Origin of the sequence: Streptomyces sp. NPDC001068 (assembly GCF_042897315.1) — a bacterium.
In the GTDB taxonomy this organism is placed as follows: domain Bacteria; phylum Actinomycetota; class Actinomycetes; order Streptomycetales; family Streptomycetaceae; genus Streptomyces.
In genome coordinates this window covers 98979-156649 of sequence record NZ_JBIAYD010000008.1, presented here as the reverse complement: position 1 = coordinate 156649, position 57671 = coordinate 98979, and the positions used below count along the sequence as shown (strand labels likewise).

At 71.4% G+C, this 57671-nt stretch carries 47 protein-coding genes (2 of these 47 cut by a window edge); 22 read left to right on the top strand and 25 right to left on the bottom strand.

All coding sequences use genetic code 11. The features are described 5' to 3' along the window. On the top strand, positions 1–125 hold the end of the coding sequence (locus tag ACFY3I_RS23235; protein WP_390862375.1) for a protein kinase. It extends 1453 nt beyond the left edge of the window; 125 of the gene's 1578 nt are visible here — the last part of the coding sequence; the start codon falls outside the window, past its left edge; it ends in the stop codon at positions 123–125. A 40-nt stretch (positions 126–165) separates the two neighbouring features. Here ACFY3I_RS23235 and ACFY3I_RS23230 read toward each other — a convergent pair whose 3' ends face one another. Then, entirely contained in the window at positions 166–1209 is a 1044-nt protein-coding gene (locus ACFY3I_RS23230; RefSeq protein ID WP_390862374.1) for a phosphotransferase, read from the bottom strand. A 486-nt stretch (positions 1210–1695) separates the two neighbouring features. Here ACFY3I_RS23230 and pdhA point away from each other — a divergent pair, with 486 nt between their 5' ends. From pdhA to ACFY3I_RS23215, 3 genes are read left to right on the top strand one after another with little or no spacing between them, the layout of a single operon-like run. Then, complete coding sequence (gene pdhA / locus ACFY3I_RS23225) at positions 1696–2895, top strand: pyruvate dehydrogenase (acetyl-transferring) E1 component subunit alpha (protein WP_390862372.1); 1200 nt, start codon at positions 1696–1698, stop codon at positions 2893–2895. A 2-nt stretch (positions 2896–2897) separates the two neighbouring features. Further along, positions 2898–3878, top strand: coding sequence for an alpha-ketoacid dehydrogenase subunit beta (locus ACFY3I_RS23220; RefSeq protein WP_365292844.1), 981 nt, complete (start codon positions 2898–2900; stop codon positions 3876–3878). Positions 3879–3888: 10 nt separating this feature from the next. Beyond that, positions 3889–5325, top strand: a complete 1437-nt coding sequence (locus tag ACFY3I_RS23215; RefSeq protein ID WP_390862370.1) for a dihydrolipoamide acetyltransferase family protein — start codon at positions 3889–3891, stop codon at positions 5323–5325. A gap of 60 nt (positions 5326–5385) precedes the next feature. Here the strand turns inward: ACFY3I_RS23215 and ACFY3I_RS23210 are convergent, their stop codons facing one another. Both ACFY3I_RS23210 and ACFY3I_RS23205 read right to left on the bottom strand, forming a co-directional pair. Next, positions 5386–6321 carry a Bro-N domain-containing protein gene (locus tag ACFY3I_RS23210; RefSeq protein WP_390862368.1) on the bottom strand — a complete coding sequence of 312 codons (936 nt, stop codon included), beginning with the start codon at positions 6319–6321 and terminating at the stop codon, positions 5386–5388. A gap of 167 nt (positions 6322–6488) precedes the next feature. Then, positions 6489–7388, bottom strand: coding sequence for a D-alanyl-D-alanine carboxypeptidase (locus ACFY3I_RS23205; RefSeq protein WP_365292850.1), 900 nt, complete (start codon positions 7386–7388; stop codon positions 6489–6491). 196 nt (positions 7389–7584) lie between these two features. Between ACFY3I_RS23205 and ACFY3I_RS23200 the strand changes: the two genes are divergently transcribed. Further along, positions 7585–8235: a GntR family transcriptional regulator gene (locus ACFY3I_RS23200; protein ID WP_390862366.1), complete on the top strand. Its 651-nt coding sequence runs from the start codon at positions 7585–7587 to the stop codon at positions 8233–8235. Then, positions 8232–9533 (top strand): nitrate/nitrite transporter, encoded by a 1302-nt coding sequence (locus ACFY3I_RS23195; RefSeq protein ID WP_390862364.1) that lies wholly within the window; start codon positions 8232–8234, stop codon positions 9531–9533. Before ACFY3I_RS23200 ends, ACFY3I_RS23195 begins: the two co-directional genes overlap by 4 nt. Positions 9534–9564: 31 nt before the next feature. Here ACFY3I_RS23195 and ACFY3I_RS23190 read toward each other — a convergent pair whose 3' ends face one another. After that, complete coding sequence (locus ACFY3I_RS23190; protein ID WP_390862362.1) at positions 9565–10341, bottom strand: SAM-dependent methyltransferase; 777 nt, start codon at positions 10339–10341, stop codon at positions 9565–9567. A gap of 141 nt (positions 10342–10482) precedes the next feature. Beyond that, on the bottom strand, positions 10483–11307 hold the full coding sequence (locus tag ACFY3I_RS23185; RefSeq protein WP_390862360.1) for a maleylpyruvate isomerase family mycothiol-dependent enzyme: 825 nt from the start codon (positions 11305–11307) through the stop codon (positions 10483–10485). Between the two features lie 212 nt (positions 11308–11519). On the opposite strand from ACFY3I_RS23185, the gene ACFY3I_RS23180 reads away from it, so the two are divergent. Continuing rightward, entirely contained in the window at positions 11520–12314 is a 795-nt protein-coding gene (locus ACFY3I_RS23180; RefSeq protein ID WP_390862358.1) for a carbon-nitrogen family hydrolase, read from the top strand. Positions 12315–12376: 62 nt separating this feature from the next. On the opposite strand, the gene ACFY3I_RS23175 is transcribed toward ACFY3I_RS23180, so the two are convergent. After that, positions 12377–12871: an LURP-one-related family protein gene (locus ACFY3I_RS23175; protein ID WP_365292861.1), complete on the bottom strand. Its 495-nt coding sequence runs from the start codon at positions 12869–12871 to the stop codon at positions 12377–12379. 120 nt (positions 12872–12991) lie between these two features. Here ACFY3I_RS23175 and ACFY3I_RS23170 point away from each other — a divergent pair, with 120 nt between their 5' ends. Continuing rightward, the gene (locus ACFY3I_RS23170; RefSeq protein WP_390862356.1) at positions 12992–14812 is read left to right on the top strand and encodes an NHL domain-containing thioredoxin family protein; all 1821 of its coding nucleotides are present in this window, start codon (positions 12992–12994) and stop codon (positions 14810–14812) included. A gap of 15 nt (positions 14813–14827) precedes the next feature. Here ACFY3I_RS23170 and ACFY3I_RS23165 read toward each other — a convergent pair whose 3' ends face one another. The 3 genes from ACFY3I_RS23165 to ACFY3I_RS23155 form a co-directional block, all read right to left on the bottom strand. Next, the gene (locus ACFY3I_RS23165) at positions 14828–15073 is read right to left on the bottom strand and encodes a DUF6458 family protein (RefSeq protein WP_365292865.1); all 246 of its coding nucleotides are present in this window, start codon (positions 15071–15073) and stop codon (positions 14828–14830) included. Positions 15074–15147: 74 nt separating this feature from the next. After that, complete coding sequence (locus ACFY3I_RS23160) at positions 15148–16446, bottom strand: M18 family aminopeptidase (protein ID WP_390862354.1); 1299 nt, start codon at positions 16444–16446, stop codon at positions 15148–15150. Between the two features lie 80 nt (positions 16447–16526). Further along, the gene (locus ACFY3I_RS23155) at positions 16527–18353 is read right to left on the bottom strand and encodes an acyl-CoA dehydrogenase (RefSeq protein WP_365292869.1); all 1827 of its coding nucleotides are present in this window, start codon (positions 18351–18353) and stop codon (positions 16527–16529) included. Between the two features lie 176 nt (positions 18354–18529). Here ACFY3I_RS23155 and ACFY3I_RS23150 point away from each other — a divergent pair, with 176 nt between their 5' ends. From ACFY3I_RS23150 to ACFY3I_RS23135, 4 genes are all read left to right on the top strand, one after another. Then, entirely contained in the window at positions 18530–19012 is a 483-nt protein-coding gene (locus ACFY3I_RS23150) for an SseB family protein (protein ID WP_365292871.1), read from the top strand. 182 nt (positions 19013–19194) lie between these two features. Then, positions 19195–21150 (top strand): YncE family protein, encoded by a 1956-nt coding sequence (locus tag ACFY3I_RS23145; RefSeq protein WP_390862352.1) that lies wholly within the window; start codon positions 19195–19197, stop codon positions 21148–21150. A gap of 132 nt (positions 21151–21282) precedes the next feature. Further along, entirely contained in the window at positions 21283–22260 is a 978-nt protein-coding gene (locus ACFY3I_RS23140; RefSeq protein ID WP_365292875.1) for a pirin family protein, read from the top strand. Between the two features lie 166 nt (positions 22261–22426). Next, entirely contained in the window at positions 22427–23476 is a 1050-nt protein-coding gene (locus ACFY3I_RS23135; RefSeq protein WP_390862350.1) for an AI-2E family transporter, read from the top strand. Here ACFY3I_RS23135 and ACFY3I_RS23130 read toward each other — a convergent pair. Beyond that, on the bottom strand, positions 23455–25563 hold the full coding sequence (locus tag ACFY3I_RS23130; protein ID WP_365292879.1) for a SpoIIE family protein phosphatase: 2109 nt from the start codon (positions 25561–25563) through the stop codon (positions 23455–23457). The genes ACFY3I_RS23135 and ACFY3I_RS23130 overlap by 22 nt on opposite strands. A gap of 157 nt (positions 25564–25720) precedes the next feature. On the opposite strand from ACFY3I_RS23130, the gene aspS reads away from it, so the two are divergent. Continuing rightward, positions 25721–27484, top strand: a complete 1764-nt coding sequence (gene aspS, locus ACFY3I_RS23125) for an aspartate--tRNA ligase (protein WP_390862348.1) — start codon at positions 25721–25723, stop codon at positions 27482–27484. Between the two features lie 68 nt (positions 27485–27552). Here the strand turns inward: aspS and ACFY3I_RS23120 are convergent, their stop codons facing one another. After that, positions 27553–29769: a caspase family protein gene (locus ACFY3I_RS23120; protein ID WP_390862346.1), complete on the bottom strand. Its 2217-nt coding sequence runs from the start codon at positions 29767–29769 to the stop codon at positions 27553–27555. Between the two features lie 270 nt (positions 29770–30039). Here ACFY3I_RS23120 and ACFY3I_RS23115 point away from each other — a divergent pair, with 270 nt between their 5' ends. Next, positions 30040–30255: a hypothetical protein gene (locus ACFY3I_RS23115; protein ID WP_390862344.1), complete on the top strand. Its 216-nt coding sequence runs from the start codon at positions 30040–30042 to the stop codon at positions 30253–30255. 69 nt (positions 30256–30324) lie between these two features. On the opposite strand, the gene ACFY3I_RS23110 is transcribed toward ACFY3I_RS23115, so the two are convergent. The 7 genes from ACFY3I_RS23110 to ACFY3I_RS23080 all read right to left on the bottom strand — a co-directional run bounded on the left by ACFY3I_RS23110 (position 30325) and on the right by ACFY3I_RS23080 (position 41162). Then, positions 30325–31731, bottom strand: coding sequence for an FG-GAP-like repeat-containing protein (locus ACFY3I_RS23110; RefSeq protein ID WP_390862342.1), 1407 nt, complete (start codon positions 31729–31731; stop codon positions 30325–30327). Positions 31732–31862: 131 nt separating this feature from the next. Next, entirely contained in the window at positions 31863–32339 is a 477-nt protein-coding gene (locus ACFY3I_RS23105) for a hypothetical protein (protein WP_390862340.1), read from the bottom strand. Positions 32340–32522: 183 nt separating this feature from the next. Continuing rightward, positions 32523–34013: a polysaccharide pyruvyl transferase family protein gene (locus ACFY3I_RS23100; RefSeq protein WP_390862338.1), complete on the bottom strand. Its 1491-nt coding sequence runs from the start codon at positions 34011–34013 to the stop codon at positions 32523–32525. A 151-nt stretch (positions 34014–34164) separates the two neighbouring features. Then, entirely contained in the window at positions 34165–35883 is a 1719-nt protein-coding gene (metG, locus tag ACFY3I_RS23095) for a methionine--tRNA ligase (RefSeq protein WP_390862336.1), read from the bottom strand. Positions 35884–36038: 155 nt separating this feature from the next. Next, positions 36039–37952 carry a VWA domain-containing protein gene (locus tag ACFY3I_RS23090; protein WP_390862334.1) on the bottom strand — a complete coding sequence of 638 codons (1914 nt, stop codon included), beginning with the start codon at positions 37950–37952 and terminating at the stop codon, positions 36039–36041. Between the two features lie 249 nt (positions 37953–38201). Beyond that, on the bottom strand, positions 38202–40148 hold the full coding sequence (locus tag ACFY3I_RS23085; RefSeq protein WP_390862332.1) for an FUSC family protein: 1947 nt from the start codon (positions 40146–40148) through the stop codon (positions 38202–38204). A 225-nt stretch (positions 40149–40373) separates the two neighbouring features. Next, positions 40374–41162 carry an alpha/beta fold hydrolase gene (locus ACFY3I_RS23080; RefSeq protein ID WP_390862330.1) on the bottom strand — a complete coding sequence of 263 codons (789 nt, stop codon included), beginning with the start codon at positions 41160–41162 and terminating at the stop codon, positions 40374–40376. 88 nt (positions 41163–41250) lie between these two features. Here ACFY3I_RS23080 and ACFY3I_RS23075 point away from each other — a divergent pair, with 88 nt between their 5' ends. Next, positions 41251–42630: a PLP-dependent aminotransferase family protein gene (locus tag ACFY3I_RS23075; RefSeq protein WP_390862328.1), complete on the top strand. Its 1380-nt coding sequence runs from the start codon at positions 41251–41253 to the stop codon at positions 42628–42630. On the opposite strand, the gene ACFY3I_RS23070 is transcribed toward ACFY3I_RS23075, so the two are convergent. Further along, the gene (locus tag ACFY3I_RS23070; protein WP_390862709.1) at positions 42623–43531 is read right to left on the bottom strand and encodes a hypothetical protein; all 909 of its coding nucleotides are present in this window, start codon (positions 43529–43531) and stop codon (positions 42623–42625) included. The two genes, ACFY3I_RS23075 and ACFY3I_RS23070, sit on opposite strands and share 8 nt — an antisense overlap. Before the next feature lie 458 nt (positions 43532–43989). Then, positions 43990–44427: a hypothetical protein gene (locus tag ACFY3I_RS23065; protein WP_390862326.1), complete on the bottom strand. Its 438-nt coding sequence runs from the start codon at positions 44425–44427 to the stop codon at positions 43990–43992. 384 nt (positions 44428–44811) lie between these two features. On the opposite strand from ACFY3I_RS23065, the gene ACFY3I_RS23060 reads away from it, so the two are divergent. Beyond that, a complete protein-coding gene (locus ACFY3I_RS23060; RefSeq protein ID WP_390862324.1) occupies positions 44812–45867 on the top strand; it encodes a hypothetical protein in 1056 nt (351 codons plus the stop codon). A 4-nt stretch (positions 45868–45871) separates the two neighbouring features. Here ACFY3I_RS23060 and ACFY3I_RS23055 read toward each other — a convergent pair whose 3' ends face one another. Then, positions 45872–47848: an Ig-like domain repeat protein gene (locus ACFY3I_RS23055; RefSeq protein WP_390862323.1), complete on the bottom strand. Its 1977-nt coding sequence runs from the start codon at positions 47846–47848 to the stop codon at positions 45872–45874. A gap of 162 nt (positions 47849–48010) precedes the next feature. Then, the gene (locus tag ACFY3I_RS23050; protein WP_365292903.1) at positions 48011–48133 is read right to left on the bottom strand and encodes a hypothetical protein; all 123 of its coding nucleotides are present in this window, start codon (positions 48131–48133) and stop codon (positions 48011–48013) included. A gap of 196 nt (positions 48134–48329) precedes the next feature. Here ACFY3I_RS23050 and ACFY3I_RS23045 point away from each other — a divergent pair, with 196 nt between their 5' ends. Together ACFY3I_RS23045 and ACFY3I_RS23040 are read left to right on the top strand one after the other, a co-directional pair. Next, on the top strand, positions 48330–49673 hold the full coding sequence (locus ACFY3I_RS23045; RefSeq protein ID WP_365292905.1) for a helix-turn-helix domain-containing protein: 1344 nt from the start codon (positions 48330–48332) through the stop codon (positions 49671–49673). A gap of 236 nt (positions 49674–49909) precedes the next feature. Next, positions 49910–50704: an SDR family NAD(P)-dependent oxidoreductase gene (locus tag ACFY3I_RS23040; RefSeq protein WP_390862321.1), complete on the top strand. Its 795-nt coding sequence runs from the start codon at positions 49910–49912 to the stop codon at positions 50702–50704. A gap of 16 nt (positions 50705–50720) precedes the next feature. Here the strand turns inward: ACFY3I_RS23040 and ACFY3I_RS23035 are convergent, their stop codons facing one another. Then, entirely contained in the window at positions 50721–51500 is a 780-nt protein-coding gene (locus ACFY3I_RS23035) for a hypothetical protein (RefSeq protein ID WP_365292908.1), read from the bottom strand. Between the two features lie 210 nt (positions 51501–51710). On the opposite strand from ACFY3I_RS23035, the gene ACFY3I_RS23030 reads away from it, so the two are divergent. The 3 genes from ACFY3I_RS23030 (at position 51711) to ACFY3I_RS23020 (ending at position 54364) form a co-directional block, all read left to right on the top strand. Further along, a complete protein-coding gene (locus ACFY3I_RS23030; protein ID WP_390862319.1) occupies positions 51711–52706 on the top strand; it encodes a nucleoside hydrolase in 996 nt (331 codons plus the stop codon). A gap of 80 nt (positions 52707–52786) precedes the next feature. Next, complete coding sequence (locus tag ACFY3I_RS23025) at positions 52787–53791, top strand: ArsR/SmtB family transcription factor (protein ID WP_390862318.1); 1005 nt, start codon at positions 52787–52789, stop codon at positions 53789–53791. Between the two features lie 90 nt (positions 53792–53881). Continuing rightward, positions 53882–54364, top strand: a complete 483-nt coding sequence (locus ACFY3I_RS23020; RefSeq protein ID WP_365292913.1) for a hypothetical protein — start codon at positions 53882–53884, stop codon at positions 54362–54364. Between the two features lie 66 nt (positions 54365–54430). Here ACFY3I_RS23020 and ACFY3I_RS23015 read toward each other — a convergent pair whose 3' ends face one another. Then, positions 54431–55381 (bottom strand): LAETG motif-containing sortase-dependent surface protein, encoded by a 951-nt coding sequence (locus tag ACFY3I_RS23015; protein WP_390862316.1) that lies wholly within the window; start codon positions 55379–55381, stop codon positions 54431–54433. A gap of 286 nt (positions 55382–55667) precedes the next feature. Here ACFY3I_RS23015 and ACFY3I_RS23010 point away from each other — a divergent pair, with 286 nt between their 5' ends. Beyond that, a complete protein-coding gene (locus tag ACFY3I_RS23010; protein ID WP_390862314.1) occupies positions 55668–57314 on the top strand; it encodes an alpha-amylase family glycosyl hydrolase in 1647 nt (548 codons plus the stop codon). Between the two features lie 6 nt (positions 57315–57320). Here ACFY3I_RS23010 and ACFY3I_RS23005 read toward each other — a convergent pair whose 3' ends face one another. Beyond that, positions 57321–57671, bottom strand: partial view of a DUF4142 domain-containing protein gene (locus ACFY3I_RS23005; RefSeq protein WP_390862312.1) — the end only. The gene runs 531 nt beyond the window's last position; the window shows 351 of its 882 coding nt (coding positions 532–882); the start codon falls outside the window, past its right edge; it ends in the stop codon at positions 57321–57323.

Genomic DNA, 57671 nt, shown 5'->3' with positions numbered 1-57671 from the left:
CGAGCGCCTCGCAGCCCACCGACACCCCGAGCTCCCCCGAGACGGACCCCACGGAGTCGACGGGCACGGACGGCGGCAACACGGACGAGGGCGCCGTGGCCGGCACCGGCCTGGGCAACCCTTGAAGGACGCTGACACCCCTGCGGGGCTGAGCGACGTGCCGGCTCACCGGACGAACGCGTCGCACACCGCGTCGTACTCGCTGGTCCACCACACGGCCAGCGCGGAGGCGGCCGGGAACTGCGGGTCCGCGCGGGTGTCGCCGCGCTCGTAGTGCCAGCGCAGCATCCAGAAGTCGTTGAGCCGTTCCCACCACACGCGGTGCACGGCCGCCGCCAGTTCCGAGGGAGTGGCACCGGCCGCCCGCCGGTACGCGCGCGCGTACGCCCGCACCTTGGGCAGGTCGAGCGCCCCCGCCGGGCGGACGAAGAAGATGGCCGCGGCGCGGACCGCCTCCTCGGCGCGGGGCTGCACACCGAGCCGGTCCCAGTCGACGATCGCCGCGGGCGCGCCGTTGCGGTAGAGCAGGTTGAACGGGTGGAAATCGCCGTGCACCCAGCCCACCGAGGCGCCGCGCGGCGGGCGCCGGACGGCGTGCTGTTCCAGGAGCGCACGGCGTTCGAGCAGGCGGTGACGGGCGAGCTCGTCGAAGGCGTCGGCCGGGCGGTGCCGGCTGACGTGGCCGAGCAGGTCGTCGATGAGCGCGAAGGTGTCGGCGGGATCGGCGCTCTCGACGGGATGCGGGCCGGTGGCCGGGCGGGTGCGCGCCTTGGGCGGCATCACGCGTTCCAGGCAGGCGTGCACGGCGCCCAGGAGCGCACCGAGCCGGGCGCTCTCCCCGCGTGTGAGCTGTCCGCCGTGCCGGTGTCTGCCGTCGATCCAGGGGTGCAGCGCGTAGGCGTGACCGCCGACGACGGCGACCGTACGGCCCTCGCGGTGGGCCAGTGGCGGGGCGACCGGGACACCGAGGGCGGCCAGCCGCTGGGTGGCCAGATGGCGGCGCTCGATGGCGGCCGGGTCGGCGGTGTCGGGGTCGAAGTGGTGCTTGAGGAAGTAGCGGCCGAGGGTGGTGCGGACGCGGTAGCCGCGGTTGAGCAGACCCTGTTCGACGGGTTCGCAGTCGAGCGCGGAACCGGCGGCGTACAGCCGGAGCAAGGCGCCCAGAGGGGGCGCATGGGGCGCGACGGGTGGTACGGATAAGAGCGGCACGCGGCAGATGTTAGGGCAACGTCCGGGCCTGTGAGCTGGGGATTGTCACAGGAAGTCGCTGTTGGTCGCTTTCGGTCACGACGCGGACGGCGGGCGACCCGGGTGCGCCGACCGGGTGCAAGGGAACGAACGTTTCGCCGCGCAGGCCGTACACGCGGACTCTTCCCGTGGCCCGGTGCGGCGGGATAACGTGCGGTAGCTCCGGCCTCCTGCAGGGCTCTGACCAGCAACCTTCCGGCCGCTGTCGATTTACTAGGAAACCCAAGCAAAAAGTACTTGGATTTCCAAGCAAAATCGCAGGTCAGGAGGGGTTTCACAGAAATGTGGAGCACTGGGTAACGTGCACCCTGCAGGGCGCTCGCCGGGGCACCTGTCACGCCTGTTCCCGGCCGAGTGGCACCCACCCCGTGTCACAGGGGTCGGAAACAGGTGAGCCGCACTGGTTCACCCGGCAACCCCGGGGGCCGGACCGACGGAGGAGCACACGTGACCGTGGACAGCAGTGCCGCGAGCCAACCGCGACGCAGCGCCGCAGGCAAAGCCGGAACCACCGGCAGCAAGACCGGCACCAAGCGCACCACTCGCACCACCACGAAGAAGAGCACCGAACCCGAGCTCGTGCAGTTGCTGACCCCCGAGGGCAAGCGGGTCAAGAACGCCGAGTACGACGCCTACGTCGCCGGGATCACCCCGGAGGAGCTGCGCGGCCTGTACCGCGACATGGTGCTCTCCCGCCGCTTCGACGCCGAGGCCACCGCCCTGCAGCGCCAGGGCGAGCTGGGCCTGTGGGCGTCCCTGCTCGGCCAGGAGGCCGCCCAGATCGGCTCCGGTCGCGCCACCCGCGAGGACGACTACGTCTTCCCGACCTACCGCGAGCACGGCGTCGCCTGGTGCCGCGGGGTCGACCCGACGAACCTGCTGGGCATGTTCCGCGGTGTCAACCACGGCGGCTGGGACCCCAACAGCAACAACTTCCACCTCTACACGATCGTCATCGGCTCGCAGACCCTGCACGCGACCGGCTACGCCATGGGCGTCGCCAAGGACGGCGCGGACTCGGCGGTCATCGCCTACTTCGGCGACGGCGCCTCGAGCCAGGGCGACGTAGCCGAATCGTTCACCTTCGCCGCGGTCTACAACGCCCCGGTGGTGTTCTTCTGCCAGAACAACCAGTGGGCGATCTCCGAGCCGACCGAGCGGCAGACCCGCGTACCGCTCTACCAGCGCGCCCAGGGCTTCGGCTTCCCCGGCGTCCGCGTCGACGGCAACGACGTCCTGGCCTGCCTCGCGGTCACCAAGTGGGCGCTGGAGCGCGCCCGCAGCGGCGAGGGCCCGACGCTGGTCGAGGCGTTCACCTACCGGATGGGCGCCCACACCACCTCCGACGACCCGACCAAGTACCGGGCCGACGAGGAGCGCGAGGCGTGGGAGGCCAAGGACCCGATCCTGCGGCTGCGCCGGTACCTGGAGGCCTCGAACCACGCGGACGAGGGATTCTTCGCGGAACTCGAAGCCGAGTCCGAGGCGTTGGGCAAGCGGGTGCGCGAATCGGTCCGGGCCATGCCCGACCCGGACGACTTCGCCATGTTCGAGCACGTGTACGCGGACGGGCACGCGCTCGTCGACGAGGAACGAGCCCAGTTCGCCGCCTACCAGGCGTCGTTCGCTGACGTAGAGGGGGCCTGACCATGGCAGCGGAGAAGATGGCTCTGGCCAAGGCGATCAACGAGTCGCTGCGCCGCGCCCTGGAGACCGACCCCAAGGTCCTCGTCATGGGCGAGGACGTCGGCAAGCTCGGCGGTGTCTTCCGCGTCACCGACGGCCTGCAGAAGGACTTCGGCGAGAGCCGCGTCATCGACACCCCCCTCGCGGAGTCCGGCATCGTCGGCACCGCGATCGGCCTCGCCCTGCGCGGCTACCGCCCGGTGGTGGAGATCCAGTTCGACGGTTTCGTCTTCCCGGCGTACGACCAGATCGTCACCCAGCTGGCGAAGATGCACGCGCGGTCGCTCGGCACGGTCAAGATGCCGGTCGTCGTGCGCATCCCCTACGGCGGCGGCATCGGCGCGGTGGAGCACCACTCGGAGTCCCCCGAGTCGCTCTTCGCGCACGTGGCGGGCCTGAAGATCGTCTCCCCGTCCAACTCCTCGGACGCCTACTGGATGATGCAGCAGGCCATCCAGAGCGACGACCCGGTGATCTTCTTCGAGCCCAAGCGCCGCTACTGGGACAAGGGCGAGGTGAACACGGAGGCCATCCCCGGCCCGCTGCACAAGGCGCGGGTGGTCCGCGAGGGCACCGACATCACCCTGGCCGCCTACGGCCCGATGGTGAAGCTCTGCCAGGAGGCCGCCGACGCGGCCGCCGAGGAGGGCAAGTCCCTGGAGATCCTCGACCTGCGGTCGGTCTCCCCGCTGGACTTCGACTCCATCCAGGCCTCGGTCGAGAAGACCCGCCGCCTGGTCGTGGTCCACGAGGCACCGGTGTTCTTCGGCTCGGGCGCGGAGATCGCCGCCCGCATCACGGAGCGCTGCTTCTACCACCTGGAGGCCCCGGTGCTCCGGGTCGGCGGCTACCACGCCCCCTACCCGCCGGCCCGCCTGGAGGAGGAGTACCTTCCGGGCCTTGACCGGGTGCTCGACGCCGTCGACCGTGCCCTGGCGTACTGAGGAGAGGGTCGTGACGACGATGACGGAAGCGTCCGTACGCGAGTTCAGGATGCCGGACGTGGGCGAGGGGCTCACCGAGGCCGAGATCCTCAAGTGGTACGTCCAGCCGGGCGACACGGTCACCGACGGCCAGGTGGTGTGCGAGGTCGAGACGGCCAAGGCGGCCGTCGAGCTGCCCATCCCGTACGACGGCGTGGTGCGCGAGCTGCGCTTCGCCGAGGGCACCACGGTGGACGTGGGCACGGCGATCATCACGGTCGACGTGTCGGGCGGCGCGGCCGCTCCGGTGGACGAGCCCGCCCCGGCCCCCGAGGCGGCGCCGGCACCGGAGCCCGAGGAGAAGCCGCAGGGCCGTCAGCCGGTCCTCGTCGGCTACGGCGTCGCGGCCTCCTCCACCAAGCGGCGCCCGCGCAAGGGCCCCGAGGTGCCGGTCGCCGAGGCGGCCGCGCGGGCGGCCGTCCAGCAGGAGCTGAACGGCCACGGGCGTGCCGGGGCCCCCGAAGCCGCCCCCGAGGCCCCGGCCGCGGAGCGTCCGCGTCCGCTGGCGAAGCCGCCGGTGCGCAAGCTGGCGAAGGACCTGGGCGTCGACCTGGCCACGGTGACCCCGTCCGGCCCGGAGGGCGTCATCACGCGCGAGGACGTCCACGCGGCGGTGGCGGCCGTACAGCCGGCCGTCCCGGAACAGGCGCCGGCCGCGCCGACGGCGCCCGCCGTGCAGGCGGCCCCCGTGGCGTCGTACGACGGTGCGCGTGAGACCCGGGTCCCGATCAAGGGTGTCCGCAGGGCGACGGCCGCGGCGATGGTGGGCTCGGCGTTCACCGCGCCGCACGTCACGGAGTTCGTGACGGTGGACGTGACCCGGACGATGAAGCTGGTGGAGGAGCTCAAGCAGGACAAGGACCTGCAGGGCCTCCGCGTGAACCCCCTGCTGCTCATCGCCAAGGCGCTGCTGGTCGCCATCAAGCGCAACCCGGACATCAACGCGTCCTGGGACGAGGCGAACCAGGAGATCGTGCTCAAGCACTACGTCAACCTGGGCATCGCCGCGGCCACCCCGCGGGGCCTGATCGTCCCGAACATCAAGGACGCGCACGCCAGGACGCTGCCGCAACTGGCCGAGTCCCTCGGCGAACTGGTGTCCACGGCCCGGGACGGCAAGACCTCGCCCGGCGCCATGCAGGGCGGCACGGTGACGATCACCAACGTCGGCGTCTTCGGCATCGACACGGGCACGCCCATCCTCAACCCGGGCGAGGCCGCGATCCTGGCGGTCGGGGCCATCAAGCTCCAGCCGTGGGTCCACAAGGGCAAGGTGAAGCCCCGCCAGGTCACCACGCTCGCCCTGTCCTTCGACCACCGTCTGGTCGACGGCGAACTGGGCTCCAAGGTCCTCGCGGACATCGCGGCGATCCTGGAACAGCCGAAGCGGTTGATTACCTGGGGCTGAACCCGGATAGATTGAGTCAGTGGGCGGTCGCAACTAGGTTTTGCGACCGCCCACCCTCTTTCAGACCCGGTTCAGCACGTAGACCGGCGCACCCTCCTCCGTCCCGCCCCGCGAGTGGATGCAGGCGTGCTTGCGCAGCAGCCGCAGACACTCGTTGACGCGGTGCACCGTCAGCCCGGTGCGGGCGGCGATCGATTCGAGCGGCTCGCGCAGCTCACCCTTCTCCACGAGGACCGGGGCGATGACGACGGCCACCGTCCACACGTCCTCGGTCACCGACAGCCGCCCCCGCCAGTCGGCGAGCACGGACTCGGTGGTCGGCAGCGCCACGGGCGGCCCGTACGGCCTACGACGGTCGAGGACGAGTTCGTCGAGCCGGTCGGCGATCCGTTCCATCGCCCGGACCATGGCCTGCTGCACGGCGAGTGTGCTCTTCTGCAACTCGATCAGTTCGCGCTGCCCCTTCACCAGTTGCTCGTCCAGCTGAAGGTTGTGCGCCTCCAGCCGCACGATGGCCTCCGCGATCTGCTCCGGCATGGCGTAGGCGATCGGGGCACCCGGCTCGGTGGGCTGGACCTCGGCTTCTTCGAGAGTGTAGGAACCCTCTCGCTGGACTGTCGCGATGACTTCGACGACCCACTCCTTGAAAGGCCTGCACGCAGGCTTCGTGCAGGCTCCGACGAGCAGGATCAGGCCCTGGAGACTGATCAGATTCATGTCTCGACGCCACTCCCTACCTGCGGGAATGCTGAGACCGTAAGCTCCAGTTACGGTCTCAAGACACTCTCGGTGGGCTTCGGGGACGTGATCGGCGAGAGCCTGCCGAGAGTTGCTGTGCCCGAGTTCCTTGCACACGTCCACCGCCGGGAACCAGTGCGTTCCGTCCGGCATGGTCAGTCGTCGTACCCGGGCTCCGGTCGCCGCGTACACGAAGTCACCGACGTCGATGGCCTCGTGGGAACTGGTGGGCTTGGCCTGCTTTTCGGGTTCGTTCATGTGAACCACCTCCGCTGCGGAACTTAGGGCGGAGAAAATCGAATATGCCAGTCACATACTGCGATGTTCACGATTGCGAGCGAGAAACTCGTGTTCTGCTGCGCGGAGTCGTTCGGGTATGCGAAAGGCCCGCCGCGCGGATCGCGGCGGGCCTTCGGCGGTGTGGCTCAGATCGTCGCGAAGCCGTAGTTCAGGAGCTTCGTGGCGTCCGTCGCGCGCTGGTTGATGGAGGAGGAGGCGAGGACGGTGCCGATGACCGTCTTGCCGTTGCGGGTCGCGGCGAAGACGAGGCAGTACTTGGCCTCGGGGCCGGAGCCGGTCTTGATGCCGATGGCGCCGCTGTAGCTGCTGAGCAGCGTGTTGGTGTTGACCCACGGTGCCATGGTGCGGGTGGAACCGGTCTTGGTGATCGTCTTCGCCGTGTACTTCTTCGTCTTGACGATCACGCGGAAGTTGGAGTTCTTCATCGCGCTGCTGGCGATCTTCGTCAGGTCGCGCGGCGTCGACCAGTTGTTGCCGTTGCCGATGCCGTCGAACGAGTCGAAGTGGGTGTGGGTCAGACCCAGGTTCTTCGCGGCGGTGTTCATCTTGCCGATGAAGTTGGCCACGCGCTTGGCGCGGGTGGTGCCGGTGCCGTACTTGTCGGCGAGCGCGTAGGCGGCGTCGCAGCCGGAGGGCAGCATCAGCCCGTAGAGCAGCTGGCGGACGGTGACCTTGTCGCCGACGATCAGGTGGGCCTGGGAGGCGTTGTTGCGGACGATGTAGTCGCTGTATTCCTTCTGGATGGTCACCTTGGCGTCCAGGTTCAGGTTCGACTGCGCGAGCACGACCTTGGCGGTCATGATCTTCGTGGTCGAACCGGTGGACAGCTTGGTGTCCGCGGCCTTGGTGTACAGCGTCTTCGCGTTCGCGTTGTTCATGATGTAGCCGCCCTTGGCCACGATCGAGGGCTTGGTGACGGCCTGCGCGGGCGCCGCGGTGAGGGCCCCGGTCGCCAGCAGTGCGCCGGACGTGACAGCGACGGCGGCGGCCTTGCGGAGGCGAGTGCCCTTAATACCGGTAATCAACTGAAATACCCCGAGTCGAGTCGAGTCGTAATGCCCCTGGCGTGCGGCCGAGTTGGGGGTGCCAAAGCGAATGGAGCCGCACGTGTGTGACATGTAAGTAGCACAGATGGTTGTGCAGTTGCTGAGGGCGATTTTCGTCACGTCCGCATGATGGACGCCCCACCGCATGGGTACGTGTTGTATCTATGCTGTGGGCATGAGCCTGGCCGTCAAGCAGCCCGCCGCCGCCGATCGCGTGTACTCCCATGTCAAGCAAGCCGTCCTCGACCGTCAGTACGAGGGCGGCACCCTCCTGACCGAGGGCGAACTGGCCGAGGCGGTCGGGGTGTCACGCACCCCGGTCCGTGAGGCGCTGCTGCGTCTGGAGGTCGAGGGCCTGATCAGGCTCTACCCGAAGAAGGGCGCCATGGTGCTGCCCGTCTCCGCGCAGGAGATCGCGGACGTGGTCGAGACCCGGATGCTGGTGGAGGAGCACGCGGCGCGCAAGGCCGTGCCGGCGTCGGCGCTGCTCGTGGCCCGCCTGGAGGAGCTGCTGGAGCGGCAGAAGGCCGAGGCCGCCGCCGGCGACCTGGCCGCCGCGGCCGTCACGGACCGCTGCTTCCACGCCGAGATCGTCCGCGACGGCGGCAACGAGATCCTCGCCCGCCTCTACGACCAGCTCCGCGACCGCCAGCTGCGGATGGGCGTCGCGATCATGCACGCGCACCCCGACCGGATCGCCAAGTCGCTCACCGAGCACGAGGAGATCCTGGACGCGCTGCGTGCCGGGGACGCCGACCTCGCCGTCGAGCTGGTCCACCGGCACGTCGACTGGTTCGCGCACCTGGCGCGGGGTGAGGTCCGATGAGCCGCGGCGGCGTCTCGCTGCCCGGCGATCCGCCCGGCGGCCGGCGGGCCGTGGCGATGTGGTCCATAGGCGTCTCGGTCTACTTCGTCGCCGTCATCTTCCGCACCTCCCTCGGCGTCGCCGGTCTCGACGCGGCCGACCGCTTCCACGTCAACGCCTCGGCGCTGTCCACCTTCTCGATACTCCAGCTGCTGGTCTACGCCGGCATGCAGATACCCGTCGGCCTGCTGGTGGACAGCCTCGGCACCAAGAGGGTGCTCGCCATCGGAGCGGTGCTGTTCACGGCCGGCCAGCTGGGTTTCGCGTTCTCCCCGTCGTACGGCACCGCGCTCGCCTCGCGGGCGCTGCTCGGCTGCGGCGACGCCATGACCTTCATCAGCGTGCTGCGGCTCGGCACCCGCTGGTTCCCGGCACGGCGCGGTCCGCTCGTCGCCCAGCTCGCCGGCCTGGTCGGCATGGCGGGCAACCTGGTCTCCACGCTGGTCCTGGCCCGGCTGCTGCACGGCATCGGCTGGACCGCGGCGTTCGCGGGCAGCGCACTGGCCGGCGTGGTCGTCCTGGTCCTCGCGCTGTCCTTCCTGAAGGACCACCCCGAGGGGTACGAGCCGGCGCCCCTCCCGCACCGGGGCGCGGCGTACGTACGGAAGCAGATCGCCGCCTCCTGGCGGGAGCCGGGGACCCGGCTCGGGATGTGGGTGCACTTCACCACCCAGTTCCCGGCGATGGTGTTCCTGCTGCTGTGGGGGCTGCCGTTCCTGGTCCAGGCGCAGGGGCTGTCCCGGGCCACGGCCGGGGAGATGCTGACCCTGGTGGTGCTCTCCAACATGGTGATCGGCCTGGTCTACGGCCAGGTCGTCGCCCGGCACCACGCGGCCCGGCTGCCGCTGGCGCTGGGCACGGTCTGCGCGACGGCCACCGTGTGGGCGGCGACGCTGGTGTACCCGGCCGCGCACGCGCCGATGTGGCTGCTGCTGGTGTTGTGCGCGGTGCTGGGGGCGTGCGGCCCGGCGTCCATGCTCGGCTTCGACTTCGCCCGTCCGGCGAATCCGCCCGAGCGGCAGGGGACCGCGTCCGGGATCACCAATATGGGTGGCTTCGTGGCGTCGATGACGACGCTGTTCGCGGTGGGTGTGCTGCTGGACGCGACCGGCGACGACTACTCGGTGGCCTTCTCGTGCGTGTTCGTGCTCCAGGCGCTGGGGGTGAGCCAGATCCTGCGGCTGCGGGGCCGGGCGGCCCGCCGGGAGCGGGAGCGGCTGGTGGCCAGCCGGGTGGAGACGGTGCACGTGCCCGCGTGACCCGACGCCTCCGCCCGGCTCTGCGAGTCCCTCAGGCGCGCGGCGGGCCCGCCACCGGGACGAGGGTGAGGTAGGCCAGGCCCAGTACGCCCCGGTAGGTCAGCCACGACGACCGGTGGGTGTCCAGGCGGGCCCGGGTCTCCGTGGCCAGGGGGTGGCCGGGGTTGGCCGCCAGCCACACCTCCTGGTCGGCCTGGTACGCCGACTCGAACTCCTCCCATTCCGCCGGGCTCGCGGTCTCCGTCCACTCCGGGCGGAAGCCCGCCGCCACCGCCAGGCCGATCAGCGTCGCCAGGTCGTGGTGGTCGGCGGCCGAGGCGCCGGGCCACATTCCGGAGAGCTCTTCCTCGGTCGGGGTACGCTGCCAGAAGCCCTCGCCGAGCAGGACCCGCCCGCCGTCGTTCACCAGCCGCCTGAGCTCGCGCAGGGCCGTCTCCGGGTCGTCGCCGAGCGCCTGGCTCGCCCCGAGGCACAGCACCACGTCGGCCGGGCCACGGGCCGTGCCCTGCGCGGACTCCTCGGCGAACTCCACCCGGCCGGCCAGCCCGCGCTCCCCGGCGGCCCGTCGGCCGCGTGCCAGGTCCCCGGCGTGCACGTCCAGTCCCACGCCCCGCGCGCCGGGCACGGCCTCCAGCAGGCGGAGCATCAGCTCGCCCCAGCCGCAGCCGATGTCGAGCAAGGTGGTGGGGTGCGGGTCGGCGAGCCGCCGTACCAGCGCGGCGGCGCGGTCCTCGGAGAGCGGACCGTGGAAGGTGAGCCGGGTCAGGCGGGGCGGGAGGTCCGCGTACGGCGCGGTGTCGGCGGTCATGCCGGGCAAGTTAGATCCCGACGGCCCCCGTGCCCACCGAATTACCGCTGTCGGCCGCCGTGTCGCGGACGGTCCGCCGCCCGCCGCCGTGCCGCGGGTGACCGGCGCCTGCCGCTTCCGCCGGGTGGGGCCGGGCGTCCGCTACTGGGTGACGGTGAAGTTCCGCAGGATCGCCGCCGTCAGTTCCGGGTCGCCCTCCGCCTTCACCCGGTCCGCGACCGCGTCCGGGGTGGTGCGCCCGCAGGCCAGGCGGACGTAGGTCTCCCAGTCGAGGGTGAAGATGGCGGCGGGGCCGAGCGCGGGGGTGGTCTCCAGGGTGCCGCGGCCCTGGATGTCGATGCGGATGGTGCGCAGGAACTCCACCGGACCGTGCACGTCGAAGATGACGGACGAACTGCGCGGGGCGTCGGACTCGTTGGCGACCACCCGGGGCAGCTCGTCCAGCAGTACGTCCCGGGCGATCAGCGCGCCGGGCGAGTCCAGGTTGCCCGGCCGCCCGAGTGCCGCCCGCAGGTCCTGCTCGTGCGCCCACACGTTGAACGCGTGGGTGCGCATGGCCGCTTCGAGGGTGATCTCCTTGCTCATCGGCCCGCGTACCAGGTGTCCCGGCTCCCGTGACTCGTTGCGCAGCTGGCGGTTGCGGCGGATGACCGTGTACTCCAGCTCGGAGGTCATCTCGGGCGCCGTGTGATGGCGCCGTACGTCGACCTGCATCTCCATGTAGCGCTGGTGCTCGTTGGTGACGTGGTAGAGGTCACGCGGCAGGGTGTGGATGGGGCGCGGGTCGCCGAGCATCTCGCAGTCCATGCCGATGACATGGGAGACCACGTCCCGCACCGACCAGCCCGGGCATGGTGTCCGCCGGTTCCACTCGCCCTCGGCAAGGGGCGTCACCAGCTCGGATATCGCTTCGATGGAGTGGGTCCAGGCGTCGGCGTAGGGCTGGAGGGTGGGATGCAGACTCACGGAACGGGACCCCTCGGCGGTCGGTACTCGGGCAGTTTGTGGCGGCGCTGCCAGCGGGAGGTGGCTGCTGTCGGCGGGTGTCTGGAAACTCCCCCGACTTCGCTCGAACCGGGGAGACCCCCAAGTTACGCTGCTGTGAGGCACCCCGGCAGTGCTTTCGTGTGACGATCGTAGGCCCGTGTGGACGGCTCGAATGCCAGGACGGTGGTAGTGTGCGCGCCTCGCTGATCCAGATCGACGTAAACGAGGACGAATCGGTCGAAGCGCGTCGGCGGCGCGTGACCGCACTGGTGCGCGAACAGGCGGACGCCGATCTCGTCGTCCTGCCCGAGCTGTGGACGACCGGCGCCTTCGCCTACGAGGCGTTCGCCACCGAGGCCGAACCCCTCGAAGGTCCGACCTACGAGGCGATGGCGAAGGCTGCGAGCGACGCGGGGGTCTGGCTGCACGCCGGCTCCATCCCCGAGCGGGACCCCGAAGGCCCCCTGTACAACACGGCTCTCGTCTTCTCCCCCTCCGGTGAGCTCGCCGCCGCCTATCGCAAGATCCACCGCTTCGGCTTCGACAAGGGCGAGGCGGTGCTGATGGGTGCCGGGCGGGACCTGGTGACCGTCCGGCTCCCCGCGACCACGCTGGGCGTGGCGACCTGCTACGACCTCCGCTTCCCCGAGCTCTTCCGCGCGCTCGTCGACGGCGGCGCCGAGACGCTGGTGGTCTCGGCGGGCTGGCCCGAGCGGCGACGCTCGCACTGGACGCTGCTGGCGAAGGCGCGGGCGGTGGAGAACCAGGCGTTCGTGCTCGCGTGCGGGACGGCCGGGACGCACGCCGGTGTGCCGCAGGCCGGCCACTCGATCGTGGTCGACCCGTGGGGCGAGGTGCTGGCCGAGGCGGGCGCCGGCGAGCAGGTCCTCACCGTCGACATCGACCCGGCCAGGGTCGCCGCCACCCGCGAACAGTTCCCGGCGCTCAAGGACCGCCTGCTGGGCCTCGAGGCTCCCCGCCGCTGAGGGGACCCGGCCGCCGGGGAGACCGGGCGCCGGGCGGACCGACCGCCGAGGAGACCCGCAGGTCAGTCCTCCTCGCGCTCCTTGTCGGCGAGGTGGATCACACAGACCGCCACCGCGATCAGCAGCGCCGGATCCGCGTCGTCCCGTACGACGTCGACGCCGTAGGTCTCCCGGACGTGCAGCCAGCGCCGGGAGATCACGGCCAGCAGTTCGCCGTCGTACTCCACGGCGAACTCCCGGTCGAGGATCCTGCCGCTGACGTCCAGCTCGGTGCCGTCGACCAGGTGGACGCGGTAGTGGTTGCGCAGCAGCGAGAGCCGCTTGCGCCGGATGGTGGCCAGGGGTTCGCCGTCGCGTTCGATCACCATCGTGTCGCGCAGGGCGAACATCTTCTGGTGGATGTCGACGAGCACCCGCCCCTGCCGGTCCTTCAGCTCGAAGGTGTCGCGCACCCGCATGGCCTTGCCGTCGACCAGGTAGACCTTGTCGCCGTGGTCGTCCTCGATCCAGTAGTCCTCGCCGAAGCCGAGGATCCGGTCACGTACCAGGAATCTCATGCCATTACCCCTTCCCGGACATCCGGCCACAAACGCCGCCGGTGGTCCGACGGACTGAGCGGGTGGGGCGGAGAGGGGCGCGCGGAATAGCGCCAGGGGGGCGTGTGGTTTGGTTGAACCATGGCGAAGCGCGTACGTGTCCGGGCCCCCGAGCTGGTCGGCAAGGGTGGCTGGATCAACACAGGTGACAAGCGGCTCGGTCTCGCGGAACTCCGCGGGCGCATCATAATTGTTGATTTCTGGACATTTTGCTGCATCAACTGCCTGCACGTCCTGGACGAGCTGCGGGAGCTGGAGGAGCGGCACCGGGACACCGTGGTGATCGTCGGAGTGCACTCGCCGAAGTTCGTGCACGAGGCGGAGCACCAGGCGGTCGTCGACGCCGTCGAGCGGTACGGCGTGGAGCACCCCGTGCTCGACGACCCGGAGCTCGCCACCTGGAAGCAGTACGCCGTGCGGGCCTGGCCGACGCTGGTCGTGATCGACCCCGAGGGGTACGTCGTCGCCCAGCACGCCGGCGAGGGCCACGCGCACGCCATCGAGCGGCTGGTGGAGGAGCTGGAGGCCGAGCACGAGGCGAAGGGCACCCTGCGGCGCGGGGACGGCCCCTACGTACCGCCGGAGCCCGAGCCGACCGCCCTGCGCTTCCCCGGCAAGGCGCTGCTGCTGCCCTCGGGGAACTTCCTGGTCAGCGACACCACCCGGCACCAGCTGGTGGAACTGGCCGAGGACGCCGAGACGGTCGTGCGGCGGATCGGTTCCGGCGCGCGCGGCTTCACCGACGGCCCGGCCGCCGACGCCGCCTTCAGCGAACCCCAGGGGCTGGCGCTCCTGGACGACGGCTCGGTGGTCGTCGCCGACACCGTCAACCACGCCCTGCGCCGCCTCGACGCGGCCACCGGTGAGGTGACCACGCTGGCCGGCACCGGCCGCCAGTGGTGGCAGGGTTCCCCGACCTCGGGGCCGGCCCGCGAGATCGACCTGTCCTCCCCCTGGGACGTGGCCGTCTTCGGCGGCAAGGTGTGGATCGCGATGGCCGGCGTGCACCAGCTGTGGACGTACGACCCCGCCACCGCGACCGTCGAGGTCGCCGCGGGCACCACCAACGAGGGGCTGGTGGACGGTCCCGCGGCCGAGGCGTGGTTCGCGCAGCCGTCCGGACTGGCCGCCACCGCCGACCGGCTCTGGATCGCCGACTCGGAGACGAGCGCGCTGCGCTGGGCCGACCCGGACGGACACGTCCACACGGCGGTGGGCACCGGCCTGTTCGACTTCGGCCACCGGGACGGCGCGGCCGGACAGGCACTGCTCCAGCACCCGCTGGGCGTCACGGCGCTCCCCGACGGCTCGGTCGCGGTGTCCGACACCTACAACCACGCGCTGCGCCGCTACGACCCCGCGACCGGCGAGGTCACCACGCTGGCCACCGACCTGCGGGAGCCGAGCGCCGCGGTGCTGGCCGGCGACGACATCGTGGTGGTCGAGTCCGCCCGCCACCGGCTGACCCGGCTGCGGCTGCCCGAGGAGGCGGTCCGGGTGGAGTCGGTCGCCCACCGCACGCGGCGGGCGGCGACCGAGGTTGCCCCCGGCCGCCTGCGGCTGGACGTGATCTTCCAGGCCCCGGCGGGCCAGAAGCTCGACCTGCGCTACGGACCGTCGACGCGGCTGCTGGTCTCCTCGACCCCGCCGGAGCTGCTGCTCAAGGGCGACGGCCCGGACACGGACCTGTCCCGGGAGCTGGAGCTGAACCCGGCCGTGACCGAGGGCGTTCTGCACGTCTCGGCGATGGCCGCGTCCTGCGACGACGACCCGGCCAACGAGTACCCGGCCTGCCATGTCCACCAGCAGGACTGGGGAGTGCCGGTCCGCCTCACGGAGGGCGCGGCGGACCGGCTGCCGCTGGTCCTGGCCGGCATGGACGAGAAGGCCGAAGAGGCCTAGGCCGCGGCGCCCGCGTCAGACGCCGTACCCGTTGCCGTAGTCGTCCTGGTGGTGATGGTGCCGTTCCTCGACGACCGTCGCCGGGGGCACCATGACCCGCCGGCGACGGGCGATGTTCGTGAACGTGGCGACGCCGATGATGCCGACGGCCATCAGGATCAGGCCGACGACGTCGAGGTTGACGCCCTGCATGTGCCAGTCGGTCGCGAACGTGAGGATGGCCCCCACGGCGATGAGGATGATGCACCCGCCAAGGCCCATGAGCGTTGCCTCCCCTTCAGGTTCGGTGGTTCCGGTGCACACCGGGTACCCAGGGGCGGGCGCGACATGTGCAACTACCCCTCCAGGAAAGCCGTCAGGGCGTTCGCGAGGAGGAACGGGTCGTCGGCGCCGCACAGTTCGCGGGCGCTGTGCATGGAGAGGATCGCCGCGCCGATGTCGACGGTCCGGATGCCGTGGCGGGCCGCGGTGATCGGACCGATGGTGGTGCCGCAGGGCATGGAGTTGTTGGAGACGAAGGTCTGGAAGGGGACGCCGGCCTTGTCGCAGGCGGCGGCGAAGACCGCGCGGCCCGAACCGTCCGTGGCGTAGCGGTTGTTGACGTTGACCTTGAGGATCGGGCCGCCGTTGAGCCGGGGGTGGTGCGTGGGGTCGTGGCGCTCCGCGTAGTTGGGGTGCACGGCGTGGCCGGTGTCGGAGGATACGCAGACGCTGGCGGCGAGCGCGCGTGCCCGGTCCTCGTGGGATCCGCCGCGGGCCAGGACCGAGCGCTCCAGCACGTTGCCGAGCAGCGGGCCGTCGGCGCCGGTGTCGGACTGGGAGCCGGTCTCCTCGTGGTCGAAGGCGGCGAGCACCGGGATGCAGGGGAGCTGCGGGTTTCCCGCCGCCACGGCCGCGAGGGCCGCCGTACCGGCGTGCACGGACAGCAGGTTGTCCATCCGGGGGCCGGCCATCATCTCCTGGTCACGGCCCAGGTAGGCGGGCGGTTCCACGGGGTGGGTCATCAGGTCCCAGCCGGTCACCGAGCCGGCCGGCAGACCCGACTCCTGCTCCAGGAAGGCGATCAGGTCGCCGTCGCGGACGTCGTCGCCGAGCCCCCAGACCGGTTGCAGGTGGCGCTGCTTGTCCAGCTTGAGGCCGTCGCTGCTCACCGCGCGGTCCAGGTGGATGGCGAGCTGGGGGACGCGCAGCAGCGGACGGCGCACGTCGACCAGGCGGGTGGTGCCGTCGCGCAGGCTGAGCCGGCCGGCCAGGCCCAGGTCCCGGTCGAGCCAGGAGTTCATGAGCGGCCCGCCGTAGATCTCCACGGCGACCTGGCGGAAGCCGTGCGCCCCGGTGTCCGGGCGGGGCTTCACCCGCAGGTTCGGGGAGTCGGTGTGGGCGCCGACGATCCGGAACGGCGTGTGCGGCGCGGCGCCCTCGGGGACGTACCAGGCGATGATCGCGCCGCCGCGCAGCACGTACCTGCCGCCCGCGGTCCCGTCCCAGGCGTCCGTCTCGGCGACCTGCCGGAAGCCGGCCTTCTCCAGCCGTTCCCCGGCGTTCGCGACGGCGTGGTACGGCGTGGGGCCGGCCGCGAGGAAGGACATCAGGTCGTCGGTGTGGCCGCGGTCGAAGCGGGAGGGTTCGCTCATGCTCCTCACCTTAACGACGTACGGTGGCCCGCTCCCTCGCGAGGGAGCGGGCCACCGTGGACGCAGTGGGCGGGCCGGATCTAGAAGGCGGCCTCGTCCAGCTCCATCAGGTCGAGGTCGACGTCGGCCGCGACCTTGCGGGCGAGGGTGACGCCCGGCAGCACGTTGGCCGCGAAGAACTTCGCCGCCGCGATCTTGCCGGTGTAGAAGGGGACGTCCTTGGCGGACGCCGTCTCCAGCTTCTCGGCGGCGACCGCGGCGCCCTTGAGCAGCAGGTAGCCGACGATCACGTCGCCGGAGGCGAGCAGCAGGCGGGTGGTGTTCAGACCCACCTTGTAGATGTTCTTGACGTCCTGCTCGGTGGCCGCGAGGTCGGTCAGCATCAGGCCGACGATCGCCTCCAGCTCCACGGCCGCCTTGGCGAGGTGCTCGCGGGCGCCGGCCAGCCGCTCGCCGCCGGTGGCGAGCGCCAGGAACTTCTTGATGTCCTCGGCGAGGGAGTTCAGCGCCGCGCCCTGGTTGCGGACGATCTTCCGGAAGAAGAAGTCCTGGCCCTGGATGGCGGTGGTGCCCTCGTAGAGGGTGTCGATCTTGGCGTCCCGGATGTACTGCTCGATCGGGTACTCCTGCAGGAAGCCGGAGCCGCCGAAGGTCTGCAGCGACTGGGCGAGCTGCTCGTAGCCCTTCTCGGAGCCGTAGCCCTTGACGATCGGCAGGAGCAGGTCGTTGAGCGCGTGCTCGGCCGCCGGGTCCTCGCCGTTCGCCTCCTTGACCATGATCGCGTCCTGGACCGAGGCGGTGTAGAGGACGAGGGCGCGCATGCCCTCGGCGTACGCCTTCTGCGTCATCAGCGAGCGGCGGACGTCGGGGTGGTGGGTGACGGTGACCTTGGGCGCGGACTTGTCCATGAAGTTCGCGAGGTCCGGACCCTGGACGCGCTCCTTGGCGTACTCGAGGGCGTTGAGGTAGCCGGTGGAGAGCGTGGAGATCGCCTTCGTGCCGACCATCATGCGGGCGAACTCGATGATCCGGAACATCTGGCGGATGCCCTCGTGCTTGTCGCCGATCAGCCAGCCCTTGGCCGGGTGGCGGTCGCCGAAGGTCATCTCGCAGGTGTTGGAGGCCTTGAGGCCCATCTTGTGCTCGACGTTGGTGGCGTAGACGCCGTTGCGCTCGCCCAGCTCGCCGGTCTCGAAGTCGAACAGGTACTTCGGGACGAGGAAGAGGGAGAGGCCCTTGGTGCCCGGGCCGGCGCCCTCGGGACGCGCCAGCACGTAGTGGAGGATGTTCTCCTCCATGTCGTGCTCACCGGAGGTGATGAAGCGCTTCACGCCCTCGATGTGCCAGGAGCCGTCCGCCTGCTGGACCGCCTTGGTGCGGCCGGCGCCGACGTCCGAGCCCGCGTCGGGCTCGGTGAGCACCATGGTCGAACCCCAGGTGCGGTCGACGGCGATCTGCGCCCACTTCTTCTGCTCCTCGGTGCCCTCCTCGAAGAGGATGCGGGCGAACGCCGGGCCGGAGGAGTACATCCACACGGCCGGGTTCGCGCCGAGGACCAGCTCCGCGTACGACCAGATGAGAGACGGGGGAGCGGTGGTGCCGCCGATCTCCTCGGGCAGGCCGAGCCGCCAGTACTCGGAGTCCATGAAGGCCTTGTAGCTCTTCTTGAACGAGGCCGGGACCGGCGCGGTGTTGGTCTCCGGGTCGAAGACCGGCGGGTTGCGGTCGGCGTCGGTGAAGGACTCGGCCAGCTCGTTCTCGGCGAGCCGGGTCAGCTCCTCCAGGACGCTCTTGGCGGTGTCGGTGTCCATCTCGCCGAACGGGCCGGTGCCGTACAGCTTGTCGCGACCGAGCACTTCGAAGAGGTTGAACTCGATGTCGCGGAGGTTGGACTTGTAGTGCCCCATGGTGACGGCTCCGTATCCGGATCGGCGAGGCACTGAATCCCCGCGCAAGCTTTCACATACCAACGAGTGGCTCCGATGATGCTACCCGTCGGTAATAAGACGCAACCCCCACCGGTCGAAGTGTGAGAAGGGTCTACCTTCTCGCGGCGGCCGCGTGTCTCGGTAGGCTTGCGCGCATGTATGGATACGGCCAGCCCATGGACGGTGGGGCCGCGCAGCAGCAGTACGCCCAGCCGCAGCAGCAGATGCCGGGCGGACTCGGCGGCTACGGCCAGCAGGCGCCGCTCTATCCCGAGCCGTCCCCGCCGTCCCTCGCGGACGCGGTCCGTGCCTTCACCACCGGTCAGGTGACCGCCGAGGACTTCCAGCAGGTCTTCGCCACCTCCAAGGTGTACTGCCCGCGCGGCGACAACCCCGGGTTCCTCGCGCTGCACAACACCCAGCAGCCGGTGATCCCGATGTTCACCTCGCTGAAGGAGCTGCGCAGGTACGCGGGCAAGGAGTCCAAGTACTTCGTGATCACAGGCTCGGAGGTCATCGACCTGCTGCCGACCGGCTACGGCTTCGTCCTCGACATGGAGGGCGAACACCGGATGGTCTTCGACGCGAAGGCGGTCGAGCAGATGGTGGACTTCGCGATGCGGCGCATGTACGGCTGAGGGCCGGGCCGTCCGCGCGCCGGAAAAACCCGCTCCCCCATTGTCACAGCCATGCCATAGGCTGCCCCCGGCAGCCGCGCCCCGCGCGCAACCGCTGATCAGCGGTCACGCACGGGCGCCGCGCGGCGCTCTCATCCACCCGGCGAACCCGGGTATGCACTGGGGGTTTCATCACTGTGCGCATGCGCAGCACTTCGGTCGCGACCTCGCTCGCGGTCCTCTTCAGTTCGGCGGCCCTGAGCGTCGTGGCGGCGGGGACCGCCTCGGCGGCGACCGCCACCGTCACCGGCGCCGGCGGTCTCGTCGTGGACGGCCCGCTCCAGCGGGTGTTCGTCGGCGACGCCGGGAACGGCCGGATCCTGGGCACCGACTACAGCGGCGGTGTCGTCGACTCGCACACGGGCTTGGGCAGCGTCAGCGACCTGGCCCTGTCGGACGACGGCACCACCCTCTACGCGGCCCTGCCCAACACCCACCAGATCCTCGCCCTCGACGCGGCGACGCTGGACGTGAAGGCGACGTACGCCATCCCGACCGACACCGGCCCCCGCCACCTGGCCTTCGCCGGCGGCAAGGCGTGGTTCTCCTACGGCGACCAGTGGGACGGTGACATCGGCTCCGTCGACCCGGCGGTGGACCCGGCGAGCGGGACCGACCCGGTGGCCATGGCGCAGTTCCCGACCGAGGGCACCTCGAGCGGCATCTGGGGTCAGGCGCTGCTGGACACCGACCCGACCCGGCCGGGCCTGCTGGCCGTCGGTGAGACCGGCATCTCCACCGACTCCATGGCGGTCCTCGACGTCTCGGAGGGCGCCGCCAAGGTCACCGGCTGGTACGACGGCGACTACACCCTGAACGACGGCATCCGGGACATCGACCTCGTCCCGGGCGCCGACCAGGTGCTGGTCAACGGCACCGACCGGGACGGGTGGGCGGACGGCAGGTTCGGCAAGGCCGGCGCCTACCCCACCGGGTGGAGCGCCGACGTAGCGGCGGACGGGCTGGTCGCCCAGGCCGGCGCGGGCAAGGTCGCGGTCTACCGGCCGAACGCCACCAAGCCGCTGCGCACCTACGCCGTCGGCTCGTCCGCCGACTGGCCCGGCAGCACCGTGCGCTGGGCTCCGGACTCCTCGCGGATCTTCGCCCTGGTCCCCAGCGGCAGCACCTCCACGCTCAAGGTCCTGACCCAGCCGACGCTCAACGTGCCGACGCTCACGGTCAACGCCCCCATCTCGGCGACCCGCGCCAAGAAGCTCACGGCCACCGGCAAGATCTCGGCCACGGTCCCGTTGGCGGCCGGCACCAGGCTCGCCGTCACCCGCACCGACGTCGAGAGCCCCAGCGGCAAGGCGCTGCCCTCCGTCGCGGTCAGGGCCGACGGCACGTACTCCTTCTCCGACACCCCGCCGGCCGGCGGCACGGTCACCTACAAGGTGAGCTACGCCGGTGACGCCGCGCACACCGCGGTCTCCGCCTCCGACAAGGTCGCGGTCTCCCGGGCGTCGACGAGCCTGAGCCTGAACAACAACGGCAAGCTGTACGACTACGGCACCGACGTGAAGTTCACCGCCCACCTGGGGACGTCGTACAAGAACCGCTCGGTCAAGATCTACGCGGACCCCTTCGGCGGCGACAAGGGCAAGAAGCTGATCAAGACCGGCAAGGTCGACTCGCACGGCAACATCGCCGCGTGGGTGGACATGACCCGGGACACATCGGTCTCCGCGGTCTTCGACGGCGACGCCCGCTACGCCCCGAAGACCGTGAAGGCCACGGCCTACGCGCGGGTCAGGATCTCCACGTCCTTCTCCAAGTACTACAAGACGGCGAAGATCGGCTCGACGTCGTACTACTGGTTCCACAAGAACACCGGCCCGGTGTTCAACACGACCATGACCTACTACCCGGGCCGGTCGCACCGCCTGGACCTGGAGATCTACTACCAGGGCAAGTGGTACTCGGGCGACTCCGAGTACTTCCGGCTCGGCACGAGCGGCAAGTCGTCCGTCCAGTTCGACGCCGCCGGCGAGTCCGGCATCCGGGCGCGGATGCGATCGGTGTACGTCAACGGCACGTCCGGCGACACGGTGAACTCGACTACGTACGGTGCCTGGAAGTACCTCTACTTCAGCAACTGATCCACCGGCAGGCGATCCGGTCCACTGATCGACGGTGAACGGGCCCGGAGGGAATTCCCTCCGGGCTCTCTCCGTTAGGGGTGGCAGAAAGTTCAACGCTCAACTAAAGTGGGCGTACAAGGAGGAGCCAACATGCCTGCAGTGACCGTCGAGAACCCGCTGACCCTTCCCCGCGTGGCCGCACCGGCCGACGCCGTGGCCCGTCCCGTGCTCACCGTCACGACCGCGCCGAGCGGTTTCGAGGGCGAGGGCTTCCCGGTACGCCGGGCGTTCGCGGGGATCAACTACCGCCACCTCGACCCGTTCATCATGATGGACCAGATGGGCGAGGTGGAGTACGCGCCGGGCGAGCCCAAGGGCACGCCGTGGCACCCGCACCGCGGTTTCGAGACCGTCACCTACATCATCGACGGCATCTTCGACCACCAGGACAGCAACGGCGGCGGAGGCACCATCACCAACGGCGACACCCAGTGGATGACGGCCGGTTCCGGCCTGCTCCACATCGAGGCGCCGCCGGAGTCCCTGGTCATGTCCGGCGGCCTCTTCCACGGCCTGCAGCTGTGGGTGAACCTCCCGGCCAAGGACAAGATGATGGCCCCGCGCTACCAGGACATCCGCGGCGGCAACGTCCAGCTGCTGACCACCCCCGACGGCGGCGCGCTGCTGCGGGTCATCGCAGGCGAGCTCGACGGCCACGCGGGCCCCGGCATCACGCACACCCCGATCACCATGATCCACGCGACGGTGGCGCCGGGTGCCGAGGTGACGCTGCCGTGGCGCGAGGACTTCAACGGCCTGGCCTACGTGCTGGCCGGGCGGGGCTCGGTCGGTGCCGAGCGCCGTCCGATCCACCTGGGCCAGACCGCGGTCTTCGGGGCCGGCGGTTCGCTGACCGTCCGCGCGGACGAGAAGCAGGACTCGCACACCCCGGACCTGGAGGTCGTCCTGCTCGGCGGTCAGCCGATCCGGGAGCCCATGGCGCACTACGGCCCGTTCGTCATGAACACCAAGGACGAGCTGATGCAGGCCTTCGAGGACTTCCAGAAGGGCCGGCTGGGCACGGTCCCGGCGGTCCACGGGATGACCGAGACCGGCCCGCAGGCGTAACCCACCGCCGCACCGGAAGGCCCGACGCCCACCCGCGTCGGGCCTTCCGCCGTCTCGACCTGGCGGGACGCGTCGGGGTGGAGTGGGGACAGGGACCGGGGACCGGGTCACCCGGCAGGGGGTGTACGGCAGGGCATGCGGTGGCCTCGCGTGATCCGCTGGACGCGTGTCCCTGTTGCCCGAGCCCGTGCGCCGGTTCGCCGCCTGGTGTGCCGTCCTGCTGCTGGCCGCCGGCGTCGGCTGGGTCGGCGTCCAGCTCTGTTCGGAGCTGCGCACCGCGGTGACCCCCGTGCTGCTCGCCCTCCTCGGCACCGCCCTGCTCGGTCCCCTGTACCGGCGCCTCGTCACGGTCGGTGTCCAGCGCTCCCTGGCCGCCGGTCTCACCTGCGTCGCCGTCGTCGCCGTCGTCGGCGGGGCCGTCTACATCGTCGTCACCGCACTCGTCGACACCGGCGGGCAGATCGCCTCGTCCCTCAAGAACGCCGCCAGGTCGCTCGCACGGCACTTCGGCGCCGCGGGCACCTCGCTCGACGACATCACCGGCAACGCCAAGGAACTGCTCGCCAAGTTCGGCGGGACGGCCGCGTCCAACGTCATCAGCGGGGTGAGCGTGGTCGCCGAGTCCGTCGCGGTGGCCGTGCTCGCGCTGCTGCTCGTCTTCTTCTTCCTGCGGGACTCGCACCTCTTCGTCGGCTCCCTCCGGGCGGTGGCACCCGGCGACAGCGCCGATCTGCTGGAGGCCATGGCCCGCAGGGCCTTCGAGGGCGTCGAGGGCTTCATGCGCGGCACGACCCTCATCGCGCTGATCGACGCCGTGTGCATCACCGTCGGCCTGCTGATCCTCCGGATCCCGGGCGCGGTCGGGCTCGGCGCGCTCGTCTTCGTCTTCGCCTACATCCCCTACCTCGGCGCGTTCATCTCCGGTGCCGTCGCCGTCCTGGTCGCCCTCGCCGACCGGGGCTTCGTCATCGCGCTGTGGACGCTCGGTGTCGTACTCGCCGTGCAGGTGCTGGAGGGGCACGTGCTGCAGCCGGCGATCCAGAGCCGGACCGTGCAGATGCACCCGGCGGCGGTGATGCTGACGATCACCGCGGGGGCATCCGTCGCCGGGATCCTGGGCATGCTGCTCGCCGTACCGCTCACCGCGGCCGCCTTCGGCGTCGTGCACGAGCTCCGCGGCCGTTACGCCACCGGTCAGGACCCGCAGCCCTCGTAGAGCTCGAACCAGATGCTCTTGCCCTCGCCGCGCGGGTCGACGCCCCAGGCCTCGGCCAGCAGCTCGATCAGGACCAGGCCGCGGCCGGAGGAGGCCAGTTCACCGGGGCTGCGCTTGTGCGGGAGGTCGTCGCCCGCGTCGGTGACCTCGACCCGCAGCCGGCGCTCCGGTGCCTGTCCGTCCACCTGGGCGAGCAGCAGGGCGTCCGCGTCGGTGTGCACCAGAACGTTCGTGAGCATCTCGGAGACCAGCAGCACCGCCGAGTCGACCTGGTCGGGCGAGCTCCAGTCGTACAGCAGCTCGCGCAGGTGCTGACGGGCCTCCGCGATCCGTTCGGGCTCGTCCTGGCCCACCGACATCAGGGTGCGGCGGACCCGGGGCCGTACCGCCAGCGACCCGTCGCCCCGCCCGGCGACCGGCCGGGAGAACAGCAGGACCGCGATGTCGTCCTCGCGGCGGTCGGCCAGCGGCCCGGTGGTGTGGTGGGACGAAGGGCCGTGCACCGCCTGGACCAGGGCGTCGGCCATCTTCTCCAGGTCGCTGTCGTGGTCCTCCATGATCGCCCGGACCCGCTGCCAGCCGCTCTCCATGTCATGCCCGCCGGTCTCGATCAGCCCGTCGGTGCAGAGCATCATGATCTCGCCGGGTTCCAGGGTGAACCGGGTGGTCGGATAGTCCGCGTCGGGGTCGATGCCGAGCGGCAGCCCGCCCGCCGTCGGGCGCCGCAGCACCGTGCCTTCGGCCATCCGGATCGACGGGTCGAGATGCCCCGCGCGGGCGATCTCCAGCGCCCCGGTCGCCGGATCCGCCTCGACGTACAGACAGGTCGCGAAACGGGTGTCGGTGATCTCCTCGTCGTAGGTGATCCCGTGCAGGAACCGGGAGGCCCGGGAGAGGACCGCGTCGGGGCGGTGGCCCTCGGAGGCGTAGGCGCGCAGCGCGATCCGGAGCTGGCCCATCAGACCGGCGGCCCGTACGTCATGGCCCTGGACGTCTCCGATGACCAGGGCGAACCGGCCGGAGGGCAGCGGGATCATGTCGTACCAGTCGCCGCCCACCTGGAGTCCGCCGCCGGTGGGTATGTAGCGGGCGGCCACGTCCATGCCGGGTATCTCGGGACCGAGGGTCGGCAGCATGGAGCGCTGGAGCCCGTCCGTCAGTTCCCGCTCCGAGTCGGCGATCCCGGCCCGGGACAGGGCCTGCGCCAGCATCCGGGCCACCGTGGTGAGCACGGAGCGCTCGTCAGGAGTGAACGACACCGGGTAGGCGAAGCCGGCCATCCAGGCGCCCATGGTCCGCCCGGCCACCGTCAGCGGCAGGAACGCCCAGGACCGGCGGTGGAAGCGCTCGGCCAGCGGCCAGGTCACCGGGTAGCGCGACTTGTACTGCTCCGGGGAGGACAGATACACCGCCCGGCCGGTCCGCACCACCTCCGCCGCCGGGTAGTCGGTGTCCATCGGCATGCTGCTGAAGGGGCTGTCCTCGTCGATGGTCTGGCCGTGGTGGCCGATGATCGACAGCCGGTCGCCCTTGGCTCCGAAGACGGCCAGCCCGTCCGGGGAGAACCCGGGCATCGACAGCCCCCCGGCGACCCGCAGCACCTCCTCGGTGGACCGTGCCTCGGCCAGTGCGCGTCCCGCGTCCAGCAGGAACGCCTCGCGGGAGCGCCGCCAGTCGCCGGTGACCGGATGCTGGGCGGCGGAGCCGGGGGACGGCTCGGAGACCTCCTGGATGGTGCCCGTCACCCGGTACACGCGCTCCTTGGCGTCGTACACCGGCCGGAAACGACTGCGGACGGTACGGATCAGCCGGCCCCGCTCGTCCATGACGCGCAGTCGCACCTCGCCGAGCGTGCCCTCGGTGGCGGCAAGCCGGGTGATGCTGGTGTTCTCGTTCCAGTCCACGGGGTGGAAGCGGGACCTGACCAGGGCCTCCGAGAGGACGGACGGTTCGGCCGGCAGCCCGATGAGCCGTGCCGCCTCCGCGTCCGCGGTGACCAGCCCGGTGGCCGTGTCCCAGTGCCACAGCCCGGTCGCGAGGGCGGCGAGCACGTCCTCCACGGCGGGCAGGGGCTCGCCAGTTCGCATTGCCCCACTTTAGGAAGATGAGATCGAAAAAAGCTACCGATCAGCTACCGGGTAATGGGGAGAGTCGGCCCTGAGGGGCCCGGTACGCTGGGTGGTGTTTCACGTGAAACACCAGGCTGACACCACACCCCGATCCGCGAAGGCTGGATGAACCACGATGCATCGGTACAGGTCCCACACCTGCGGCGAGCTCCGCTCCTCTGACGTCGGCACCGACGTCCGACTGAGTGGCTGGCTGCACAATCGGCGCGACCTGGGCGGCATCCTCTTCATCGATCTGCGCGATCACTACGGCATCACCCAGTTGGTGGCCCGTCCGGGTACCCCCGCCTACGAGGCCCTGGACAAGCTCAGCAAGGAATCGACGGTCCGGGTCGACGGCAAGGTCGTCTCCCGCGGCGCCGAGAACATCAACGCCGACCTGCCCACCGGCGAGGTCGAGGTCGAGGTCGGCGAGGTCGAGCTGCTGGGCGCGGCCGCCCCGCTGCCGTTCACGATCAACGCCGAGGACGGGGTCAACGAGGAGCGGCGCCTCGAGTACCGCTTCCTGGACCTGCGCCGCGAGCGCATGCACCGCAACATCATGCTGCGTACGGCCGTGATCTCGGCCATCCGCCACAAGATGGTCGCCCTCGGCTTCAACGAGATGGCCACCCCGATCCTCACCGCGACCTCCCCCGAGGGCGCCCGTGACTTCGTGGTGCCCTCCCGCCTGAACCCGGGCAAGTTCTACGCGCTGCCGCAGGCCCCGCAGCAGTTCAAGCAGCTGCTGATGATCTCCGGCTTCGACCGCTACTTCCAGATCGCACCCTGCTTCCGCGACGAGGACGCCCGCGCCGACCGCTCGCCGGGCGAGTTCTACCAGCTCGACGTCGAGATGAGCTTCGTCGAGCAGGAGGACGTCTTCCGCCCGATCGAGCAGCTGATGACCGAGCTGTTCACGGAGTTCGGCGGCGGCCACGAGGTCACTTCGCCGTTCCCGCGGATCCCGTTCCGCGAGTCGATGCTGAAGTACGGCTCCGACAAGCCGGACCTGCGCGCCCAGCTGGAACTGGTCGACATCACCGACATCTTCGAGGGCTCGGAGTTCAAGGCCTTCGCCGGCAAGCACGTCCGCGCGCTGCCGGTGCCGGCGGTCCAGGACCAGCCCCGCAAGTTCTTCGACCAGCTCGGTGACTACGCCGTCTCCCAGGGCGCCAAGGGCCTGGCCTGGGTTCGCGTCGCCGAGGACGGCACGCTGTCCGGCCCGATCGCCAAGTTCCTCACCGAGGAGAACGTCGCCGAGCTGACCAAGCGGCTCCAGCTGGCCGCCGGGCACGCCGTCTTCTTCGGCGCGGGCGAGTTCGACGAGGTCTCCAAGATCATGGGCGCGGTGCGGGTCGAGGCCGCCAAGCGTGCCGGGCACTTCGAGGAGAACGTCTTCCGGTTCTGCTGGATCGTCGACTTCCCGATGTTCGAGAAGGACGAGGAGACCGGCCGGATCGACTTCTCCCACAACCCGTTCTCGATGCCCCAGGGCGGCATGGAGGCCCTGGAGACCCAGGACCCGCTGGACGTCCTGGCCTGGCAGTACGACATCGTCTGCAACGGCGTCGAGCTGTCCTCCGGCGCGATCCGGAACCACGAGCCGGACATCATGCTCAAGGCGTTCGGCATCGCGGGCTACGACGAGGAGACCGTCGAGCGTGAGTTCGCCGGCATGCTGCGCGCGCTGCGCTTCGGCGCCCCGCCGCACGGTGGCATCGCCCCGGGCGTGGACCGCATCGTGATGCTCCTCGCCGACGAGCCCAACATCCGCGAGACCATCGCCTTCCCGCTCAACGGCAACGCCCAGGACCTGATGATGGGCGCACCGACCGAGCTGGAGGAGACCCGCCTGCGCGAGCTGCACCTCTCCATCCGGAAGCCGCAGCCGAAGTAGATCTGGTCGCAGAAGTAGCCCGGCGCTCCGAAGACCCTAGGTTTTCGGAGCGCCGGAGGCTTGTCAGATCACCACTGCTCGATGCCTGCCACCGACTTCGCGATGACGTCCGCCACCCAGGCCACGCCGGCCACGTCCAACGTGACGCCGTCTACGGAGAGGAACACCTGGTAGGCACCCTTATTGCCGGCGTGCCGTCTGACTCCGGGGAGCTTGGCGACGACCTTGTCCAGCCGGATGTTGATGGACTCACGAGCGGAACGTCCAGACTTCAGCGATGGCACTGGGAGCTTGTCGGTGACGGAGCATTCCAGCTCCAGCGACGCTTCCCCCCTGCTGTTGACGTTTTTGAACCGAACGACGATCTCCACCTGGCCGGACCGGCTGTTCATCCGGCACTCACCTTCGGTGGCGGAGTAGTTGTTCAGTCCCGCGTACAGCTGGCCGACTCGGCGGCAGAAGTCCGCCTCGAGGATCTTGTCTGTACCGCTGGCGATCTGGATGATGGACTCCGCGTGGCGGAGATCGCTCACGAAATCCACCACAGACTGGGGCCGAACGCTCGGCTGCTTCGAGGTGGAGCACCGGTACAGGTCGATGAGCGTCTTGGCGGCCCGGTCGTCCACCCAGCTGCCGAGGTCGTGGGTCAGGATCTCGACGTTCTTGGTGAAATTCTCACCGCTGGGGTCCCGTCCTGTGATGATGAAGAACATCAGTTGAGCGAGGCTGAAGACATCTACCGTCTCACTCCGCGCTGTCCTTGCGTTGGGCTCGAACAGTTGCTCAGGCGCAGCGTAGTTGATGACGCCACCCACGCCGATGTTCGTCGTGACCGTCCGATTCGTCTCGTGGTAGGCCAGATCGAAGTCGGTGAGGTAGGGAACCAGGCGTCCATGGTCGCCGTAGGCGGCGATGATGTTCTCGGGCTTTATGTCTCGGTGCCTGACCTGTTGTGAGTGCGCGTGTTGAACGGTCTCACAGATGTCGATCATCAACTGGAGCACGGATTCCGGGTCGTTGCGGTCGATGTACGCCTTTCTCAGATTCTCGCCTGCGATGGAATCCATGAGGAACCCGTAGGGCGCGGCGAGCATTTCATGAACGCGCACGATGTACGGATGCTCCAGCTTCCGCATGTTGTTGTAGCCGTTCGCGAAACGCCTGACCTTTACCTCGTCATCCAGTTCGTTGCCATGAAAGATCTTCATGGCGTAGCGTGCTCCGCTTTCGTCCTCCAGCTCCCATACATGACCGTACCCGCCGTGGCCGAGGTGCCGGATGACTCGGCCGAAGCGGGTCAGCTCGCCGACGCTGATGTCGGCGAGGTTCTTCCTGAATTCCCGCACCCGGGCGCACAGGTTCGTCCAGTCCTCCTGACGCTTCAGGTCTGGGAGAGCCTTTTCGGTCTCTTCGAACCAGTGCACGACAGGTTCCAGTTCGATGGAGCACCTCTTGGAACCCTGCTGCAGCCTGATGTTGCGCTCGGAGAGTTCGGTGAGCTGGAGGTAGTGATACTGGTCGACGAAGTGGTGTGCCTTGGCCAGGTTCTGAGCCAGCTCGCTCTTGTCAATGGGCGGTCCCTCACGCTTCGGGAAGCCTGAGCCGAGGACCACCGTGCCCGCGATGTCGCCTTTGAAGACAGGTGTCTGTAGTTCTGACGAGAGTGCGGCGCTGACGTACTCGAAGACACCGAGCAGCGTGACGTCACCGTTCCAGTTCACCGCGTCTCCGAGCATCGCGCTTGTCAGGGCATCGGTGAAGATGCCGTGTCCGCGCCGCTCGGCCGCCGTCTCCTCCGGTCGGCAGGCCGCGAGGATGCAGCGGCTCTCGTTCACCGTAGGGACCTCGCGCTCGATGTCCCCCGCCTGCAGCGGTCTGCTGTTCGACCAGCTGTACGCCGAACCCGAATGGCAGCAGTCGAGAATGGTGACCACGTGGTCGAAGTTGCGGCTGGCAGATTCCATGATCTGCGCCAGCTGACTCAGCGAGATGCCGGGATCGAACATCTCGGCGTCGTGTGTGACCAGGTACCCCGCTTGGCCCAGCACCTGCCCGTGCCCGGCGAAGTAGAAGACGAGAGTGCCGCCCTCCTCTTCTCCGTAAGCCAGTTCGTGCAGATTCCTCAGTACGCTGCTGCGGGTTGCCTGGCTGTTCAGCAACAACTTGCTGTCGAAGTCGTACTGCTCCAGAGACAGGCAGTCGGCCATGTCCTTGGCATCGTTCACGCAGCCGAACAACCGCGCATCCGGGTAACTGTCAATGCCTACGATCACTGCCTTGTTCAAAGGCCCCCCACGCATATGAGCATTGGACAACATTGTCCAATTGATCAGGTAGTGCGACAGCCTAGCCCGATTTTTACGCTCCAGGATCGAAACCGATGCCTTGTTTCAGTCTTTCGCTGGTGCCTCCTGTTGCGCAGCTCTCTCCGGCGTTCACGGAGGCAGGCTCCTGCCAGAGGTGCGTGCCACGTGCTGACCTCCGAGCTGGAGGGTGACGGTGGCCGGTAGCCACCAGGACCCGACCGGCGACAAAGCGGCCATACCGGCCGGCTCTTGTTCGACGAGAGGTCGGTCCTGCTGTCGGCCGAGGTGGAGCCGTACGCGAGCAACACCACCACCCGCACCACCCTCGACGAGGACACCATCTACCCGGACAACGGGCCCGAGGGCGGCCTGCTCCACCTCACCTACGACCGTCACCACATCGCCCGCGGTGTCCGCGGGCGTCTGACCCTGGGCGTGGAGCCGGACACGACCAACGACGGCTGACATCCGTGAGGCGGCCGTGACGCGGTCGTCCGGGAGTCACGGAGGAGACCCCGGGCGCCCGCGGCGCGTTCAGATCACGGAGAGCAGTCCGTCGCCGCCCAGCAGGGTGCCCCACTGCTGCGTGAGGCCGACGGCGTTCGGCGTGATGACGCGGCTGCCCGTGGCAGTCGGCCGGGTGGAGCCACCGGGGAAGACCCAGACGGCTCCGGTGGAGTTGTTCTCGCCCGCCGCGCCGACGAACAGCTCCGGCCTGCCGTCCTTGTCGATGTCCCCGACCGAGACCGTCGTACCGAAGAAGTCGTCGGTCTCGGAGGCTCCGGGCACCCCCGCGGTGTCCTGGGAGAAGGAGTACGAGCCGGTGCCGAGCGCCCCGCTGCTGAGGCCGGGGATGACGGTGACCTGCCCGGCCCTGCTTCTGGCGAGGTCCTCGAAAGGCGACCCCACCACGATGTCCGCCCGGCCGTCCCGGTTCAGGTCGGCCACGGTGACGGACGTGCCGAAACCGTCGTACTTCTCGCTCGCACCGGGGACGCCTGCGGTGTTCTGGGTGATCTGGACCGGTTCGGCGTCGGTCGCGATGCCCTTCTCCGAGCCGTACCAGAGGAGTACCCGGCCACCCGGTGCCCCGTCCACGCCGGCCTTCTCGGGCTCATCCGGGTCACCGGCCACGAGGTCGGTGAAACCGTCGCCGTTGACGTCGCCGGCGGCCACGATGAGGCCGTTGCCGCGCAACTCGTTGTCGTGCCACGGGTTCACGTAGATGTTGCCGCCGGTCAGGGCGGAGTCCCGGAAGGTGGCGGAAGCCAGGTCCGGTGCCGTGTCGCCGTCGAAGTCGCCGAGTGCCACGGACAGCGGGGACAGGGTCCCCTCGTTGTCCACGGCCGACCCGAACGTGCCGCTGCGGGTGAACGGTCCGGTGAAGTACACGGTCGAGTCCATCGCGCTGACCGCGACCCGCGTATGCCAGCCGGCTCCGAGGCCGAGCGCGGCGACATCCTCGCCGTAACGGTGTGTCGAGGACAACGGAGACGGCAGGTCCGTGCCGCTCGTCAGGCCGCTCCGGCTGCCCCAGAGCACCGTCACCGCACCGGAGTCGGTACCCTTCGAGCCGTCCTCGTCCGGTGTGCCGACCACCAGGTCGGCATAGCCGTCCCGGTTCACGTCGGCGGTGGCGGTGGCGGCGCCGAAGGCGTCCCCGGTCTCACTGACGCCCGGCACACCCGGAGTGTTCTGGGTGATGGTCTTACGGCGGCTCGTCGACAGCCCCGAGGCGGCGCCGTACAGCACGACGACCGCGCCCGCGCCCCCCTTGCCGGACACGTTCGCGCCCGGCGCGGGCAGGACCGCGTCACGGTAGCCGTCGCCGTTGAAGTCACCCGGCACGGCGCCGTGCACGGCCCCGGCCGGGACGGCCGGCAGCAGCACGCCGCCGACCAGAGAGGCGGCCACGAACGCGGCGACACCCCATCTGCGCATGAGTCCCCCCTGAGGATTCCCCGGCGCGGACCCCCGGACGACCGCGTGCCATCGCGGTCGTTCCGGTCGATCGGTGCGGGCCGGGCGACAAGTAAGCGGACTTTACCAGCGCTTGGCCCGGCGACGAGCGGTCAGGTGTCGTACCGGCCGTCCCAGGGCTCGCCGAAGCCCAGGTGGTCCGGGTAGAGCTCGGCCCAGCCCCCGTCGTCGTCCTCTTTCGCGACCAGCCCGAAGAACACGCCGTCCACGATGAGCTGGAAGGGGCGTATCGCGATGTCCTTGTACGTGCGCCTCGGCAGGCTGCGCAACATGCCCGCCATGTGCGCGCGGGCCCGCGCCAGCACCGAATCGGCGCCGTCCGGCTCGCGCTGCTGCTCGGCCCAGCTGCCCGCGCACCAGATCTGCGAGTCGCGGTAGTGGCCCTCTGCGTCGAAGAGATGGAGCACGGCGTAGAGCCGTTTCTGCTCCTCCCAGCCCTCGTCGAGCCGGAACCCCTCGGGGAACGCGTAGGTGACCGACGCCAGGAACTGGCCGCCGGTGTAGTGACCGATGGCCTCGGTACGGCCGTGGGGCTCGTAGGCGATCGGGATGAGGTCAGGGGTTGCCATGGCGAAACCATACGGAGGTGTGGTGGACGTAAAGAGATCGGGGCGGGCTGATTCCCCACCGGTCTCTTCGGCCGGGAAACAGCTGCCCGCGTCAACTTTCGCCGCTCTCCCCCCGGATGGACACCGCACCGGAGGAAAATTCACGGCAACGTTGTCGATCTGCACAACCGGGGCCGGCGGCCCTCAGTCCTGGGTGGGCTTGGGCTTGGACCGGTGAACCCGGCGGCGCAGGGCGGGGCCGAGGCGGACCAGGAGGCGCTTGTCGATGCCGGTGACCCGGCGTTCCACCGCCGAGAGCTGCTTGGTGGCGGCCTTCAGCTCCTTGTGGAGGGCGTCGAGCCGGCGGCTGGTCTCGGTGGCCTGCTTCTCGGCGGTGGCCAGCCGGGAGCGCAGTTCCCGGTTCTCCTTGGCGTGCTGGGCCGCCTTCGCGTCGGCCGCGGTGATCCGCTCGCGCAGCCGGCTGACCCGGTACCGCATCTGGCCGTCGTCCCCGCCGTCCCAGACCGGCATCGACGCGGGCAGGTCCAGGGCGGCCAGGCGGGCGTCGAAGGCGGCGCCGCCGTCGCCGTGGGTGTAGGTGTTCTCCAGGCCGTTGCGGTCGAGGAAGGCGGTGATGCGCTCGAAGCGCTCGCCGTGGCCCTTGAGCATCGCGGAGAAGTCGGCGCCCTCGTACAGGTCCCGCGGATCGGTGCCGGCGTCCAGCTCGGTGAGCGGGCGGTGCGGGATGTCGAAGTAGCGGCACAGTTCGAGGGTGCGCGAGTCATGGGTGAGGACCACGCTCGGGGTGCCCGCAAGCAGGGCGGCGACGTTGCCGTGGATACGGGTGCCGTAGGCGAAGTCGTAGTCGCGCAGTTCGTCGATCCAGGTGGCCGGGTCCAGCGGCATGCGGACCTTGTTCTCCCGGAGCAGGGCGTGGCTGAGCTGGAGCGGGAACGGGTCGGTGTGCCCGGACTCCGGTGAGGTGTCGCCCCACAACAGGAGTTCCGCGTCGACGGTGTTCTGCGCGTAGTAGGTGAGGTGGGGGTAGCGCTCCCACGCGTGCCGGGCGATGCCCGCTATGTCGCCGACGGGTATCGCGTCCGGGGAGAGGCTGAGCGCGATGCGTGAGGCGGCGTCCGGCTCGGTGGCCCGGATCTCGGGGAAGGTGTCGCCGTACAGGAACATCGACGGACAGCCGATGATGTCGACGTCCTTGAAGCCGAGGCCCTCGAGGTAGCCCGAGGTCAGCTCGCCGCGGACGCCGATGGAGGCGGAGCGTTCCAGGACGGCGCGGGCGAAGCGGCGGACCGAGTCGGCCATCGGCTTCAGCCACTCGGTGTCGTAGTCCGCGGGTGCCTGGGCGCCGACGCCGAACACCACCACCGGGATGGTGAGTTGCTCGATCAGCGTGGTGAGCCGGTCCAGGGAGGCGCGGAACGTCGGGCGGAAGGCGTTGGCGAGCGGGACGACGAAGACGTCGTACTGCTCGTTGATCTCCGCGGCCCGTCGTGCCGAGGGGTCGGTCCTGATGCCGTTCGACGTCACCTCGGTGTCCGGGGTGGTCAGCATCTTGTGGGCCGAGTCGCTGAAGAGCAGGTTCCCGGTGTTCGTTCCGATCAGGTCCTGGTGGATGAACTCCGCCGGAGTGGCGACACGGAACGGGCTCTTCCCGGAACGGATCAGAATTCGCTTCACGGGCGGCAGACTATCCCGATGGTAAACGTGAGGTGAAGGAGAGGTAAGGGTCGGATACGTCTCTTTCCCGGGCCTTACCTCACGACCTCGCGCCGAAGGCCCGGCGGAGGGGGTCCTCCTGCCGGGCCTTCGGCGTGCGTGCGGTGCGGGGCTACTCGGCGACCGCGCCGCCGAACCGCTCCTTGTACGTCTCCAGGTCCTCGTCCGTGAGCTTGGCGAAGAGGACCGGCGGGACGGTGAAGGGGGTGCCGGCGGGGACGGAGACCAGCGCCTTCGCCTCCTCGGCGGTGACCCAGGCGGCCGTGTCGTCGGTGAGCGCGAACGCCTCGCGCATCGTCTTCGCCGTGGCCGGGATGAACGGCTCGGAGACCACCGCGTACAGGTGGATCAGGTTCATCGCCGTGCGCAGGGTCAGCGCCGCGCCGTCCTTGTCCGTCTTGATCTCCAGCCAGGGGGCCTTCTCCTCCAGGTAGGAGTTGCCGGCCGACCACAGGGCGCGCAGGGCGGCCGCGGCCTTGCGGAACTGGAGGGACTCCATGTGCGACTCGTACTCGGCGAGGAGCTCGGCGATCTGGCCGCCCAGCTTCGTCTCCGCCTCGCCGGGCTCGCCGCCGGCCGGGACGTCGTCGCCGAACCGCTTCCTGGAGAAGGACAGGACGCGGTTGACGAAGTTGCCGAGGGTGTCGGCCAGGTCCTTGTTCACGGTGGCCGTGAAGTGCTCCCACGTGAAGGACGAGTCGTCCGACTCGGGGGCGTTGGCGATCAGGAAGTAGCGCCAGTAGTCGGCGGGCAGGATGGCTAGGGCCTGGTCGGTGAAGACGCCGCGCTTCTGGCTCGTGGAGAACTTGCCGCCGTAGTACGTCAGCCAGTTGAAGGCCTTGACGTAGTCGACCTTCTTCCACGGCTCGCGCACGCCGAGTTCGGTGGCCGGGAACATCACCGTGTGGAACGGGACGTTGTCCTTCGCCATGAACTCCGTGTAGCGGACGTCGGCGTCGACGTCGTACCACCAGGACTTCCAGTCGCGGTTGCCCGGGTCCTGGTCCGCCCACTCCTTCGTCGCGCCGATGTACTCGATCGGGGCGTCGAACCAGACGTAGAAGACCTTGCCCTCCGCCGCCAGCTCCGGCCAGGTGTCGGCCGGGACCGGGACACCCCAGTCCAGGTCGCGGGTGATGGCACGGTCGTGCAGGCCCTCGGTCAGCCACTTGTGGGCGATCGAGGAGGCCAGCTGCGGCCACTCCTTGTCGTGCTTGGAGACCCACTCGCGAACCTCGTTCTCCAGCTTGGACTGGAGCAGGAAGAGGTGCTTGGTCTCGCGGATCTCCAGCTCGGTGGAGCCGGAGATCGCCGAGCGCGGGTTGATCAGGTCGGTCGGGTCGAGCACGCGGGTGCAGTTCTCGCACTGGTCGCCGCGGGCCTTGTCGTAGCCGCAGTGCGGACAGGTGCCCTCGACGTAGCGGTCCGGGAGGAAGCGGCCGTCGACCGGGGAGTACACCTGGCGGATCGAGCGTTCCTCGATGAAGCCGTTCTCGTTCAGACGGCGCGCGAAGTGCTGGGTGATCTCGCGGTTCTCGGCGCTGGAGCTGCGGCCGAAGTAGTCGAAGGCGAGTGCGAAGCCGTCGTAGACCGCCTTCTGGGCGTCGTGCGCCTGCGCGCAGAACTCGTCGACCGGGAGACCCTGCTCCTTGGCGGCGAGCTCGGCGGGGGTGCCGTGCTCGTCGGTCGCGCAGATGTAGAGGACCTCGTGGCCGCGCTGGCGCAGGTACCGCGAGTAGACGTCCGCCGGGAGCATGGACCCCACCATGTTGCCCAGGTGCTTGATCCCGTTGATGTACGGAAGGGCGCTGGTGATGAGGTGTCGAGCCATCGGGGGCTGCTCCCAGGTCGGTTTCGTTGCTGCTTTTGCGAGCCTTGAAATCGTAGCCGACATGTGTATGCCGCCCGCTTCCCGTTTTACGGGGTGAGAAGCGGGCGGCACGGGGCCTTGCGGTGGAGCCGGGGTGGAGCCGGAGGCTCAGGGGACTACGGGCGCCAGTCGATCAGTACGCCGTCGTACAGCTCCGCGTCCGTGAGCTCCAGGGGGGTCGGGCCCGCGTGGAAGAAGGCCGCGTTGTCGCTCTTCAGCTTGCGGAGGTAGTCGAAGGCCTTGTTCTCGTGCTCGCCGAACGCGACGAAGGAGAAGAACACCGAGGGGTGCGACTTCGCGGCGTCGGTCAGCGACTGGGTCGCGGGGGTCTTCGCGTCGGGGGCGCCGTCGGTCTGGAAGACCACGAGGGCCGGGGTGCCGGGGGCGATGTTCTTGTCGTAGTGGGCGAGTACGGCTTCCACGGCGGCGTGGTAGCTGGTGCGGCCCATACGGCCGAGGCCGGCGTGCGCCTCGTCGATCGCGTTCTCGGAGGAGGCCGGGGTGAGGTCGATGGTGCCGTCGACCTCGGTGGAGAAGAAGACGACGTGGACGGTGCCGGTGCCGGTGCCGGTGCCGGTGCCGGTGGCCGGGGTGAGCTGCGTGGCGAGGGCCAGGGTCTGGTCGGCGAGGGCCGCGGCGGAGCCGTCCTTGTAGTACGAGCGCATGCTCGCGGAGCGGTCGAGGACGAGGTAGGTGGCGGCGTGGGTGCCGGTGAGGCCGGCCTTGGCGAGGGCGGTGGCCGCGGCGTCGCTGTCGGCGTCGCTGTCGGCGGCGGCCTCGGCTTCGCCTTCGGCGGTGTCGCTCCCACCCGCACCACCCGTGACGGTTTCGCTGTCGGCTGCGGGTGGCCCCTGCGGGGCGGACCCGCCGTCGGCGGCCGCGGCTGCGACGGGCTCCGGGGTGGGTTCCGGGGCGGATTCCGGTGCGGATTCCGGTGCGGCCTCGGGCTCCGGCGTGACTTCGCCGACCGGCTCGGCCTCGGCAGCGGCCTCCGGTGCGGCCTCGGCGACCGGCTCGGCCTCGGCAACGGCCTCCGGTGCGGCTTCGGTGAGGGCTTGGGGCTGTGCTTCGGCCCCGACCTCGGCGGACGCCTCGGCGACGGGATCGGCCTTGGCCTCCGGCGCGACCTCGGCGTCGGGCTTGGGCTCGGCGTCGGGCTTGGGCTCGGCCTCGGCCTCGGTCTGGGCGATCGGCTCGGCAGCGGGCTCGGGCTCCGGCGCGACCTCGGCCTCCGGCGTGACTTCGGCGGCCGGCTCCGGCACAACCTCGGCCTCGGGCTTCGGCTCGGCGTCGGGCTTCGCCTCGGTCTGGGCGATCGGCTCGGCCGGAGCCTCCGGTCCGGTCTCGGCCGGGGCTTCGGCCCGCGCTCCGGTCTCGACTTCGGCAACCGGCTCCGGCTCGACCTCGACCGCGGGCTTCGGCTCGGCCGTGTGCTCGGCCTCGGCCGACGGGTCGGCCTCCGGCTTCGGCTCGGTGTCGGCGGTGGGCGCCGTCGTGGCTTCGGCCTCGGCCTGCGGCTCGGTGACCGGCTCGGCCTCGGTCTGCGGCTCGGTGACTGCTTCAGCCGCGGCCTGCGGTTCGGTGACCGGCCCGGCCTCGGGCTCGGGCTCGGGTGCAGCCTCCGGCTCGGTCCCGGCTTCCGGGGTCGGCGTTGTTTCGGATGCCGGGTCGGTGTTCGGGGGCAGGGTCGCCTCGGCGGCCGCTTCTGCCACCGCCTCCGCTTCGGCCACCGTTTCGGCCTCGGCCTCGGCCACCGACTCCGGGGTGACCTCGATCTCCGGTTCGATGGTGCGTGACGCCTGCTTCGGCACGGTCACGTTGTCAAAGGCCGCCGACACCAGATCGTGCTCGTCGGTGTCGGACGGACGGGGTTCCGGGACCACCGCGGACGCGGCCGGTTCCGGTGCTTCCTGCTTCGACGCCGGTTCCGGCGTCGGCTGCGAGGGGAGCTGGTCTGCACCCTCTGCCTCGGCGGGGCGCGGCTTTCGCGACCGGCCGAATGCGTTCCGCAGGAGAGTGAGAATGCCCATGTGCGCAACCCTTCGCGTGAGTTGATACCCGTCAATCGCTGGCCAGGACGGACACGTAAGGTTAGCGGCCCCAGGTTGCGATCTTGGGGAGGGTCGATGACTCCTGTCGGGCGTACGGCGGTCCAGTTCCGGCCGCCTGTCAACTCCCCCCAGGCTCACTCGGGTTCATTCTCCGTTCAATGATGGTCATGTTCAGGTCATAGATGCCCCGGCGGGACCGTGACCTCCGGCCGCCGGTTCCGGCCGAGGCTAGTGGGGGGACGTGATCGCCCGGGCCGCCGCCACCTCCTGGCGCAGCGGCTCCAGGACGCTGTCCGGCGGCCCCGTCAGATCGGTGCGGACCTCGACCAGGGTGTCGGCCTCCCGGACGCCCTCCGCCAACTCGCGCAGCTGGAGCGCGATCTGCTCCACCTCGGCGTGGGACGGGGGCGGCGCTCCGTGCCGGATCCGGACCCGGGCCGCCGTCGTCGCGTCGACGATGCGTTCCACGGCGACGACGAGCGGCCACCAGGCCGCCGCCCGCCGCCCGGTCGGCGGCGGCTCGCTCAGGGCCCGCTGGAACTCGGTGCGGACGGTGGACAGGTCACGGTAGAGGCGGCGCCGCATCCGGGCGCGGGCGGCCGGGTCCGCGCCCTCCGCGAAGGCCAGGTCGACATAGGCCGCCGTGTCCGCCACCGCGTCGGCGAGCCGGTCGCCGACCCTGGTGTGCCAGCTCTCCGGCCACAGCAGGTACCCGGCGATCAGCGCGATGGCACAGCCCAGCAGGGAGTCCAGCAGGCGCGGTGCGAGCAGACCGGTGCCCATGTGGTTCAGGTTGTCGGAGAGGAGCAGGATCACCGGGGTGACGGCGGCGGTCTGGAAGCCGTAGCCCCGGGGGGTGAGCGCGGGGATGAGGGGAGCCAGCACCATCATCACGGGCACGTCCGACCAGCCGCGCGGCACCAGCGCGAGGACGGTCGCCGCCACCACCAGCCCCACCACCGTGCCGAGCGCCCGCAGCAGCGCCCGGGAGAAGACCGAGCCGAAGTCGGGCTTGAGGACGAAGGTGATGGTGAGCGCCACCCAGTAGGAGCGCGGGACCGGCACCAGGGACACCAGTGCCTGCGCGATGCCGATGCACAGGGCCAGGCGGATCCCGTAGCGCCAGGAGTTGGCGGACAGGGCGACGCCGCGTGTGGCACGGGCGGTGCGGATGCGGAGCGCGGCGGGGCGGCCGAGGCGGTCGTCGATGCCGCGCGGATCGACGTCGGGGCTGCCCGCGACCTCGGCGAGGTGGCGCAGGGCGTGGTCGACGGCCCGGCCGGTCTCGCCGCCCGGCTCGGGCAGGTCGAGGGCGATGGGGCCGGTGCGGCCGGTGCCGACGGCGTCGGCGATCCGCTGGACCGCCGCCGGGATCTCGGGCGGCAGCGGCTTTCCGGCGAGCCGGGCGGCGGGCGCGGCCTCCACCACCGGGGTGATCGCGTTCAGCTGGGCCAGCAGGCGGGTGAGGTCCTGGCTGCGGCCGCGGTAGCGGGCCCGGCGGGCCAGGATCAGGTCGTAGGACTGGTTCAGCGACTGGGTGACGGTGTGCCGGGCGCGGTCGTACTCCTCGGCGTCGGCGGTGCCGATCGCCGTGAGCTGGTCGGCGACCGTGCGGTAGGTGGCGGCGACCGCCGAACGCTCCGGTACGCCCGAGCGCAGTGGCCAGGCCAGCAGGGCGACGAGGAGGACCGTCAGGCCGCCCGCGGTCATCAGGACCGGGGTCAGCCACCAGGCGCCGGGCAGCGGCAGGCCGGCGCCGATCACGGAGTTGAGCAGCAGGAGGAGGCCGGAGACGGAGGAGACCGCGCCGATCGTCGAGATCATCCCGGAGACCAGCGCGATGGCGGTGATGACGGCGACCGTCAGCCAGCCCTGGCCGTAGACCAGCGCGCCCGCGGTGACGCCGGCCGCGCCGAAGAGCTGCGGGACGGCTATGTTCAGGATCCGCATGCGGTAGGCGTCGGCGGTGTCGCCGATGACCGCGGACAGGGCACCCATGGAGGCGAGCGCGCCGTACGAGGGCTGTCCGGCGGCGAGGCCGATGGCGAGCGGGGCCGCCATGCCGAGGGCGGCGCGGGCCAGGGCGGGCCGGTTGAGGGGCGCGGCCTGTTGCGGCCGGAGGTTCCTCACCAGCCAGTCGGGAGGAGTGAGGCCGGCGGGAAACTCGCGGGACATGCCACCCATTATCGACGTCGCCGCTGGTGGATCGTGCTGACGTGCCGTCCCCGGCGAGGGGCGAAGGCGGCCGGCGCGGCGCGGGCGAAGGTGGCCGGCGCGGTGCGGGCGAAGGTGGCCGGTGCGGTGCGGTGCGGTGCGGTGCGGTGCGGTGCGGTGCGGTGCGGTGCGGCGCGGCGCGCGGGGCGGCGCGGTGGGGGCGTGGTGGCCGCCGTCCCGGCGGGGCTACGGCCGTTCGTCCACCCGGGTCAGGAACTCGCCCAGTGCCCGGTCGAACTCCTCCGGCCGTTCCAGGTTCGGCAGGTGGGCCGCTCCGTCGACGATCCGCAGGGTGGCGTCGGGGAGGAGCGCGCACATGGACTCGGCGTCGTGGACCGGGGTGTACTCGTCGTCGGCGCCGACCACCACCAGGGCGGGGACCGTGACCTTCGTCAGCAGCGGGCGGTAGTCGGGACGCTCGGCGCGGCCGCGCAGTGCCGCCGCGGCGCCCGCCGGGTCGGTGGCCGTCATCATGCGGTGGACGTGGGCCTTCACCTCCCGGCCGGCGCGGGGCGCGACCATCTTCTCCAGCACCTCGTCGGCGTAGCCGCGCATGCCCTCGCGGAGCAGTCGGTCGGCCATGGCGTTGCGGGCGCTCCTGCCCTCCGGTGTCTCCGGGGCGGGAGAGGTGTCGGCCAGGACCAGCCCCCGGATCCGGTCGGCGCCGAGGCGGTCGTAGCAGGCCATCGCGATCTGGCCGCCCATCGACAGGCCCGCGACGACGCAGGTCCGCACGTCCAGGGCGTCGAGCAGGTCCTCCAGGTCCGCGGCGAAGCGGGTGAGCGGGGTGCGGCCGGGGGTGACCGGGGAGGCGCCGTAGCCGCGCAGGTCGGGGGCGATGACCCGGCGGGAGGGGGCGAACGCGGTGCGCTGGGGGTGCCACATCGTGCGGTCGAAGGGGTGGCCGTGGATCAGCAGCAGGGGAGTCCGCGAAGTATGGGGGTTGTTGTCATCGTATGCGAGGAAGGGGGGCATGTGGACGACCCTAGGTCCCGCCAACTCGTCGGTGCAATAAGATCTTTGCGCTCGGTGCAATGTCGACGGGGTGGGAGCGGGGCAGGTCGTGGACGACTTCCGGGGGATCGCCGACCGGATCGCGCTGGACATCGCGCGCGGGCGGCTGCGGAGCGGGCAACGGCTGCCCCCGCAGCGGGCGTTCGCGCGACGGCACGGGATCGCCGCCTCGACGGCCGGGCGGGTCTACGCGGAACTGGTGCGGCGCGGGCTGGTGGTGGGCGAGGTCGGGCGCGGCACCTTCGTCCGGGCCACCGGGGTCGCCGCGCAGGGACGCGCGCTGGTCGAGGACGGCACCGCCGCCCTCGTCAACCTGGAGCTCAACTACCCCTCGGTGCCCGGACAGGCCGAACTGCTGGCGCCCGCCCTCGCTCCCCTGCTGCGGCCCGACGCACTCGGCGACGCGTTGCGCACCGGCGCCGCCGGCGGCACCCCGCGGGCCCGGGAGGCCGTCGCCGCGCTGCTCGCCGCCGGCGGCTGGCAGCCCGCCCCCGGCCGGGTCCTCTTCACCGGCAACGCCCGGCAGGCCGTCGCCGCGACGCTGGCCTCGCTGGTACGGCCCGGCGGCCGGGTCGGCGTCGAGCCGCTGACGTATCCGCTGGTCAAGGAGGTCGCCGCCCGGCTCTCCGTCACGCTCGTCCCGGTGGAGACGGACGCCCGGGGGCCCGTCGCGGAGTCCGTGCGCGCCGTGCACCGGTCGGCGCCGCTCTCCGCGCTGTACCTGCAGCCGACCCTGCACAACCCGACGTCCCTGACCGTGCCGGCCGGACGGCGGCTCGAACTCGCCGAGTGCGTGGAGGACCTGGGGCTGCCGGTCGTGGAGGACCGGGTCTGGTCGTTCCTGCACACCGGTCCCGAACCGCCGCTCGCCGCCCTCGCGCCCGGCCTCGTCCATGTCGTCGACTCGCTCTCCAAGCGGGTCGCGCCGGGCCTCACCGTCGGATTCGTCGTGGCGCCCCCGGACCGGGTGGACGCGGTGGCAGCGGCCGTACGGTCCGGGGGGTGGGGGCCGGGGGCGTTCGCGCTGGAGGCGGCCGTGCGGTGGATCGGCGACGGCACCGTGGGGCGGCTGGTCGCGGCCAAGCGGGAGCAGGCCGGGCGGCGGCAGGCGCTCGTCCGCGAGCTGCTCGACGGGTTCGCCGTACGGACCGACCCGTACGGGTACTTCGCCTGGTGGGAGCTGCCCGCGCCGTGGCGGGCGGACGACTTCACAGCGGCCGCGGCGGCGGTCGGCATCGGGATCACGCCCGGCACCGCCTTCCGGGTCGACCCGAGGCGGACGCCGGACGCGGTACGGGTCGGGCTCGCCTCCGCGGCCGAGCCCGAACTGGTGGGCGCGCTGCGCACGCTCGCGGAACTCGCGCGGCGAGAGCCGGGGGAACCCCGGCCGGCGGCCGACGGCAGCCGGGCAGGGCAGGACGTCACATGATGGGCATGTTCTCGCCGGCGGGCCGTGAGTCCGTTCTCAGGGAGGCGGGGTCGGCTGGGGCGGCCGGTGGCTCCTGCCCGGCGTCGGGGCGTGGGCGCAGCCGCCCGGTGAGCCAGGCCAGCGCGGCCACCGCCAGGCCCACGCCCAGCAGCAGCCAGGAGACCGTGCGCAGGGTGGACGTGAGCGCGTCGTAGACGGCGGCCGCCGCGGGGTGCGAGACGTCGGGCGGCAGACCGGCCAGTGTGAGCCGGCGCCCGACGGTGAGGGCGAGCCCCAGCAGGCCGCCGCCCAGCGCCGTGCCCAGCGCGGTCGCCATCACCGCACGGCGGCGGTGGACGGCGACGGCGATGCCGCCGAACGCGAAGGCGACGGCGGCGACGGGCAGCCAGAGGCCGGCGACTTCGAGCACGTGGAACCCCTTCCGGAGCCGGTCCAGTTCCGCCGCCGGGAGCACCGCGACGGCCGTGTGCTGGACCGGGATACGGGCCGCGAGCGGCACGTGGTCCTGGGTGAGCTGGTCCTTGACCTGGGCGGTCACCGGCGCGAGGTCGACCGTCACGGCCTCCTCGCGCTCGTCCTGGAGCGCGCGCAGGATCGCGTCGTGGGTCGCCCGGTTGCCCGCGTCCCAGGCCAGCCGGAACGCCCGGGTCTGGGTGAACGAGCGCACCGCCTCCCGTACGAAGGGCGCCACCGTGGCCTGCATCGGCCGGCCGACGTCCACCTCGCGCATGATGCCCTCGCCGACGGTCTTGGCCACCGCGTCCCGGACGTCCGGGTCGTCGGCCAGCGGGGCCATCGAGCTGACGTACTGTCCGGTGTCCGCCAGCCCGTACGCCGCCCAGGCCGCCAGCGCGCCGAACGGCAGCAGCAGGCAGGACAGCACGATCAGCAGGGCCGACAGGGCGTTCCGGAGCGGTACGGCCCGGATGCGCCGTACCGGCCGCGCGGCTTTCGCGGGCCCCGAGGGCACGGCGAGCACGGAGGGCACTGGGGGCACGCTTCCAGGCAAGCCCCTGAGGGCGGGTCAGGCGACCGGAGGGACTGCATCCGGGGCACGGCGGGGCGGCAGACGGGGCCGAACGGAGGACAGGACGGCCGGGGACGGGCGGCCGGGCGCCGGAATCCCTTGGGGCGTCGCGCTCCGGTGGAGGGTTGGCCCGAACGGGTGTTTATTGGTGCTGAGGAGCCGTCCTGGCCGGTGGAACGGCCGGAGCGGCTTCCGCAGGGATGTCGCCGGGCGGCTTCGGCGGTCCGGCGGCCGGTGAGGGGAATCACCCTGAGGGGAATCACCCCGGTGGGAAAAAGGGGAACGCGTGGGCCCCGGCCGCACGGCCGGGGCCCACGCGTGGCCGGCGGTGGTCACCGGATGCGATGACCGGCCGCGTCCTCGTGCGTGTAGAAGCGGTAGAACATCACGATGAAGGTCACCGCCGCGACCGACAGGGACATGGCGACGCAGCGCAGGATCGACTCGCCGCTCTGGCTGTACAGGAAGCCGAAGGCGATACCCATGAACGCCGTCCACATCACCGCGTGCACCTCCCGCCGCAGCCGGGAGGCGATCGTCAGCACGGCGAACAGCACCAGGGCGAAGACGACCGCGGTCACGAAGCCGAACAGCAGGTTCCAGCCCGTGATGGGACCGCCGCTGCGCCGGTTCGCGGCCGCCCAGTAGCCGTAGATCAGCCCGGTCACGACCGGGAAGGCCAGCCTGCCCATGAGGTGGGTCTGCGGGCTGAAGATGTCGGGAGTGGGGCCGCGCCGGGGCATGCCGGTCGTGGGTGCCGCTTGAGTCATGAGAGTGCTCCTCTCTCCTCGCCCCCGGATACCAGGGCACACCTGTGGGTACCCCCTGGCAAGTCGGCCGTCCGGGGTTGCCGCGGCCGCCACGGCGTGCGGCGGCTCCCGGCGCGGTCCGCCGACCGCCGTGACCGACCGCGCGGGGTGCTCCGCCACGGCCGGGGCCGTGTCTCCGACGGCACCACGATCTTCCCGATCCGCCGGTCGAGGTCCCCGTGACAGCACCCGGGCCGTGCGCGGGCGGCGGGCGACGCGCCGTCGGGCCCGGTAGCGCCCCGTAACACCCCGATCCCACCCCAAACCCCTCCCGTGCCCCCGCTTCGCAGGCGCAGCGGTTACCGTGCTGACGTAAGTGGACCAGGGGAACAAGGGGGAGGGCCGATGCCCGGAACCGTGCTGCTGCTCGCGGCCTCGCCGTCGGGCAGGGGGCGCCTGGTGGACGCGGCCTCCGTGCTCCCCGTACTCGCGGCCGTACCCCCGGCGGTACTCTCCGGCACCGACACCGCCAACGTCGTGGAACTCGCCGACCCGCTGGAGCCGCAGGCCGTGCTGACCCGGCTGCGGGCCGCCGCGGCCGCTCCCGGCCCGCTCACCGTCTTCGTCACGGGCCAGCTCCAGCTGGACCGCAGGCAGCGGCTGCCGCATCTCGCGCTGGCCCGGACCAAGCCCGCCACCGTCCGGTACACCGCCCTGCCCTGGCACTGGATCCGGGAGGAGCTCAGGCTGCGGCCGCCCGGGGCGACCACGCTCGTCCTGGACCTGCACACCGACCACGAGACCTGGGAGTGGCTGCGTACCGCGCCCCTGGACTCCGGGCGCAACAACGCGGTGTACGGGCGCATCGCACCGCCGCCGGCCCGCCGGGAGGTCGCCTCGCCGTCGTACATGAAGGCGGCGGCGACCGTGCTGCGCAGCGGACACCGGCCGCCGCCGGCGCAGCTGCACCAGCAGGTGCTCGGGCGGCTCGGCGCCGAGGCCGCGACCTGCATCCTGCTCAGCAGTCACACCCCGGACGGCGGGGATCCGCACGACGTCATCAGCGCGGCCGCGCGGGACGGCCGGTACGCGGAGGCCGACGGGCTGGCCGCCCGCTGGGAGGAGGCGGCCGCGCGGGCGCACGGGCCGGCCTCCGAGGAGGCCCTGCACTGGTCCGAGGTACGGGCCGACCTGGCGATGTTCGCGGGGGACGCGGTTCGCAGCTGCCGTACCTGGCTGACGGTCGCGCACGCCCGGCTGAACGCCGGGCAGCCTGCCGACGCGCCGTCCGTCGAGTCGGCCGTGGACCGCGCCCACCACCAGTGGGGGGCCATCGAGGACGCGGCGCGGGCCCGTGAACTGGGACCCGCGCTCGCGGAGTTGAGACTCAGGGTGCCGGGCCGCCGGGAGGGCGCCCTGGAGAACGTCCAGCAGCACCTGCGGCAGCTTCAGACCAGCTGAGGCACTAGCTCGTGAAGGTGAAGTACTTCCACGCGCCGTAGGTGGTGGAGTTGACGGTGTCGCCGGACGTGCCGTTGATGTAGTCGGAGCGGACCCGGAAGCGCCGGCCGACGTCCTGCTTGTGGTTGCCGGTGAACTCGACCCGGGAGACGCCGCTGGTGGCCAGCGCGAAGTACTTCGAGTCGTCCGCGTACCACCGGCCCCGGTAGTAGACCTGGAAGTCGAAGCGCTGCGAACGGCCGCCGTAGTACGGCATCTTGGTGGTGAACAGCGGGTTGTTGGTCCTGTGGAAGAAGTAGTAGGTCTCGTCCCAGGCCTTCTTCGTCCGGTACTGGCGGCTCACCGACATGGAGACGCTGACCTTCGCGCCCACCGAGGCGGACACCGACCGGGGCTGCCAGCGCGCGTCGCCGGAGAACTTCGCGGTGACCTTGGTGTCGCGCCTGAGGTCCAGGGTCACTGACAGGTTGCCGTGCGAGTCGACCTTGCCCGACCTGACCAGCCTGTCGGGCTTGTCGGCGCCGAACGGGTCGGCCCAGATCTCCACCGAGCGGTTCTTGTACGTCGTACCGAGGTGGGCCGTGAACTTCACGTCCTGCCCGTACGCGTACACCTTGCCGTTGTTGTTCAGCGTCAGCGTCGGTCTGGCGCGGGAGACGTCCACGGTGTCCTTGCCGGAGGCGGCCGTGTGCTCGGCGTCGCTCGCGTAGGAGACCCGGTACGTCACCTTGCCGCCCGCCTGCGGGGTGTCGGTGAACGTGTAGCTGCCGTCAGCCTTCACGGTGACGGCGGGCAGCGCCTTGCCGCCGGGCGCGTCCAGGTCGGTGCGGACCACCGTGACCTGGGTGCCGGCGGGCAGGGCTGCCGTCGAGGTGACCGTGCCGGTGACCGTGAGCGGCTTGGCGCGCGTGGCGGTCGCCGGGGCGTTCACCGTGACGGCGGTGGCCGCCCGGCCCGGGGTGTCGTACTCGCGCAGGGAGTACACGTCGTCGCTGTTGGAGGTGACCGCGAACAGCCGGGAGCCGTCCGGGGCCCAGGCCAGCCCGCCGGCGGCGAGGGTGTCCGATCCGGTGGTGGCGGCGGTGCTGGGGAGCTCGTAGGAGCGGACGGCCTCGCTGCTGCCCGGGTGGAAGATGTAGATGTCCGGGGCGTACCAGGCGAAGCTGCCGCCCGCGACCGTGCCGTCGGGCGCGATGGCGACCGCGTTCGGGTAGGCGCCGCTGGTGTACTTGCCGTCCTCGTCGAGGTCCGAGGTCTTGAAGATCTGGTGGTAGTAGGGCGCCCCGCTCGCCACCACGACGTCCTTGCCGTCCGGGGTGACCTGGAGGTCGTTGAGGTTGCTGCTGTTGGTGTGGATGTGGGCCAGCTTGGTGGCGGTGCCCGACGAGACGTCGTAGGAGGTCAGCGAGAAGGGGCTGGAGTCGCGGTCGCCCGCGATCAGGGTGTCGGAGCCGGGGGCCGCGTCCAGGACGGGCGCCGAGTACCAGCTGTTGTCCTGGCCGAGGGTGACCGTGTGCTGGTCGTCGGCGATGTCGACGGAGCCGATGTTGCCGGCGACGTCCCCGCCGTAGCCGAACCACAGCTTGCCGCCCGCGAGGGCGACGCTGAGCGGCTTGTCGCCGACCGGGTAGCGGGTGGTCTCGGTGTCGGTCGCGGTGTCGACGACGGCGATGGCGTCCATGTCCCGGACGGCCGCGTAGAGGGTGCCCGAGTCGGCGGACAGTTCGAGGCCGGCGACCCCGGAGAGATCGGTGGTGAGCTGCTTGATCACGTTGCCGGCGTAGTCGGTGACGACGATCTTGCCGTTGTCCGGGTCGCTGATGAAGATCTGCCGGTGCACGCCGTCGACGGCGACGTCACCGACCCACTTGATCGGCAGCGGGGCGCTGGTGTCGGCGAGGGCCGGCGTGGTGGCGGCCAGGGCAGCGGAGCTGAAGAGGACCGCCAGTGTGGTGGCGGCCGTGACGGTGCGGGTGCGCATACGCACGCTGATTCGAACCCCCCGGATCGAATGAAGTGAGTGTCACGGAGACGCGGCGCACGTGGGTGTGCTGTGGGCCGCGTGTGACGGACGTGCTGAAGAGTAGGTCATGCCGATGACACTCAGCACTCGGGAATCCGCACCGGGCCGGGTGGGGGTGCGTCAGCGCGACACGTGTCCGACGGCCGCCGGGGCGGTGGAACGCGGGCCGTCGTCCGTCGCCCTGGCGGGCCCGGCGTTGGCCGCCGTGATGAGCGCGGCCACGGCTATCACCGCGGCTGCCACACTACGGGCGGTAGGTGTCCCCCCGATCGGGCGAAGCCGGAAACGGGGCAGTGCGGTGGGGCGTGCGGATGTGCGTCCGAGCACGGCGACCTCGCAACGACAGGGGCGGGTTAAGCGTGTTTAATTCGCCGTTTAACCTAGGGGCTGACAGAGGTCAACGGCAAGAGGGCCAGGGGGAGTTGGGGGGAGTGACAGAATGCGGGAACGGGACGACGCGGAAACCATCGGACGGCGGGTGCAGCAACTGCGCGCCGAACGGGGACTGACACAGCGCCAGTTGGCCGAACCGGCCTACACACCGGCCTACATCTCCACGCTGGAGGCCGGACGGGTGCGGGCCTCCGACGAGGCGTTGCGGCACATCGCCGGGCGGCTCGGGATCGGCTTCGAGGAGCTGGCCAGCGGGCGACCCGCCCATCTCGCCACCGACCTCAGGCTGCGGCTCACCGAGGCACAGCGCACCCTGGCCACCGGCGCCGCAGAGGAGGCCGCCGCCCTGTACGCCGCCCTCTTCGAGGAGGCGGAGGCGCACGGACTGGCCGCCGAACAGGCCACCGCGCTGCTCGGGATGGGCGAGTGCGCCCTGGACACCGGCGAGCTGGGCCGGGCCAGGGAGTTCTTCGAGCGGGCCGAACTGTGGACCGCCGAGGAGCCGCTGCCGGTACGGGTACCGGCGATCCGCGGGCGGGCGGTCAGCCACTACCTCGCCGGTGAACTCCGGTACGCGGTCTACCTGCTGGAGTCCACGCTCGACGAGCTGAACCGGGGCGGCCTGCACGACCCCGACGCGCTGCTGCTCCTCTACGCCTCCGCCATCGGCCCGTACATGGACATGGGGGCCCACGCCCGTGCCGCCCAGGCGGCCGAACTCGCCCTGGCCCTGGCCCCGCAGGCCGGCGACCCGGCGCTGATCGCCCGGATGCACCGCTCGGTGGCCCGCACCCTGCTCGCCGAGGGCCGGGTGGCCGAGGCGGACGCCTCGCTGGCCAAGGCCGCCGAGCTGTACCGCCAGCTCCAGCTGCGCACCGAACTCGCCAACTGCCACTGGATGCGCGGCTACGTCTACGCCCAGAACGGCGAGCTGGAGCGCGCGGAGGCGGAGCTGCGGGACGCCCTCGCGATGCTGTCGGAGACCCGGGCCGCCCTGTACCGCAGCCAGGCGGCCGTGGAACTGGCCGACGTGCTGCACCGCCGGGACAAGTCCGAGGAGGCGGCCGCGCTCCTGCACGACGTGCTCGGTGACTTCTCCTCCGAGCGCGGCGCCGTGCACGCGGCCGCCGCGCACCGCCTGCTCGGGATCATCGCCGAGGACGCCCGGGAGACGGAGGCCGCGGAGGAGCACTACGTACGCGCGCTGAGCCTGCTGGAGCGGGCGGGCGCCGCCGGCGACCTGGCGGACCTGTGCCGGCTGCTGGGAGACCTGCTGCGCCGCAGCGGCCGGGTGGAGGCGGCCCTGGACGCCTACCGCACCGGACTCGGGCACCGCACCGCGCCGGGCACCACGACCCTAGGCCCGGCCCCGGCACAGCCACCGCTGTAGGAGGCCGGGTCCGGGCGCGGGGGCCGTCCGGGCGCGGGGGCGGCGCGTGCACGGGTGGGGGCGGCGGTCCTCGGAGCGCCGGGGGACATGGGTCCTCGGGCTCCCCCGGGGCGCGCCGTAGCCCGTTCGGACCAGGTGGCCGGGTCGGGCCGTCGCGGATGACGGACGGTGGCTTGCGTAGGCAGCGGCAGCCGGACCCCGGCATTCACAGGTGGACGAAGGGAACTCTCCCGCCCATGCATATCGATCTGACAGGACGCACCGCACTGGTCACCGGCTCCACGCAGGGCATCGGTGCCGCCATCGCCGCCGGGCTCGCCCGGGCCGGAGCCCGGGTGGGGGTCAACGGCCGTGACGAACGCCGGGTGGCCGACAGCGTACGGGCGCTGGCCGGGCAGGCGCCCGGCGCCGACCTGGTGCCCGTGGCCGCCGACGTCGCCACCGAGGAGGGCGCGGCCCGGGCGGTGGAACTGCTGCCCGAGGTGGACATCCTCGTCAACAACCTGGGTGTCTTCGGGTCCGCCGACCCGCTGGAACTCAGCGACGACGAGTGGCGGCGCTACTTCGAGGTCAACGTGCTCGCCGCGGTCCGCCTGACGCGGCTGTACCTGCCGGGCATGACCGGACGCGGCTGGGGGCGCGTGCAGTACATCGCCAGCGACTCGGCGGTGGTCATCCCGGCCGAGATGATCCACTACGGGATGTCGAAGACCGCGCTGCTCGCGGTGAGCCGCGGCTTCGCGAAGAAGGCGGCCGGCACCGGCGTGACGGTGAACTCGGTGATCGCCGGCCCCACGCACACCGGCGGCGTCGAGGACTTCGTGTACGAACTCGTGGACCGGGACCTGCCGTGGGAGGAGGCGCAGCGGACGTTCATGCGCGAGTACCGGCCGCAGTCCCTGCTGCAACGGCTCATCGAACCCGAGGAGATCGCCCACATGGTCGTCTACCTCAGCTCCGAGCAGGCCTCGGCCACGACCGGCGGCGCGCTGCGGGTGGACGGCGGCTACGTCGACGCGATCCTCCCCTGACCGGCCGGGCCGGGCGCTACGCCTGCGCCCGGCCCTGCTCCCTTACCTGGGCGAGGCGTTGGACCCCGACGTCGAGGCTCTGCCGGGCGGTGTCCGCAGGGAGGCTGCCGAGGGCGCCTGCGGTGAGGACGATCGCGTCGTCGCCGACCCGGACGACGGCGACGTCGACGGTGAGGGTGGTGGGGTCGTCGTCCGCCGCCGGCTGCGTGGTGAGGGTGACCCGCAGGCCCTGGCGGGCCTCGCCGAAGGCGGGCAGTCCGGAGTCGGCGACCTGGACGGTCTCGGTGCCGGCCGAGGTCGTCTGCGCGGAGAACTGCCCGCAGACACCGGGTACCGCGCGCAGCCACGCCAGGGTGCGGTCCACGTCGGCGGCGCGGCTCGCGTAGACCTGGTAGCGGAGCTGGGCGTCGTCGTCGCCGTCGTCGAGGACGGTGACCGCGTGCGGGCCGGCCGGTTCGAGCAGTTCGTCGGCGTACAGGGCGTCGAGCAGGCGCTGGCAGTCGGGCTGCGCGGTGACGGCCTTGAGCAGCCCGTCGTGCCAGGTGGCGGTGGAGTCGCCCGCCGTCCACGGCACCCCGAGGTCGGCCTCGCCGATGAGCGCGGACTGAGCCTGGTCGGGGGTGAGCGCCGGGACGCCGGGCGAGGCGGCCGGGCTGGCGGGCGCGGGGCGCTCCGCGGTGGTCGCGGCGGTCGCCGGGGAGGCGCCCGGCGCGGACGCCTGCGGCGGCCGGCCGGCCGTGCAGGCGGAGGCGGCGAGCAGGCCGGCCACGGCAAGACCGGAGGCGATGACTCTCATGGCGGGGGCCTCTCCGGGAACGGGAGCGGTGGGCGCGTGAGATCACGCCACCACCACCGGCGCGGGCCCACCACCGCTCCGGTCCTTCCGGGTGAGTCCACCACCCGGAAGGAGCCCCGCCGAAGCGGCCACCCGTGCCGGGGGCTCCCGTACCGGCCGTCGGGACGTTCCGGTCGGCGCATAGGGTCGGGGTGACGGAAGGAGCCGCTCGTGGCCGCTCAGCCCATCCCGGTGATCATCGACTGCGACACCGGTGTCGACGACGCACTCGCCCTGCTGTTCGCCGTACGGCACCCGGGGATCGACCTGCGCGCGGTCACCTGTGTGGCCGGGAACACGGACGTGGACGGGGTGGTGCGCAACACGCTGACCGTCCTGGAGCGGGCCGGGGCCGGGGACGTACCCGTCGCGCGGGGGGCCGAACGGCCGCTCATCGAGGCGGCCCGGTCGGCCAGGCACGTGCACGGCACGGACGGCATGGGCGACCTGGGGCTGCCCGCGCCCGCCCGCCGCCCCGCCGACGTCGACGCGGTCACGCTGCTCCGCCGCGAGATCCTCGCCTCGCCCCGCCCGGTCACCCTCGTCCCGACCGCGCCGCTCACCAACATCGCCCTGCTGCTGCGCACCCATCCCGAGGTCACCCGCAACATCGAGCGGATCGTCTTCATGGGCGGCGCCGTCGCCACCGGGAACGCAACTCCGGTCGCCGAGTTCAACGTCTGGCACGACCCGGAGGCCGCCGCGGTCCTGCTCACCGCCGGAGTGCCGATCACCATGTACGGCCTGGACGTCTTCCAGCGGGTCGTGGTCCCGGGCGCGGACGTGCGGAGGCTGCGCGCGAGCGCGGAACCGGGCGCCCGGCTCGCCGGCGACCTGCTGGCGCACCGGCCCGCCGCCCCGGACCCGGACGGTGACGACCCGGCCGGCGGTCTCGGCGACGCGGGCGCGGTCTGCGCCGTCGCCGACCCGGCGGGCCTGACGACCCGGCACCTCCCCGTGGAGGTCTCGCTGGCTCCGGGACCGGCCAGGGGCCAGACCCTCGTGGACCGCCGGCCCCGACCGGGCGAGGCCGAGATCCACGGCGGCGGCCGCGAACGGACCATGGTGGACGTGGCGCTGGACGTGGACGTCGCCCGGTACGTGCAGCTGTACCTGGACACCGTCGTCACCGACCGGGTCAAGACTGCGGCGGGCAAAGACAACTGAAAACACCCTTGCCCGCTTCGCGCGGGACGGGTGACGCTCGTGGGGCAACCCGGTGACCGACCACCATCGGAGAACCCCCCATGTTGCGGGTGCACTTCACGTCCGACGACGTCGCGCGGGTACGTGTCGCCGCCGGGCCCGACCATCTCTGGGAGATCGCCAACAGTTTCCAGGGACTGTTCCGCGACGCCGACGCCGTGTCCTTCGGGCCGTGGCGGCGGCTGGTCCGCCCCCGGCTGGGCGGCCCGGCGGACCGGCTGCTCGCCGGTCTGCTGCCGGGCCGCGGCTACTTCCCCGACTTCCTCACGCCCGCCGCCGGCGGCCACGACGACCTGACGACCGCCCTCGACACCGTGCTCCGCGCGCCCCGCACCGCGCTGCGCGACGACCTCACCCTGCTCGCCGCCTCCCCGTACCGGCGCCGCCCGCTGCCCGACCTGGCCCGGGCCCTCGCCGACGGCGACCCGGGCGCCCTGCGCCGGCTGGGAGCCGCGCTGCACGGCTACCACGGGCGGGCCCTCGCCCCCTACTGGCGGGCGATCCGCGGCCAGATCGACGCCGACCTCGCCACCCGTGCCCGCGCGGTCCTGGCGGGCGGCGCCGACGGACTGCTGGCCAGCTTCGACCCCGTGCTGCGCTGGCGTCCCCCGGTGCTGGAGGCGGACTACCCGGTCGACCACGAGGTCCGCCTGGAGGGGCGGGGCCTGTTGTTGCAGCCGTCGTTCTTCTGCACCCGAAGACCCGTCACCCTGGCCTTCCCCACGCCCGACTGGACCCCGGTGCTGGTCTACCCGATCCACCACACCCCCGGCTGGCTGAGCGGCGGGTCCCCGCGCGCAACCGAGCTGGGCGCGCTGCTCGGCCGCACCCGCGCGGCCATCCTGGAGGACGTGGTCACCGGCCGCACCACCGGGGAGCTCGCCGCCCGCTTCGGCATCTCAGGGGCCGCCGCCAGCCAGCACACCGCCGTGCTGCGCCGGGCCGGCCTGCTGCTCAGCGTCCGGCGCAGCAGGTACGTCGTACACACCATCACCCCGGCCGGGCTCACCCTGCTGGAGGCCGGGCCCCGTAGCCCGGCACCCTGAAGCCAGGGCTTAAACATGTGGTGGGGCGACGGCGTGACGGACAGCCTGGTGGGCGTCCAAGTCGCCGTTCCTCACAGGGGGTTCATCAGAATGCGCGACATACGATCGGTCATCGGGCTGCTCGGCGCTCTCGTGCTGGCGCTGGCGGCCCTGTTCGTGGCGGGGCCGGCCCAGGCGGTGCCGCAGCGGACCGGCGGGCACGTCCTCGTCCTTCCGCCCGCACCCGTGGGGGCCGCGTCGCAGTCCGTGGCGGCCGCGGTCTCGCCGACGTCCTCGCCCGCCGTGCGCACCGCGCACGGGAGCCCGGGCCAGACCTACACCTGCGCCTCCGGCAACCTCTGCGCGGTCGTCTGGGACCCGACGACCAACGACTACAAGCAGTTCTTCTTCTACAACTGCGCGCGCTACTCGCTGTCCTACTGGAACGGCACGGGCAACTTCTACGACGCCCAGACCGGCGGGGTCACCTCGTACTTCTACGGTCAGAGCGGCAACGTGCTGAGGTCCTTCACCCCGGACTTCACCAACCACGACCAGGACTGGGGTCCGGTCTGGTCCATCCGCAACTGCTGACCACGGCAGCGGGTGCGCCCCGGCCGCTCCTCGCGGCCGGGGCGCACCCGTGTGCGTCGCCCCGGGTCAGCCGGTGGCCTTGCGGCGACGGGTGGCGACGACGATCGCCGCGCCGCCGGCCAGCAGTACGGCCGCGCCGCCCGCGATCAGCGGGGTGGTGGAGCTGGCGCCGGTGTGGGCCAGGTCGCCGCCGCCGGAGCCGGAGTCGGTGCTCGGGGCCGGCGCGGGGGCGGTCGTCGACTCGGAGGCGGAGGCCGACGGCGTGGCGGTGCCGGTCGACTCGCTCGCCGAGGGCGAGGGAAGCTGCGCGGGCGGCGGGGTGGTCTCCCCGGCCGGGGTGGACTCCGAGGCGGAGACCGACGGGGTCGGGGACGGGGAGGACGACGCCTCGCCGGTCGCGCAGTCCTTGGTGCCGCCGTTCCAGGACGCGATCAGCTTGTCCTTGATGACCGCGTGGTCCGGGCCGGCCGGCAGGTCACCGTGTTCGAACCCGTCGTTCGCGTCCTTCTCGCCGTCGAACTTGACCGCGCCCCGGTACAGGTCGATCTGCGCGAAGCAGCCGGCGTCCGGGACCGCGATGTCGAGGGAGTCGGTCTGGCCCTGCTTGACCGTCACCGAGTCGAAGTCGACGAAGATCTGCTGCCCGGAGGTGGCGAAGGAGGCGCCGTGGGCCAGGTAGGAGGCGAGCGAGGCGGTGCAGCTCGCGGCGCCGGCGGCGGCACGGACCTTGATGTGGACCTTGCCGTCGTCGGTGACCTTCAGGTTCTGGTCGTCGACCTTCACCGAGTCGAAGAAGTCCGAGCCGTCGACCGAGAACTGGCACCTGTCGGTGCCGGTCTCCCTGCCGGCTCCGGTGCCGGGGCTGTAGTGGCCGCCGGACTTCCAGCCGTCACCGCCCGGCGCGCCGCCGTGCGCGAAGGCGCCGGACGCCCCGGCGACGGAGGCGGCACACAGGGCGAACGACGCGAGGCCCGTCCCCAGCAGGCGGTGCGCGGTGACATGTCTGGTTATGGACATGGATATCCCATCGTGGATCTCGCGAGGAGAGCAGCGGAGGCTGCGGAAAGAGAAGAGGCACCAGGCTCATTGGTCACATGCGCCACGGTGTGGGCCCATGGTCGTGTGACGTGTCGAAGCCTGTCAACCTGCCCTGAATCAAGTGGTGTTCAGGACTCATCACAACTCCTGCACAGGGGGAGCGATCCACTCCGGCCCGTGTGAAGGTTCGCTTTCTCGGCAATCTGGACAGACTTGTTCTCGGTTTCCCTCCGCCCGGTTCTGCTCCCGTCCGAAAGGAACGCGCGTGGCCGACCTCTCCTCCCGTAACCCCGACTGGTGGCGCCAGGCCGTGATCTACCAGGTGTATCCGCGCAGCTTCGCCGACGCGGACGGCGACGGGCTCGGTGACCTCCGGGGCGTCACCGAGCGGCTGCCCCATCTGGGCGCGCTCGGCGTGGACGCCCTGTGGCTCAGCCCGTTCTACCCGTCCGAACTCGCCGACGGCGGCTACGACGTCGCCGACCACCGGGACGTCGACCCGCGCCTTGGCACCCTGGACGACTTCGACGCGATGGCCGCCGAGGCGCACCGGCTGGGTCTCAAGGTGATCGTCGACATCGTCCCCAACCACACCTCGCGGCTGCACCCCTGGTTCCAGGAGGCACTGCTCGCGGGTCCCGGATCGGCGGCCCGGCAGCGGTACGTCTTCCGCCCCGGCCGCGGCGAGCACGGTGAGCTCCCTCCCTCCGACTGGCAGTCGGTGTTCGGCGGCAGCGCCTGGCGGCGGGTCCCGGACGGCGAGTGGTACCTGCATCTCTTCGCCCCCGAGCAGCCGGACCTGAACTGGGACCACGAGGAGGTCCGCGCCGACTTCCGCACCACCCTGCGCTTCTGGTCCGACCGGGGCGTCGACGGCTTCCGTGTCGACGTGGCGCACGCCCTGGTGAAGGACCTCGCCGAACCGCTGCGGGACGTGGCCGAGTTCGGCGCGACCGGCGAACAGGCGCTGGAGCGGGTGCCGCCCGGCACGCACCCCTACTGGGACCGTGACGAGGTGCACGAGGTCTTCCGGGACTGGCGCGAGATCCTCGACGCCTACACCCCGCCCCGTACGGCCGTCGCCGAGGCCTGGGTGCCGGGTGCCCGCCGTGCCCTGTACGCCCGCCCGGACGAACTCGGCCAGGCCTTCAACTTCGAGTACCTGCAGACGCCCTGGGACGCCGGCGCGCTGCGTGAGGTGATCACCGGCTCCCTGGCCACCGCCCGCGCGGCCGGCGCCTCCGCCACCTGGGTGCTCTCCAACCACGACGTCGTGCGGCACGCCTCCCGGCTGACGCTGCCGCCGGACACGGACGAGAACGCCTGGCTGCTGTCGGGCGGTCGCGCGCCGCGGATCGATGTCTCTCATGGCCTCCGCCGGGCCCGCGCCGCCACCCTGCTGATGCTGGCGCTGCCCGGATCGTCGTACGTCTACCAGGGTGAGGAACTGGGCCTGCCCGAGGCCGCCGACCTGCCCGCCGACGTCCTCCAGGACCCGGTCTGGGAGCAGACCGGCCACGCCCGCAAGGGCCGCGACGGCTGCCGGGTGCCGCTGCCGTGGACGGCGGACGGCCCCTCCTACGGCTTCGGGGCGGGCGGTGCCTGGCTGCCGCAGCCGACGTGGTTCGGGTCGTACGCCGTCGGGACGCAGGCCGGTGCCGCGGGCTCCACCCTGGAGATGTACCGCACCGCGCTGCGGCTGCGCCGCAAGCTGGTCGAGGGCGAGGCGCTGACCTGGGCCGCGGCGCCGGACGGGGTGCTGCACTTCGCCCGGTCGGACGGCTGGCGGTGCGTCACGAACGTGTCGGACGCGCCGGTGCCGCTGCCGCCGGGCGAAGTGCTGCTGGCCAGCGTGCCGCTGCCGCTGGACGGCACGCTGCCGCCCGACACCACGGTGTGGCTGGGCGCCTGACGCGGCTCAGCCGGTGGTGGGACTGGCCCCCGGGACCACGTTCACGGCCGTGGTGGGGTCGGTTCCCGCTCCGGTCCCGGTCCCGGTCCCCGCTCCCGCCCCGGTGTCGGATCCGGTCCCGGCCCCGGTGCCGACACCCGCACCGCTGCCCGTGAAGCCCTTCTCCCCGGGCAGGGCCGGCGGCTTGGTCGTGCTGTTGACCGGCGGGGTGAGCACGACCTGCGGCTGTCCCCCGTCCGGGGGCGGCGGGGTCAGGTCGGTGGCCGGCAGCTTCGGCGGTGTCGTCTCCTGGAAGAGGACCGACGGGAAGTCGACGAGTCCGGTCTGCTCCATCACGGTGATGTGGTCGAGGACCGT

Bases quoted from the DNA above. Each gene is read 5' to 3' on its own strand.
- ACFY3I_RS23170 (WP_390862356.1), top strand. From the start codon at position 12,992: ATGGCGAAGCGCGTACGTGTCCGGGCCCCCGAGCTGGTCGGCAAGGGT.
- ACFY3I_RS23110 (WP_390862342.1), bottom strand. From the start codon at position 31,731: ATGCGCAGATGGGGTGTCGCCGCGTTCGTGGCCGCCTCTCTGGTCGGC.
- ACFY3I_RS23105 (WP_390862340.1), bottom strand. From the start codon at position 32,339: ATGGCAACCCCTGACCTCATCCCGATCGCCTACGAGCCCCACGGCCGT.
- ACFY3I_RS23175 (WP_365292861.1), bottom strand. From the start codon at position 12,871: ATGAGATTCCTGGTACGTGACCGGATCCTCGGCTTCGGCGAGGACTAC.
- ACFY3I_RS23190 (WP_390862362.1), bottom strand. From the start codon at position 10,341: ATGACCGCCGACACCGCGCCGTACGCGGACCTCCCGCCCCGCCTGACC.
- ACFY3I_RS23155 (WP_365292869.1), bottom strand. From the start codon at position 18,353: ATGGGGCACTACAAGTCCAACCTCCGCGACATCGAGTTCAACCTCTTC.
- ACFY3I_RS23080 (WP_390862330.1), bottom strand. From the start codon at position 41,162: ATGCCCCCCTTCCTCGCATACGATGACAACAACCCCCATACTTCGCGG.
- ACFY3I_RS23085 (WP_390862332.1), bottom strand. From the start codon at position 40,148: ATGTCCCGCGAGTTTCCCGCCGGCCTCACTCCTCCCGACTGGCTGGTG.
- ACFY3I_RS23060 (WP_390862324.1), top strand. From the start codon at position 44,812: ATGCCCGGAACCGTGCTGCTGCTCGCGGCCTCGCCGTCGGGCAGGGGG.
- ACFY3I_RS23020 (WP_365292913.1), top strand. From the start codon at position 53,882: ATGCGCGACATACGATCGGTCATCGGGCTGCTCGGCGCTCTCGTGCTG.
- ACFY3I_RS23065 (WP_390862326.1), bottom strand. From the start codon at position 44,427: ATGACTCAAGCGGCACCCACGACCGGCATGCCCCGGCGCGGCCCCACT.
- ACFY3I_RS23045 (WP_365292905.1), top strand. From the start codon at position 48,330: ATGCGGGAACGGGACGACGCGGAAACCATCGGACGGCGGGTGCAGCAA.
- ACFY3I_RS23150 (WP_365292871.1), top strand. From the start codon at position 18,530: ATGTATGGATACGGCCAGCCCATGGACGGTGGGGCCGCGCAGCAGCAG.
- ACFY3I_RS23025 (WP_390862318.1), top strand. From the start codon at position 52,787: ATGTTGCGGGTGCACTTCACGTCCGACGACGTCGCGCGGGTACGTGTC.
- ACFY3I_RS23040 (WP_390862321.1), top strand. From the start codon at position 49,910: ATGCATATCGATCTGACAGGACGCACCGCACTGGTCACCGGCTCCACG.
- ACFY3I_RS23160 (WP_390862354.1), bottom strand. From the start codon at position 16,446: ATGAGCGAACCCTCCCGCTTCGACCGCGGCCACACCGACGACCTGATG.
- ACFY3I_RS23165 (WP_365292865.1), bottom strand. From the start codon at position 15,073: ATGGGCCTTGGCGGGTGCATCATCCTCATCGCCGTGGGGGCCATCCTC.
- aspS (WP_390862348.1), top strand. From the start codon at position 25,721: ATGCATCGGTACAGGTCCCACACCTGCGGCGAGCTCCGCTCCTCTGAC.
- ACFY3I_RS23130 (WP_365292879.1), bottom strand. From the start codon at position 25,563: ATGCGAACTGGCGAGCCCCTGCCCGCCGTGGAGGACGTGCTCGCCGCC.
- ACFY3I_RS23145 (WP_390862352.1), top strand. From the start codon at position 19,195: ATGCGCAGCACTTCGGTCGCGACCTCGCTCGCGGTCCTCTTCAGTTCG.
- ACFY3I_RS23055 (WP_390862323.1), bottom strand. From the start codon at position 47,848: ATGCGCACCCGCACCGTCACGGCCGCCACCACACTGGCGGTCCTCTTC.
- ACFY3I_RS23090 (WP_390862334.1), bottom strand. From the start codon at position 37,952: ATGGGCATTCTCACTCTCCTGCGGAACGCATTCGGCCGGTCGCGAAAG.
- ACFY3I_RS23220 (WP_365292844.1), top strand. From the start codon at position 2,898: ATGGCAGCGGAGAAGATGGCTCTGGCCAAGGCGATCAACGAGTCGCTG.
- ACFY3I_RS23210 (WP_390862368.1), bottom strand. From the start codon at position 6,321: ATGAACGAACCCGAAAAGCAGGCCAAGCCCACCAGTTCCCACGAGGCC.
- ACFY3I_RS23035 (WP_365292908.1), bottom strand. From the start codon at position 51,500: ATGAGAGTCATCGCCTCCGGTCTTGCCGTGGCCGGCCTGCTCGCCGCC.
- ACFY3I_RS23195 (WP_390862364.1), top strand. From the start codon at position 8,232: ATGAGCCGCGGCGGCGTCTCGCTGCCCGGCGATCCGCCCGGCGGCCGG.
- metG (WP_390862336.1), bottom strand. From the start codon at position 35,883: ATGGCTCGACACCTCATCACCAGCGCCCTTCCGTACATCAACGGGATC.
- ACFY3I_RS23200 (WP_390862366.1), top strand. From the start codon at position 7,585: ATGAGCCTGGCCGTCAAGCAGCCCGCCGCCGCCGATCGCGTGTACTCC.
- ACFY3I_RS23015 (WP_390862316.1), bottom strand. From the start codon at position 55,381: ATGTCCATAACCAGACATGTCACCGCGCACCGCCTGCTGGGGACGGGC.
- ACFY3I_RS23140 (WP_365292875.1), top strand. From the start codon at position 21,283: ATGCCTGCAGTGACCGTCGAGAACCCGCTGACCCTTCCCCGCGTGGCC.